The following is a 49930-nucleotide window of genomic DNA, read 5'->3' as shown; positions in this document are numbered from 1 at the left end:
AGCTACCGTTTCCGGTAGTTGTCCCAAGCTTGAGGGCAGGTTGCCTACGTGTTACTCACCCGTCCGCCGCTAACCATCAGAGAAGCAAGCTTCTCTTCAAGTCCGCTCGACTTGCATGTATTAGGCATGCCGCCAGCGTTCGTCCTGAGCCAGGATCAAACTCTCCAATAAAGATGAATTTCGCAGCGTCGTTAAACGCTTCGGAACTCATCGGGGTATTGAAAAGAGCGATAAGCTCATTTTGAATCTGACGAGATTGTTAATCTCATTGTTGTTCCAGTTTTTATACAGCCAGATGGCTTGTAGCAAAAACCTTCACGTTCATTCTGCAAGCAGAATGATTACTCACTCGTTGTTCAGTTTTCAAAGATCAAACTTCGTTTTTTCGTCACCATTTTGTCTCAGCGGCGACTTTTATAATATACCATACTTCGTTTGTTTTGGTCAAGCTTTTTTTTGAAATTATTTTTGAAGTTCTTATCAAACTTTCATTCATTTCAATCAAAGCCTGTAGCCAAGCAAGCAAAGCAACGAGATATAATGTACCATAGATATTCCCTAATAGTCAACTATGCAAACAAAGAAATTTTCAACCCTAATAAAAGCCCTACGCCGGGCAAACCCAAAACCGTAACGGTACCTATCGTAGTAGGGTTTAACGGTATGTACAAGCCTGTTATCCAGCCGGAATAATTCACAACGTATATGCCTGCGGCAGCCATCACCAGGTGCACTCCAATTGACGTAAAGATGGATAAGCCTAATTTCTTCCTGAACAGAATAATAATAAGGGCCAGCAGAGATGCAACCAATATACCTCCCAGAATCACACTCTTCATAATCTCCACCTCCAGTGATCATTATATGATTCCAACTGCACAGCATTACATGCTGAGTTTTCGCTCGTTAACAACCTCATCCACCCCACTTAATCGTTTTGCCTGCTTCAAATGAATCTGATACTTCCTTTCTGCCGCTTCAAGCACATAGATGGCATAATCTATCTCATCTTTCCCAAGAGCGTACTCAAACTGCTTCATCGCCCGCTCCCACTCCTGTCTCGCCTTCTCCACATCTGCATACACTTGATGGTGCTCCGCCTGAAGATCCCTGCTCGCTTTCTTTCCTTCATCCCCGAGTCTTTGCATTTTTCTCCACCTTAACATCAATAACCCCTCCCTCACATCGGCCACATAGCTCATTCTCATACATATCAAGGAGGGGACAAACTTAGAACTTGAACATCGGGATTAATGACAAAAAAAAGAGAGCACTCGGCCCTCCCCTGAAAATAATAATTATGCTTTTGATCGTATATAGAATCATACGAACTTCTCTGATCATCCTAGTGTCACGCAATGATGCATCAGCGCATCTCCCTGCGCCCTTCCAGTGCCTTCGATAGCGTAACCTCATCTGCATACTCCAGGTCCCCACCTACAGGCAATCCGTGGGCAATACGGGTCACTGTAATCTCAAACGGACGAACCAGACGGGAGATGTACATCGCCGTCGCTTCCCCTTCGATATTCGGATTCGTTGCCAAAATCAACTCTTTGACACGCTCATCACTCAATCGGGTTAATAGCTCTTTCAAACGTATATCATCCGGGCCAATACCCTCCATCGGAGAAATTGCCCCTTGCAGCACATGATAATACCCATCAAATTCCTTGGTGCGCTCCATAGCCACCAGATCCTTCGAATCTTGAACTACACAGATTACCGATACATCTCTCGACTTATCCTGGCATATCCGGCAAGGATCAGTATCCGTAATATTACAACACACAGAGCAGTAATGAAGATTACGCTTCACACTGACAAGTGCCTTGGCAAAATCAATAACGTCATCTTCCTTCATGTTAAGCACATGAAAAGCTAAACGCGCCGCTGTTTTTGGCCCCACACCCGGCAGACGGGTAAAAGCCTCAATCAGCTTTGCTATTGGTTCAGGATAGTACAATCGGTTGTGTCTCCTTTAGGCAGGATCAGTTCAATTAAAACAGTCCCGGAATTTTCATGCCGCCTGTAAATTTACCCATATCCTGATTCGCAATCTCATCAGCCTTGGTCAAGGCATCATTCACCGCAGTCATAACAAGGTCTTGAAGCATTTCAACATCTTCAGGATCAACCGCTTCCGGCTTGATTGTGATAGAGAGCAATTTTTTATGTCCGTTCACTTCAGCTGTTACCACTCCGCCGCCGGAAGTTCCTTGAACAGTTTTGTCCGCGAGCTCCTCCTGTGCTTTCAACATTTGCTCCTGCATTTTCTTCACTTGCTTCATCATTTGGTTCATGTTATTCATTATCGCTCATCTCCTTTAATATAGTTATTTCAGATTATACACACTACTCTTTAATGACCACGAGATCCTCGCCAAATAGCTGGATAGCTTCATCAATCCAAGGCTGTTTATCGCCTGAACCGCCGTCTTCATGCTCAGGTTCAAGCTTAAAATCCTCCTTTGGCGTTTCAGAAGCTCCTTCCATCGCCCCCGTCCAATCTCTGAGCATCATCGTCACAAGCCGCGCCGGACGCCCAAGTTGTTCGGAAAGCACACGCTCAATAACTTCACGATTCGCCTGTTTCTCCGTCGTTTCACGGTGAATGTTGTTTTTAAAAGCAACCAGCACATTATCTTCAAGTAGCGATACCGGCTCTCCATCCATAAACCAGGCATGCACCGTGACCTTCTCCTCTTTAACACGCTGCAAAATTTGACTCCACTTTTTGCTGATCTCCGCGAACTCAGGAGACCCCTTACGCGTTACATATTGATCCAGATGCGCTGGCAGCTTTGCCGGAGCATTAGATCTGGACACTGGCGCACGCGACGCCGGTCTGGCAGGTGCACTTGAAGCACCGTCCCCACCCGAAAGACCGCTTTTGAGCGCTCGATCCAGCTTTTTCTCAAGCTCGGCAAGCTGCTGCTTGAGCTTGTTGATCTCTCCACCATCCGCTGGCGCCGAAGAAGAAGCTCCTGCCGTTGCAGCTGCCCCGCCCGAAGCCGGGATACTACACAGTTTAAGCAGTGCGACCTCAAATAATGTCTGCGGCTGAACTGCATATTTCATTTCGCTTTGATACCGATTCAGCGTATCAATCATCTGGAACAACTGTTCCTTGGTGAACGATTCCGCCATATCTCGAAATGATTCAGGATTCAACACCCGGTCCGTCAGCTTGTCCGCATTCGGCACCATCTTGATCATCAGCAAATCCCGGAAATAATATAGCAGATTCTCCATACATTTGTCTGCACTCTTACCTTCATGCATAAAACCCTCGATCATCTGCAGGATATGGCCAACATCCCCTTTAAGCAAAGATGCTGCGAGCTTGGCAAATTGCTCCGAAGCAATGCCACCTGTCATATCCATAACCTGCTGATACGTCACACGCCCGTCTGTAAATGAAGAGATTTGATCCAGCACGCTTAGCGCGTCCCTCATCCCCCCATCGGATAACCGAGCAATGTACTGTAACGCATCGTGATCAGCTTCCATGCCTTCCTGTTCACAGATCAAAGCCAATCTGGCTGTCTGCTCCTCCAGAGATACACGGCGAAAATCAAATCGTTGACACCGCGAAATAATGGTCGCTGGCAGACGATGCGGTTCTGTTGTCGCCAAAATAAACATCACATGTGGCGGCGGCTCTTCCAATGTTTTGAGTAAAGCATTGAACGCCTCTGTCGTCAACATGTGCACTTCATCAATAATATAAACCTTTTGCCGGACCTCGGTCGGGGCATATTTTACCTTTTCCCGGAGATCCCGTATTTCCTCAACACCCCGATTGGATGCAGCGTCAATCTCCTGCACATCCATCACAGCACCGCTCGTAATTCGGCGGCAAGCCTCACATTCGTTACAAGGCTCCGTTGCAGGCCCACGCTCACAGTTTACAGCTTTGGCCAAAATTTTGGCAGCACTCGTCTTCCCCGTCCCTCTCGGCCCGCTAAACAAATAGGCATGGGAAGTTCGCTGTTCACGAATCGCGTTCTGCAAAGTCTGAATAATGTGCTGTTGTCCCACCATATCCTGGAACGACTGAGGACGCCACGCCCGGTATAACGCGATATGCTCCATGATGCGTTACCTTCCTTCCACTTCGCATTCGAGTCCGTTGTCGTCACCCCATTATACTATATTCCAGAGTGATTCCAAACTCTATCTGACTGATTTCATGACCACTTTTACATTAACATATCAAAAAAGACCTCTGCATTCATACGCTGCAAAGGTCTCTACATTTAAAAGGTTAAGCCGTGCACCTGCTATCGATAATTGCGATCCAAGCGGCACCCCTGAACAACAGCTCAGGCTAGGCAACCCTCCGGCACAAGAGTGATCTCACTTATGGCTGCTTCCTTCCGGACCTGACCAGGTTCATGAGTACTCATTGCGGAGGACCCAACCGTCAACACCACGTTCAGGGACCAAACCTCACATCGACAAAACCTCTAGCAGGAATTCAACCTCGCTATAGCGGATTGCGAGTTACAGGGCACCGCTACCTCCCCATCTAGCACGGTAAGAAATAGTATAACGTAAGGTTGTCATAATTGCAACCAGTAGCAAACAGGGCTTATTTTCCCCATAACTATACAACTAAAAAACCCCCGCCATAAGGCAGGGGTCGTTGGATGCAATAATTAGACAATCCATAAGGATTGGTTCTATTAGATACCGTATTTCTTTTTGAAACGATCCACACGGCCGCCAGCATCGATAAACTTCTGTTTACCTGTGAAGAACGGGTGGCACGCGGAGCAAATCTCTACACGAAGTCCGTCTTTAACCGAACCAGTCTCAAACGTATTGCCACATGCGCAGGATACTTGACCGATCGTGTATTTAGGATGAATTGCTTCTTTCATTACCTTTCACCTCTTTCCGCCCTGAGCCTCAAGCGGACCCAGAGTAAATGGCACAACACAGCAGATTATAACACGATCCAAACCCGGTTGCAATCTAATTAGTTCAAGAGGTGATCAGCTTTTTCGGGCGAGCCATCCCCGCAGGCGGAACGTGGGTGTACGAGCCAATCACGACGTCTGGCAGCTCTTCCGCAAAAATCTCCAGCATCTGCTTCATTCCCAGAATATCGCCCTGTGCTGGAGGAATCAACTCCAGATAGCTCTCAGGATCAATATTCAAATTACGCATCTGAATCAGACGCAGGTTGGTGCGGCGCGCAAATTCAATCATCGCCTCAATCTCTTCCTCACGGTCTGTAACACCCGGGAAGATCAAATAGTTGATGGATGTATACACACCCTGCTCCGCTGCATATTTCATGGATTTCTCTACATTAGCCAGCGTGTAACCACGAGGCTTGTAATAAGCGTTGTAATGATCGTCCAGTGCACTGATTGTGCTTACACGCATCAGATCAAGGCCAGCATCTACAATGCCGCGAATATGATCGTTCAAGCCTGCGTTTGTATTGATGTTGATATACCCCATATCGGTAATCGAGCGCACTTCCCGAATTGCTTCAATAATCAGTTTGGCCTGCGTGGAAGGTTCCCCTTCACACCCCTGTCCGAAGCTGATAATCGACTCCGGTGTTTTCAAGTGCTCCAGCATAACCTCTACGATCTCATCAACACGCGGGCGGAAGTTCATGCGTGTCTGGGGCGAAACAAAACCACTGTCATCCGGTTGCTCGGAAATACAACCGAAGCAGCCGGCGTTACAAGAATAAGATACTGGAACGCCACCTTCCCAGCGATTCAAGAACGTGTTGGAAGAGGTCAGGCATTCATAGCCCAGCGCACAGTTCGACAAGTGGGTGTATAGACGATTTTCCGGGTATTGTTCAGTCAAACGTGTAACACCAGAACGCACATCGTCACGATCACAGTTCATCGGATTCCATTTGTCTGGAGTATCCGACTGAGATGCTGTAACGTAGAATCCTCCGTCTTTCCATACCACCGCCGAATATCCAAACAACGGTAGCTTGTATTCTTTATCCGTCTTTACATAACCCGGCAGACACAGTCGCGTAAACCCTTGCGGAAGCAAGGCACCCACTGCCTGGGTACCACTCGGCATCGGCATCATCTCACCCGTATCCGGGTCCATACCAATAGGACGGGTACTCGGAAGACCCACCAACGTTGCACCATCCGGTAGAGGAATCAGTTCATCCTCCATAATCTCCACGATCATATCTCCACTACGAGCAAGCCCGTACAGGGAAGGATGATCAAATACATTACCTTTTTCATCTGCGTATACTAAATACATGATGTTCTCCTCACATCTATTAGGTTAAGCCTGACGACGAGTGTTCTTTATTACAGTTATAATGCATCAAGAATGCGACAACCTTAAAGGTTGACCACAAACGTTGATTACTAAATTCAAGGTTTAACTATATTTAATCAGGCCGTGGCATCACAGGTTAGTTTGATGTTCCTGACGTGGCTGTTTGTCTTGGGGAGCGGCGAGTTGTCGTCGTTCCCGAGTTGCTGGAGGGGCTGTTGCCCGCCGCATCAAAAGCCGCCAGAAACTCGGCATTGGTCTTGCTGTTCCGCAGCTTCTTCAGGAAACCTTCAACAAAGTCATGGGAATCATTCATATTTTTGCGAATCGTCCAGATTGTATCCAGTTCTTCCTTGCTTAGCAGCACTTCTTCACGACGTGTACCGGAGCGACGAATATCAATCGCAGGGAAGATCCGACGTTCAGCCAACTTACGATCCAGATGAAGCTCCATATTTCCCGTACCTTTAAATTCTTCATAAATGATGTCATCCATACGCGAGCCTGTATCAATCAGCGCTGTAGCCAAAATAGTCAAGCTGCCGCCTTCCTCCACATTACGAGCGGAACCAAAGAAACGCTTCGGACGATGGAACGCCGCCGGATCAATACCACCGCTTAGTGTCCGACCGGATGGCGGGATGACCAGGTTATACGCACGGGCCAAACGTGTAATGCTATCAAGCAGAATAACAACATCTTTCTTCGCCTCAACCAAACGCAATGCACGCTCCAGCACCAGCTCCGCAACCTTGATATGATTCTCGGGCAACTCATCAAAGGTGGAGGCCACAACTTCCCCTTTTACCGAACGAGACATATCCGTTACTTCCTCTGGGCGTTCATCAATTAACAGGACAAATAGTTCAATTTCTGGATTGTTAGTTGAGATGCTGTTGGCGATTTCTTTGAGGAGAAGCGTTTTACCCGCTTTGGGAGGTGCTACGATCAATCCACGCTGTCCCAGTCCTACCGGGGCAAGCACATCCATAATACGTGTGGACAAGTGGCTCGGGGATGTTTCAAGAACCAGTTTCTTCTGCGGATACAGTGGGGTTAGTGCCGGGAAGTGAAGTCTCTCCGCAGCCGCTGATGGATTCTCACCATTCACAGCATTGACTTGCAATAAACCGAAATACCTTTCGTTTTCCTTCGGCGTTCTGCATTTGCCTGACACCAGGTCACCCGTTCTAAGATCAAACTTGCGAATCTGTGATGCGGATATATAGATATCTTCTGTACTTGGCAGGTAGTTAATTGGCCTTAGGAAACCGTACCCTTCAGGCAGAATCTCAAGCACGCCTTGCATAAACATCAGACCGCTTTGTTCCGCTTGTGCACGGAGAATAGCAAAGATTAATTCTTTCTTTTTGAGGGTACCATAATAAGGAATCTGGTATTTTTTCGCCAGCTTATAAAGGTCCGTTAATTTCATTTCTTCCAAATCGGAAATTTGTAGATCCATATAATAACCACCTATTCAATTAATGAGTCCGTGAAATGGATAGTTTCGTCAGCTATTTCAAGTATAGAGAGCGATTCTGACCACATTCTCTTCTGTCCATTGTACGGAATGTAACCGTTATAATGCAAATACTTGTCTATAAGTGTAAGTTTCCGGGTGGAATGGCCATAATATGGCATGATCCGCTAATGAGTGAACTCCTAACATGGGGCGATCGATCCGGGAAAAGACCGGCTATGGAGCGCAGGTTCAAACAAATCCGGGGATTGGGGAAAAGGAAATGATGTTCAATAAAGCCATATGAAGTTTATTCCAAAAAAAGACCCCTCGGAACAAGAATCACACAAGTTCTATCCTATCCGAAAGAGACTTCAAAATCTATTAGAATAGTTTACCCCATTCTATTGCAGGTTATGCAGCACCGCTAAATATACATTTCTGGCGTATTATAAACGATGCTGCGCCCCGTTAAAAAAACGTTATTCGGTTTCCCGCCATACGTCTGCACCAAGCAGACGCAGATTGGTCACCAGATGATCATAACCACGATCAATAAATTCAACACCTGTAACCTCTGTAACACCTTCATTCACGGTAAGTCCTGCAATGACCAGTGCCGCACCAGCACGTAGATCAGACGCTTTGACTTTGGCCGCATTCAGGGAACTGCCCTCAATAATTGCCGAACGGCCTTCTACGCGAATTTTGGCACCCATCCGCACAAGTTCTGGCACATGCTTGAATCGGTTGCTGTATACGAAATCACTCAGGACACTTACACCCGTTGCCTGTGTCAGCACACTGGTCATTGGTGATTGCAGGTCCGTTGGAAACCCCGGATATACAAGCGCCTTTACATCAACATGGTTATATTTAGGCTGTCCGATTACACGGATGCTTTCATCCAGCTCCTCAATACCTACTCCCATCTCCAGAAGCTTGGCTGTCAAAGCCTCCAGATGTTTAGGAATCACATTATCAATCAGGACATCTCCACGCGTCGCCGCTGCGGCGATCATATACGTACCTGCCTGAATTCTGTCAGGAATAATCGAATGGCGGCAGCCCTTGAGCTCCGACACCCCTTCAATTCGAATGGTTTCTGTTCCTGCACCCTTAATGCTTGCACCCATAGAGTTCAGGAGTGTTGCTACATCTATAATCTCAGGCTCTTTAGCCGCGTTTTCAATAATTGTAGAGCCTTTGGCACGTGTGGCCGCCAGCATAATGTTAATCGTTGCACCGACACTGCTTACATCCAGATATATTTTAGCCCCCCGCAGCTCTTTGGCATGCAGGTGGATCGAGCCATGTTCATTCGTTACCGTTGCGCCAAGCGCTTCAAACCCTTTGATATGCTGATCAATCGGACGAGGCTCAAAATTACAGCCCCCTGGCAAACCTATTGTTGCTTCCTTAAACCGCCCAAGCAGTGCGCCCATCATATAATACGAGGCACGCAGCTTCTTAACAGGACCGTTTGGCATCGGAATGGATTTAATATCGGAAGGATCAATTTTCATCTGACTGCCTTCCCAGGTTACACGCGCTCCGAGTTCCTCCAAAATTTCCGCATATACTGCCACGTCACTAAGTAACGGCAAGTTATCCAACACGACCTCTGACTCGGCAAGCAATGCTGCAGGAATAAGCGCAATGGCGCTGTTCTTGGCGCCGCTTATGGTTACAGTTCCCTGTAACGGACGTCCGCCGCTAATCATTAGTTTTTCCATAAAGCTTAATGTCCCCCTACGTGTTTTGCAGCCGATGAACGGCAATACGTGCTGATGGCTAACGATGTAGAAATAAGGTGTGAAAATGGAAAGACACCGGCTAGGCGGTGTTCTTCCATTTCACAGTATGGAACTGGTAAAGATAAATTACGCTTTGTTGTTGGAACCAAACTCACGGATTTTACCTTTAACGGTTTCTTTGATCGCTTCACGGCCTGGCACGATGAACGTACGCGGATCGTAAGCGTCTGGTTTTGCTGCAAGCACTTCACGAACTGCTTTGGTGAACGAGATTTGGTTCTCAGTGTTCACGTTGATTTTGGAAGTACCCAGGGAGATTGCTTTATCAATATCGTGCTTAGGAATACCAGTACCACCGTGCAGTACGAGTGGAACTTTAACCGCGTCACGAACTTCTTCCATTTCTTTGAAGCCCAGGTTAGGCTCGCCGTGGTAAGGACCATGAACGGAACCAAGAGCTGGTGCCAATGTGTCGATTCCTGTTTCTTTAACGATGCGGATACACTCGTTCAGGTCAGCATACATGATACCGCCGATAACGTCATCTTCCTGTCCGCCTACAGTTCCTACTTCAGCTTCAACAGAAACACCTTTAGCATGTGCATATTCAACCACTTTTTTAGTCATATCAATGTTCTCATCAATCGGGTGATGGGAACCGTCGATCATAACGGAAGTAAATCCAGCATCAATCGCTTCTTTACATTTGTCGAAGCTTGAACCGTGGTCCAGGTGAATCGCAACTGGTACAGTAATTTTCATGTCATGCAAGAGTCCTTCTACCATTTTAACAACAGTAGTAAAGCCGCCCATGTGACGTGCTGCACCTTCGGATACGCCCAGGATTACTGGGGATTTCTCTTCTTCAGCGGCAGCAAGAATCGCTTGAGTCCACTCAAGGTTGTTGATGTTGTATTGACCAACTGCGTATTTTCCTTCAAGTGCTTTGTTCAACATGTCTGTCATAGATACTAATGGCATGGTTTCAATCCTCCTAGGGGTTTGGGTTGTGTCTATGGTTTTTAGCCGAAATCACATACGGGCTTATTATACCACATCCCATGTCAAATACTAAACAAGCATTTGCAAAAATGCTGTGCTTTGCAGCACAGTTTTCAGAGACACAGCAGGATTATGCTCCCATTTCCAATATTCCCCGCAAAAACCGGTGAAATACCCTCGTTTTCTATGATTCGACACAAAGCAGTACACGCACTGATGAATTACGCAAAAAAATCCTGTATCTACAGGATTTAACTGCACTTATTGGCAGCACCATTGCGAAGCTGCATATTGACAGCTACACGCATCTCATCAATATCAAATGGTTTCGTAAAATGCATGAGCGCCCCCAGATCCGTAGCTTCCTTGATCATATCCAGTTCTCCATACGCCGTCATCATAATGACCTTGATCTCCGGATCAATCTCCTTGATGTGTTTAAGAATTTCAAGCCCGTCCATACCAGGAATTTTCATGTCCAGCAGTACCAGATCCGGCTTGTCCTTATTGACAATCTCCAGCGCAATTTTGCCATTCGCCGCCTGAAATGTGTTATATCCCTCACTGCTGAATACTTCCATAAGTAGAATCCGAATACCATTTTGGTCATCGACAATCAGAACTTTTTTATCTTCCACGCTGTAACCTCCTAGAATTAGGAAAGCATATACACATAACATCTGGATAACTATCCCATAGTCGTCATGATAAGTATTCTACCTCTTCCATTGAAATCCTTCTATTATCTCAAACCTCTTCCATAAAAATCCTTTCATCAACTCATGACACTTTCACAAAAATATTTCATTGCCTCATGATGCTTCCAACAACCCATCTTCTATATAACTCGAATGGACAAAACGGAATGTAATCTGAGGTTTATGTCATAAAACAAAAGGATGTTTCCACCGCCTTGATCGGCGGCCGGAAACATCCCTCTACGCTTGAATTTCCATCAAAACAAATACATTATTTCTCCGCATTCTCCAAAGAAGCTTTCACGAACTCACGGAACAACGGCTGCGGACGGTTTGGACGGGAAGTAAATTCCGGGTGGAATTGCACCGCCAGGAACCATGGGTGTCCTGGAAGCTCCACAATCTCAACCAGACGTCCATCCGGTGATGTACCGGAAATAACGAGACCGGCTTTTTCAATCGCTTCACGATATTCGTTGTTGAACTCGTACCGGTGACGGTGTCTCTCATACACCAGTTCATCATCGTAACAAGCCATCGCGAGTGAACCTTCCTGAAGCTTACAAGGGTACAGACCAAGACGCATGGTGCCGCCCAGATTTTCGATATCCTTCTGCTCAGGCAGCAGATCAATTACCGGGAATTCGGTAGCCGGGTTAATCTCCGAGCTATTGGCACCGTTCAAGCCCACAATGGAGCGTGCATACTCAATGACGGAAACCTGCATCCCCAGACAAATACCGAAGAATGGGATGTTTTTCTCACGTGCATAACGAATTGCAGAAACTTTACCTTCAATACCACGGTCACCGAAGCCGCCCGGTACGAGAATACCGCCAACGCCGTGCAGCATGTCGCCTACATTCTCATCCGTAATATCCTCCGAAGGAACCCAACGGATTTTCACATCTGCATTCGATGCAAACCCTGCGTGTGACAGTGACTCAACCACGCTCAGGTAAGCGTCATGCAGCGCTACATATTTACCAACGATCGCAATTTCAACCGTACGCTCCAGCTTGCTGATCCGGTTTACCAGACCTTCCCACTCGCTCATATCCGGTGCAGGAGTGGTCAGCTTCAGATGGTTAACAACGATCTCATCCAGACCTTCTTCACGAAGGTTAAGAGGCACCTCGTACAATGTGCTTGCATCACGGCATTCCACTACCGCATTCTCGTCGATGTCACAGAAGAGTGCAATTTTGGCCTTCATGTCCTTCGACAATTCATACTCCGTACGGCACACGATCACGTTAGGCTGAATACCGATGCTGCGTAATTCCTTAACGCTGTGCTGTGTTGGTTTTGTTTTCACTTCACCGGCTGCCTTGATATATGGAATCAGCGTAACGTGGATGTACATTACGTTGTCACGGCCCACATCACTCTTGATCTGGCGAATAGCTTCCAGGAATGGCAAGCTCTCGATATCGCCCACCGTACCGCCAATCTCAGTAATAACAACATCTGAACCTGCTTCACGTCCAGCGCGGAACACACGCTCTTTGATCTCGTTCGTGATGTGCGGAATCACTTGAACCGTACCGCCCAGATACTCTCCACGGCGCTCTTTGCTGATTACGGAAGAGTACACTTTACCTGTCGTGACGTTGCTGTTTTTGGAGAGGTTGATGTCGATAAAACGTTCGTAGTGACCCAGATCCAGGTCCGTCTCTGCGCCATCATCGGTTACAAACACCTCACCATGCTGATAAGGACTCATCGTTCCTGGGTCGATGTTGATGTATGGATCGAATTTCTGAATGGTTACTTTGAGTCCTCTGTTCTTCAGCAATCTGCCCAGCGAGGCTGCTGTAATCCCTTTGCCCAGGGAGGACACAACTCCGCCCGTCACGAAAATATACTTTGTCACTGTTATTACCCTCCTAATATAAGTACAGAAATTCAGGCGATATATGGTGTTATCGTAACCCGTTTCTCAGGTAATCATCGTGAAAAAGAGCAATGGCAGAAATTAACTGCATCTGCGGACTGCTCTTTCCAGCGAAGACGGTTTAACTACACATCATTCCTGGCATAAATAACGCAAACTTTCCGGGAGCCTTCATCCACGCTTGTCCCCAAACCGGGTATCTTCGGCAGGTTCCATTTCCTTGTTTGAACATACAAAAAAACAGGCCGAAAAGATTTGGCCGGGAGCAGTCGGAAAAGTAATCGTTTGGCATTATTCTGCCTCTAAAAATACAAAAAGAAAGTACTCCCGCAGGACGGGGCACTTTCTCTAAAAAACATAAATATATTCTCGCTCATTCATAAGCCCATGCAATAGTTTACCCGTTACCCCGCCCGCTGTCAAGGCTGACTGTTCGGGAAAAAACGGGTAACCATTGGTCACCAAAAAGGACTAGCGAGTATCGGAATCGTCGTCAAATTCATCCTCGTCTTCAGACTCTTCATCGTCCTCGTCCAGGTCTTCATCTTCCAGCTCATCATCTTCGACCAAAACTTCTTCTTCGCTCTCGTCTTCGTCAAAGATATCATCGTCATCATCATCATCGTCGTCTTCGTCCTGATCATCATCTGTTGTGTCGAAGTCTTCGTCGCTGTTATAGCTGTCGTCTTCCTCACCGAAGTCTTCGTCTTCCAGATCATCATCTTCATCGTTGATAATACGTGGACGCTTCGCACCTGTCATGGAATCTTCTGTTCCAGCAACCGGATACCAGCGCTTTAATCCCCACAGACTTGTACCGACGCAAGCAAAACGGCCATCGATATTAATTTCGGTATACAGCTGGGCGATATACTCGTTAATCTCTTCATCCGTCATTCCGCGCTGCTTCGCTACCTCATTCATCAAATCACGGTAGTAATACGGCGTATTAGCCGCTTTCAGCACCATAAAGGCAAGGTCCACCAAAGGGATCTCTCTTACCTTTTCTTTATCAATTTTCAAATTGAGCGAGGTACTCACTGAAGACACTTCCTCTCACACAAAATTCACTTTATATCCCCTGCAAACTGGAATGTTACGTATAACATATCCATTAACAAACCTAAGTAAAACCTATTTAGCGTTAAAAAGCAAGTTTTTCTGTAAGCATGTCCCATATTGGCAGGACTGTGCTTATATCCTCATTCACACGCTGCTCATTCCAGACGTCAGAAACAATGAATCGCTCGATATTGTTCTCAACAATGATTGGAGCACGCACCCCTCATATCGACATTATTCATATGTAAAAGACGGAGTCCCCTCCGCCTTCTGACTGTATACCCTGTAGGATTGCTCCTCACCAGGTTCCCCGCAAGAGCCCTCTAGCCCTCCATCCATCATATGTCCCTGCGCCCGTTTTGACACGAAGAGAATGTCTTTTTATAAAAAAAGGGCAAGTTCCCCATGCGGCGGGATGAACACAGTCATAGAATACCTCAGCATGTTCATCCCGAAGGGGGCTGCCCATAATGGACTATACCGGTTTATTGCATCAATTGATTGACGGAATGAGGTGCCCCGAGTCCGAGCAAGGGGGACGTTATCTGATTCGGTTCGCCAAACCGCAGCAGTACGAGGCCTGTCTCGTTGAATTATCCCGACTGCGAAATGAATTTACCGATCTGGGAGGCGTTCGGGCCTCCAGGCTTGCCAGAACCCTCATTGCCCCCGTACAAAGCCCGGATATGTTACATCGTTACGGGGACAACATCACGATCGAGGAAGACACCCCCATTACGCTGCATTCTGCGGCACTTCACAACAAACCGAGCACCGCTCAAGGTGTGCCTTGGGGAGTAAAACACATCCGAGCCCCCAAAGTATGGTCTGTTTCAACAGGGCATCGCGTTAAAATTGGCGTTATTGATACAGGCGCCGATTACCATCACCCCGATCTGCGATATTCCCTGGCCCGCGGAATTAATCTATTGAACCGAAGCATGCTTCCCCATGATGACAACGGACACGGCACGCATATTGCCGGAACGATTGCAGCAGCCAACAGCACCGCAGGTATGATCGGTGTAGCTCCTCGCTCCGTGATCTATCCGGTTAAAGCTTTTGACCATAATGGATCGGCGTATGTCTCTGACATCGTGCTTGGCATTGACTGGTGTGTACGCAACAAGGTCGATATCATTAACATGAGCTTTGGCATGAAAACACGCAGTAAATCTTTGCTGGATGTCGTCAACCGCGCATATCATGCCGGAATTGTTATCGTGGCCTCGTCAGGAAACGACGGCAAGCGCCGTAGCATTGATTATCCGGCTCGCTATCCGCAAACGATATCTGTCGGGGCTATCGACAAAAACCGGCGTATTGCGTCATTCAGCAATCGCGGAGCTTATGTGGATGTCTACGCCCCCGGCGACAAAATTGTGTCCTCCTGGGTCCAAGGAAAGCACCATGAGATGAGTGGCACATCTATGGCAACCTCCCATGTAAGCGGGGCAATCGCCCTGTTGTTAGCTAAACATCCCGGCCTGTCTCCAGCCGAGATCAAGGCACTTGTGAAGCGCGCAACCGTTCCGCTGCGCGCTCGCAAAGGCACCACCGCGAAAAGCAAAATTCGCGGTGGAGAGATTGACGCCCTCAAGCTGATGCAGGAGGGCGGGGAATAAGCCGGCGAGCGATGCAAGCCGCCGGCGCCTGTGCTGCGCAGCAATGAATGCCGGCTAATGCCGGGCATGCCTTGCGCAGCAGGCACAAAAAAGTCTCCATGCCCGCTCGCAAGCAGAGCTGCTCGCGCGGGCATGGAGACTTTGTGCCTTCGGCCAGGGGGCGGCATACTGCCCGCCGCGTGGCCGAAGGGGTTACATTTTGTCTGGTGCGGATACGCCCACCAGACGGAGCGCTGTTGCGATGACGGTGCGAACCGCACCGATCAGCGCCAGGCGCGCCTGGGTCTGCTGCGCGTCTTCGGTAATGACGCGCTCAGCCCGGTAGTAACTATGGAACAGGGATGCCAGTTCGTAGACATAACGAATGATGCGGTGCGGCGCATAACCTGTCGCCGCTGCTGCAATCTCTTCTGGCAACTCACCCAATTTGCGAAGAAGGTCATATTCATGCTCGGTTGTGAGCTTGGACAGATCAATCTGAGCCAGCGGAAGCAATTCGATGCCTTGCTCTTCGGCTTGACGATATACACTGCATACACGCGCATGAGCATATTGTACGTAGAACACCGGGTTTTCATTAGATGTTGAAATCGCCAGGTCCATGTCAAAGTCGAGATGGGAATCCATGCTGCGCATCGTGAAGAAATAACGAATGGCGTCAATGCCCACTTCATCCATTAAGTCCTCCATCGTTACAGCCTTACCTGTACGTTTGGACATTTTCACTTTCTCGCCATTCTGGAACAGACTGACCATCTGGGCAATCAATACGACCAGCTTGTCCGGGTCGTTACCCAACGCCTTCATCGCTGCTTTCATCCGTGGGATATATCCATGGTGATCGGCTCCCCAGATGTTGATCATCGTATCGTAACCACGGGAATATTTATCACGGTGATACGCAATATCCGGTGTCAGGTAGGTATACGTACCATCATTTTTGATCAGTACCCGTTCCTTGTCGTCACCATATTGCATGGTTTTCAACCAGGTAGCGCCATCTTTTTCATAAATTTCGTTACGATCACGCAGCTCGTCCAGCACGCGCAGCACTTCGCCATTATCATACAGTGACGTTTCGCTGAACCAGATGTCAAACTTCACGCGGAAGCGATTGAGGTCCCGTTTGATTTTGTCCAGCTCTTTCTCCAGACCGTAATCACGGAAATACGCTGCACGATCCCCCGGATGCATGGACAGCAGGCCGTCTCCCTTTTCAGCAACGAGCTCCTTCGCAAAACCTTTAATGTCCTCGCCATGGTAGCCATCTTCTGGCATCTCGGCATCCTGACCAAGCTCTTGCAAATAACGAGCTTCAATAGAACGTGCCAGGTTGAACACCTGGTTTCCCGCGTCATTAATGTAGTATTCACGAGTTACCTCGTATCCTGCATAGTCGAGAATGTTGCACAGGGCATCCCCTACAGCTGCTCCGCGGGCATGGCCCAGATGCAGGCTGCCTGTCGGGTTAGCGCTGACAAATTCCATCTCAACCTTTTTCCCCTCACCAGCATTAATTCTTCCGTAGTTCTCGCCTTGCTCATGCACCAGTTGAAGCACTGGATATAGGTAGCTCTTGTTCAATTTGAAGTTAATGAACCCCGGCCCCGCAATCTCGGCCTTCTCGATGCCTGCATCAGCAAGATTCAGGTTGTTGATAATCTCCTCGGCAATCTGGCGCGGGTTGCGCTTGGCGATTTTGGTTAACTGCATCGCCGCATTGGTGGCAAGGTCGCCATGTGATTTGTCGCGCGGCACCTCCAGCGTAATGGCAGGAAGCTGCTCCTGTGTAACGATACCAGCCGCCACAATAGCGTTGCCAATTGCTGTACTTACCCGTTCGTTAATCGTATCTAGTGGATTACGTGTCATGAATTTGGTTCCTCCTGTATATGCAAACTAATCGCAAAATGTCCGGCTTCTTCATCAAAGCGGTAAAAGTCGTAGCTCCACGCGGCGCGTGCGCTCAATCCCTGAATGGAAAGTTCCAGCTTTTGTGTATGCGTGGACAGGGCAAACGACATATATGGTGAACGATAGAACCCCGGCAGCTTTCGGTTCAATTCGAACGTCTGCTCCGATTCCACCTCACCATGACGTATAATCTTGATGGATTGTCCGCCCAGCTTCAATGTTGTACGGGTTATGCCTCCCTCGGGTCCAGCCTGCGGCTCTTCGTAACGGACATACAAATATGCCCCCTTGACCACAGCCTCTCCCTGCATTTCCTGCAGTACATCTTCACCTTCATAACGGCTGTGCAGCCGGATCTGAACCGGTCGCATCTTCGACATGAATGTTAACCTCCATTATATTCGAGGCGGCGCAAAACAGGACGGCCAGTGAAAACAGCCCTTCCTGTATCGTTGTGCCGCTATACACGCTTATATTCCGAATAACTTGCTCTCCTACACTCTACTGTATAACTATATCCAGTTCACCCGCTCAATTCAAATCCAAATTCAGAGTTTTTTTGTTATCGCATCAAAAAGAAGGGTCGCACCTGTATGGTGCTCCCCTCCTTTACTTCGCATTTATCTCACTATCTTGCTTCGATAATCTTTCCCGTTTACTTCACGTACCCTGCACCGTTCCTTCAATCATCATGCCCGCTTGCTTCATTATAATAAACAGGCTTACTCTGTTTCACACTCATGCTGCACCTTATCATTGTGCCCATTGTGATGCATATGGATAAGGACACGTAGACTCGACCAGCTTGGCGCGCACCTTTACAAGACAACCGCAATGACGGCATGTCGTTCCGTATTGCAGATCAGGACAGGCCGAGCAGATCGCAAGCCGCCGTTCATACTCCGCATCCCCTACTGTGGCGCGTGAGCGTGAAGCAATCTCCACCAGCCGAGCCATTTTGGCATCACTGATATGAATATCATACTGACTGTCACACCCTTTACAAGGGAGATTCCTCCCCTCGCCTGACCGCCGTCGTTCAACGCTGAAGGACTTCATCCTTAACCCTTAACAGCAACCACTCCAACGGAAGCCGGAGGCAACACAAAGCGCAATGTATTATTCTCCAGAACAAGCCCTTCCCACGTAGCAGGCTTCACCCGTTCAGGCTGCTCAAACGTATTAAATGCTCCAAAATCAGCGTGATGGAGAAGCTGCCCCGACACGCTCGCCGCCTGCCCTGCTTCAAGCTGACATACCACTTCAAGCTCATCCGTATGACTCAGATTACATGCTGTCACATGAATGACTCCATCTTTGTTGCGTGAAGCAGACAAGCTAAGCTGAGGGATCGTCTCGTCTCCAAACGTATATCCAGGGCTCTCATAGCTGAGATCCAGACGCTGTGCATCCATATGAACCTGATACATGTCGAATACATGATATGTAGGCGTCAGGAGCATTTTATCTCCCTCGGTGAGTACCAGTGATTGCAGCACATTCACGATCTGAGCCAGATTCGCCATATGCACCCGTTTATTATGCTGATTGAAAATATTCAGGTTTACCGCAGCCAGCACGGCATCCCGCATCGTATTTTGCTGGTAAAGGAAGCCCGGATTGGTTCCTGGCTCAACGTTGTACCATGTACCCCATTCATCTACAATAATGCCGACCCGGCCCTCAGGGTCATATTTATCCATGATCTCGGAGTGCTTCACAAGTAATTCATCCATAAACAAGGTCTTCTTCAGCGTAGTGAACCATTCCGCTTCACCAAACCCGGTAGCGTTCCCTTTGTCTTCCCATACGCCTGTTGGAACCGTGTAATAATGCAGACTGATGCCATCCATGAAACGAGCCGCTTCCCGCATCAGCACTTCCATCCACTCATAGTTGCTGTCGTTTGGTCCACATGCAATCTTGTAAATCTGATTCCCTGAATAATTACGTACATATGTAGCATAACGGCGGTATTCATCCGCATAATACTCTGGACGCATGTTGCCGCCGCATCCCCAATTCTCATTGCCCACACCAAAATATTTCAGCTTCCACGGCTCTTCGCGTCCGTTTTGCTTCCGCCAGTTCGCCATAGGAGACTCGCCGTCAAACGTAATGTACTCCACCCATTCCTGCATCTCCTGAACGGTTCCACTGCCAAGGTTGCCGCTGATGTAGGGCTCAGCGCCAAGCAGTTCGCACAGTCTCATAAATTCATGTGTTCCAAAATGATTGTTCTCCTCTACACCGCCCCAGTGCGTATTAATCATGCGTGCGCGCTGACTCTTCGGCCCTACCCCGTCCTTCCAGTGATACTCATCGGCAAAGCATCCTCCCGGCCAGCGAAGCACAGGAATGTTCAGCTTCTGGAGCACCGTGAGCACATCGTTACGAATACCTTCCGTGTTCGGAATAGGTGATCCTTCACCGACCCACAGCCCTTCATAAATACAACGTCCAAGATGCTCGGAAAAGTGACCATAAATATTGCGATTTATTAATCCTTTATCTGAATCAGCCTTTAAAATAACATTAACCATTATTTCAACCTCCCTGAATAATGTTGTTATCGCTTACAATAAACTGTTTCAAGAAAGGTTTCAACCCTTTTATTTCCGAAAAAAAAGACCCTTTTCCATATAAAAATTCAGGAAAAGGGCCTGTTCACCACTATAATCACGCTAATAGACATCTTAACGCGTATGGAAGGCTTTTGTTTGAAATCATATTTTTATTACTTCAATACAACTTGCATTAATCCTGTTTATATTAAAATGAAATTTTGGGCGACCATGTAGTTCCCCCATCTGTCGTCTCATATACAGCTGGTGCGTTGTCACTCGTTACGACAAGCCATCCCGTTTTGCCTGCGGGGAACGAGATACGAGAACTGTAACCCTCAGCCTTTACCACGATATTATTCCACGTGGAACCTGCATCATAGGAACGTCCAATGCCGATTTGGTCCGCTGCCGGTGATCCCGCAGATAGATAGGCAGTCTGATTACCGATCAGTGCCATATTGCCGGGATGTCCGCCGGGATTAGCCGGGCCGGTTCCCTTTCCGTCCATAGTTGCGCCTGGTGCCGGCCCTGCCCCTGCTGTCGATTGGGCGAAAACCTGTCTCCAGCGCTTCCCTTGATCACCGCTTGCGTAGAGGGAATAGGACTGCTGGGACATGCCTGCATCTCCATACAAGACAGCCCACACCTGTTGTCCATGGGCATACAAGTCAGCGCCATTCCATGTGTCCGACTTGACCCGAAGGACTGTCGTCCATGTCTTGCCTTCATCAAGCGTCTTTTCAAGCTTGTACCCGACTTCAGGCACAACGACAACAGCATACCCTAACTTAGCTGTCACAAATGCAGCCGCTCTGGTGTTTGCAGGTGTATGCAATTGGGTCCACGTCATACCACCATTGGTTGTCCGATATGCACCGTTATAGGTGTATCCGTAGCCGTTATTTGTATCACTGAAATCAATGTACTTGAATGTCGGAACGCCAGGAGTGTCAAGTCGCTTCCAGTGCGAGCCGCCGTCGTCAGTTTGGATGAGGTACGTTTTTGAAGAGCCCTTCACACCTGCCAGCGCATACCCAGTAACGTTATTTGGAAAGCTCAATTGTTCAAACTGCCACTGCCCCGTGTATATGGATTGCCAAGTACAGCCTGCATTCGAGGTTCCAATCAGGAACCCTTTACCTGCCGCCCGTCCTGTAGTTTGACTTAGAAAATCAATATCCGTGAATTGCAGCTTCCGTCCCTCAACACCGCTGCCTTTGTTCAGCTCAGACGCTAATCCATGATCTCCCTTGCCACATGCTGATGATGCTGCGCCGGCATGGGGTAATGTATGCATCGGCCCTATGCTCCATGCCAGCGTGAGTGATAAAGCCATCACACCGATGCGTTTCCATGTGTTATTCATTTTAGTTGTCTTCCTTGTCATCGGTAACACCTCCTTCTATCGTTTTACCCTAATTCGAGCATCATAACGTAACAATTCGATGAAACCCGATGACAATTTCGCAAGAAAAAAACCACCTTTATCCATGATTAAGTTCATCAGGTCAAAGGTGGTAAGACAATAAGGTATGTAACCGACCAGAGCGTGTCTGAAAACGCTGAAGGAAGCGGATTATACCGAATCCCCCTTCCAAGCCAGAAAATTTTCCGCAGGCGTGCCGAGGCACGTCAGGGGAAAGCAACGCAGCAGGGGGCGAAAAAGCGGCGAAAGATGCCCTGCATTCGGTATCAGGACACGCCCTGATTTAAGAAATGTCTTGCAGTCGTTTGTTACAGCTGCCCATTGCTCCAGGTTGCTCTAACCGTTATATTTTCGCACAAAGGTCATACTCATGTGCCTCTATCCTGTTCATCATGACAGTGTATAGGCTTGAACGGCAATCATAACAAAACTGATACTCAGGAGCAGGCACAGCGTAAAATATATTTTATTATATTTGTATTCCCGAATGGCAAAAGCACTAAATAACAACGCCAGATTCACAAGCATAACACTGAAGTTAAAATACCCTGTCATTGCCACAATGAGTTGGAAACCAAATATAGCTATGATTCCAACAAACCATTTGGGGAACATACTTAAATGAGCTCGCATTGCGTGCAAATCCTCACCCCTTTCTTCTTCCACATTATACATAATGCTGCTTACCGATAGGGAACAAGCGAAAACCCACCTCATTAGGTTGATCGCCTGACGGTGGGTTTCGCTTGAATAGCAATATTTAATTCTTGCACGCCGTGGCAATCCACAGCCTTTCGAGTCCTAAGAATCTTTACCGTTGACGCGGTAAGGACTCTTAGGATACGGCCGAACCCGCACACCCTATACTTCACAACGGTAAAACATTCCTGAATATATTACACAATACTTATGTGTCCAGTACATAGCTCGATATCGGAGTTAACGTGATCTTACTTCACGAATCCAAGCAGCATTTCACGAATCAGCTTGGCCGCAACGATCTGTGTCTGCTGGGTTGGGTCATAGTTTGGCGCTACTTCAACCAGGTCGCAGCCCACCACGTTCACATCTGATCCTGCGATCATATGAACGGCCTCGAGCAGTTCTTTGGATGTAATGCCACCCGCTTCTGCTGTTCCTGTACCCGGTGCAGCAGATGGATCAAGCACGTCAATATCAATGGTTACATAGACTGGACGATTACCCATCTTAGGCAGAGCTTCCTTCATCGGAGCTGCCACTTCAAACGGATAGAAGTTGATGTTCTCGCGTCCATACTGGAATTCCTCACGAGAGCCGGAACGGATACCGAATTGATAAATATTTTGACCGCCCATCAGCTCAGCCGCTTTGCGCACAGGTGTAGAGTGAGACAACGGCTCGCCTTCATAGCTTTCGCGAAGGTCTGCATGTGCATCAATGTGGATCAAAATAAGATCAGGATATTTCTTGTACATCTGTTGAATGACTGGCCATGTCACCAAATGCTCACCGCCAAGACCGATCGGGAATTTGTCATCAGCCAGCAGACTTCCGATATACTCATGGATGACTTCAAGGCTGCGTCCTGCGTTACCAAAAGGCAGAAGCAGATCTCCTGCATCAAAATAGGTCATATCCACGATGCTTTTATCCAGGTATGGGCTGTACTCTTCAAGGCCAACCGATGCCTGACGGATATGAGACGGGCCGAAACGGGAGCCTGGACGGAAGCTGACCGTGTAGTCCATGGGCATACCGTAGATAACGGCTTTCGAATTTTCATAATCTTCAGAGCTGCAAATAAATACGTTTCCTGAATAAGCTTGATCCAATTTCATCATGATATCCCCTTTTATTTCGTTAAATCTTCCACGAATTTTGGAAGTACAAATGCCGCTTTGTGCAGACGCGGAGAATAATACTTGGTATCCATCTCCGGAATTTGAGTCTCGTCCACCGCAAGTGGGTCATACGTTTTGCTTCCCATGGTGAATGTCCACAGGCCACTCGGGTAGGTTGGAATATTACAGCCGTAAACATGTACGATCGGGAAGATTTCCTTGACGTCTTTATTGACCTTCTGGATCAGATCCGCCTTGAACCAAGGGTTATCCGTCTGGGCAACGAAGATTCCGTCTGATTTTAGCGCTTCATAGATGCCCTGATAGAACCCGCGCTCGAAGAGTGGTGCAGCCGGGCCTACAGGCTCTGTAGAGTCTACGATAATGACGTCGTATTCATCTTTATGTTCAATAATATGCATATAGCCATCGTTAACGAGCACCTCAACGTTAGGCTCGTCCAGCTTGCCTGCAATTTCAGGCAAATACTGTTTGGAGTATTCAATTACTTTACCGTCGATTTCGACGAGAACTGCTTTTTCCACGGCATCATGTTTGATGACTTCACGGATGACACCACCGTCTCCGCCGCCAACCACCAGCACTTTTTTCGGATTGGGGTGCGTATTCAAGGCAGGATGAGCCGCCATTTCATGATATACAAACTCGTCCTTCACTGTTGTCATCACCATGCCGTCCAATACCAGCATGTTGCCAAACTCCTCGGTTTCAATCATTGCAAGGTCTTGAAAATCCGTTTGCTCTGTGACGTAAGTCTGCTTGATCTTTGCGGTAATGCCGAATACAGGGGTCTGTTTCTCCGTAAACCACAATTCCATGATCGCTACCTTCTCTCCGTAAAAGTAATTAGTGATCACATGACAATGCATAATCACCGGTATGTTCGTCCATATACGCTTTAGTATGATGTGCCGAACCCTACCGTTTCATTACCCTTTTGCATTATACGCGATAGATGAATCAACTGCAAAACGGTTTTCACGCTGAAACGGGCTACAATTTGTTTACTTCGCAGCCAGATTGAATATCCCTGTTGTTCACGTCCCATACTGGAAAGAAAAGAGAGGAGCCCGTTCCATGAACAAGCCTAGTGCCAAGACCCGCAAACGCGGGTTCCGTGTACGCTCATTCATTAAAAATATATCCATTCTTACAGCACTCGGCCTGATTGCCGGCGTTGCAATATTGGTATATCTATACGCAACCAGTCTGCCTCTGGCCGAATCGGATCGCAACTCCAGATTGCTGGACAGCAAGGGTGAAGTGATTGCGACCTTCTCCGCTGGCGGCAAGGATTCCATCCCGGTACAGCTTCAGGATATCTCGCCTGATCTGGTGAACGCCACGCTCGCTGTAGAGGATCGCAAATTCCGGGATCATCTCGGCTTCGACATTCAGGGCATGGGCAGAGCAATCCTTGTAAATATACAGCATATGCGCATGTCTCAAGGAGCAAGCACGTTAACACAGCAGCTCGCGCGAAATCTCTATTTATCTCACGAAAAAACATGGACGCGAAAAGCAAAAGAAGCCATGTACACCGCACAACTGGAGATGAAGTACAGCAAGGACGAGATTTTACAGATGTACCTGAACGAAATTTACTATGGACATGGTGCTTATGGCATTGAAGCCGCGGCTCAGATGTATTTTGGCAAATCAGCCAAACAGCTCGATCTGGCTGAAAGCGCCATGCTGGCAGGCATCCCGAAGGGGCCAACCTACTATTCGCCATATAATCACATGAAAAATGCCAAGGATCGGCAGCGAATTGTATTGAAGTCCATGATGGAGACTGGAAATATTACAGAACAGCAGGCAGATTCCGCCTATGAGGAAATGCTTTATTTCAAACCGGAGAGCGAACGCAATACAGTGGAAAGTGCCCCTTATTTTCGTGACTATATTCGAAACCTCGCAGTGAAAGAGCTGGGCATCAGTGAGGCAATGCTCGATCACGGCGGGCTGAACATCTATACCACACTGGATCTTCGTGTACAAAAGGCGGCGGAAGAGGCTGTTGCCAAAGGTTTGGACGCAAAAAGCGAGCTGGAAACAGCCCTTGTGTCCATCGACCCCCGCACAGGCTACATTAAAGCGATGGTTGGCGGCAAAAATTATCGCACCAATCAGATTAATCATGTGCTGGCTACAACACGCCAGCCGGGATCTGCCTTTAAACCGATTATGTATCTGGCTGCGCTGGAATCGAAGCAGCTTACCAGTGCATCCATTTTTAACAGCCAGCCTACCTCGTTTCATTATGACAATGACCGCAAAACCTATAAACCCGGAAATTTCGGGGATAAATATCTGGGTGAGATCGACTTACGGCAAGCCATCGCAGCATCTGATAATATCTATGCAGTAAACACCATTATGAAGGTAGGCGCCGAGAAGGTTGTGAGCATGGCCCAGAATCTCGGCATCACAAGCAAGCTGAGCCCGGTGCCTTCTCTCGCACTCGGTACTTCACCTGTAAGTCCGCTGGAGATGGCTTCGGCCTTCTCGGTCATTGCAGCCGGGGGACAACGGACACCGCCGATTGCCATATTGCAAGTAACCGATGCGGCAGGACGTGTAATATACGAGTCCCCTCAGACCAAGGCAGAAGCAGTCGTGGAGCCGGCGGCAGCTTATGTACTAACTCGTTTAATGGAAAGTGTGTTTGAAAACGGAGGCACTGGCAATCGGGTATCTGCCACAATCAAACGTCCCGTTGCAGGCAAGACCGGGACAACGAACACCGATGCCTGGATGGTCGGCTTCACACCTGAGCTATCTACAGCCGTATGGGTTGGATATGATCAGGGCAAGTCCATTTCCACATCAGATGGTCGCCGCGCAGCCCCGATATTTGCCCAGTTTACCGAACAAGCACTTGCAAGTGTGCCGCCGAAAATCTTCTCCGTACCGGATCAGGTCGTAAATGTATACATTAACCCGGAGACCGGCAAGCTGGCTGGCAACGGCTGTGAAGAGAAACGGCTGGAGGTGTTTATTAAAGGCACGGAGCCTACAGAGGTCTGCCGGGGCGAGACGGAGCCAACGGATTCTCCGCAGGATGAAAAGGCGCGTGAGATACAGAATCAAAAGGGAATACAGGAGCAGAAACATTCCTGGTGGAGTGATTTCAAACGCTGGTGGGTAGAGTGACGCAAATGCGTAATGACTTGATTGCGTCATGGGATTCTCACAGGCTTTAGAGTTGTATTTATCATTTGAGAAGATTTATAAATATACGAATGGTTGTATATAAAGAAGCCCCGAGGCCAGATTATCTGGTTCGGGGCTTCCTTACGTTGTTTTTTCCCAGGGTGACTATGCCAGTGCTTCTTTCAACTCATCCGGGGATGCGTTCCACCATTCTTCATTATGAGAGATGAGGAGTGTCTTTAGCGCTGCTCTCTCTTCCGGGCCCAGCTCATCCAGCATAAAGCGGCGTTTCATGGCATAATCCATCCGATTGACGTGATCTGCGAGCAGCTTCCAGCCCCGCTTCGCCTCTGTATCAATCCACATCTCACAAGCCGTTGCCCCGCCATACAGTTGTCCTTGCTCGGTACGGTCTACCGCCACCCAAACCAGCCACACCTGACGTCCATTCGGAACATCTTCACGATTCGTCGAAAATTTGATGCCACGCTCCACTTTACTCTTCGCATGCATCGCACCAATGTCAATCTTTGCTTCGCCCTGATCAATGATGACCGGGGAAAGATTGTTCAGATCAATGGAGCCTGCACCAAAGCCCTTATGTTTGCTTTTTGCACTAACGATATTCAAGGCAATCTGTTTCTTGCCGTTTTGCTCATTTTGGTCCATATTTCCAGCCTCCAAGAGTTGATACAAATATTTTAACTAATAATTGGCCCATTGCAAACATATACATGCTGTAGATGCTTGTCAACGGGAGGTATTTAACGATGATTCCACGACGCGCCAAGAGCTGGCTCACCGCATCCCTGGCCTTGTGTTTGCTTGCCGGAGGATTATGGATCACGCTCGGTTATGATCGCTCCACTTCATCTGAATTGCCTGTGCTCGCTCCAGAATCGGGCAAGCCCCAGGCCAAAGCCGCAGCGCCCGCTCCCCCAGAAAGCGTGCAGTCTCCTACGGCTGAGGTGTACAGCAACCGTGTGGTCGAATACCACATGGATGTGAAGCTTACCGATGGAAACTTACTTCAAGGCACTCAGACGATCACCTGGACCCATCCAGGCAAAAAAACGGTGAACGAGCTTTATTTTCATATGTACCCTAACGCATTCTCCTCAGCAGATTCTACATTTATGAAGGAATCCGGCGGAAAGCTCCGCGGCGATGTGATGCCAGCAAACGGTTATGGCTCCATGAAAATCATGGATATGCAAACAGAGGAGGGGCTCTCCCTGCTGCACCGGATGCAGTATGTACAGCCTGACGACGGAAACATCAAAGACAAAACACTGATCAAAGTCAGGCTGCCAAAACCCGTCAAAGGCGGGGAAAGCATCACCATCCGCACAAAGTTCGAGGTTACTTTGCCGAAAATTTTTGCACGCATGGGCAAAACGGATGATTTTGTGATGGCAGGACAGTGGTTTCCCAAACTCAGTGCGTATGAGCCGGCAGGCAGGCGGGGGCGCACAACCGAAGGCTGGAACCTGCATCAGTATCATGGCAATTCCGAGTTTTATGCTGACTTCGGCATTTATAGTGTGCGTATTCGGGTACCCGAAACATACAAGGTAGCGGCAACCGGATTCCCTACCCAACAGGCAGCATTGAAGAACGGCGAGAAAATCTATCAATTCTATGCCGATGATGTGCATGACTTCGCTTGGGCAGCTTCACCCGACTTCGTCTATGCGGAAGAGCCCTTCTCTGCCCCTAACGTTCCTGGCGTACGCATCAAGCTATATCTCGACCCGGCACATCAGGACCTGAAGGAACGTTATCTCTTTGCCGCCAAAGCCGCATTGTCCAATTACAGCAAATGGTTCGGTCCCTATCCGTATGCTACCCTGTCTATCGTTGTCCCGCCCAAAACAGCAAACGGCGCAGGGGGTATGGAGTATCCGACCTTGATTACCGCCTTTGGCGCAGATGACTCAACACCAGGTTATGATCTGGAACGAACGGTTGTACATGAAATCGGGCACCAATACTTCTACGGCATGGTTGCGAGCAATGAATTTGAAGAGGCCTGGCTGGACGAAGGGTTCACTTCGTACGCAGAAGACAAGCTGATGGAGCAGGAATACGGGCTGATTCCGAACCTGCCTGTACAATCGGGGCTGATCACCTCGCCCGCCCCCTTAACCCAGCCTTCCTGGAAATTTGATTCTCAGAACCAATATGCGTCCAACGTCTATACCCGGGGCAAGCTTGTGCTTCTTGGCATCGAACAGCAAGTAGGAGCCAAAAAAATGGAACGCATTCTCTCCACCTATGTCAAAAAATATCGCTTTAAACATCCTTCAACAGCTGATTTTCAAAAGGTAGTCGAGCAGGTCACTGCCACCTCTTGGGCAGATTACTTTGACCAATACATCTATAACAACGGCATGGCCGACTTCGCCGTGGAGAGAATTCAGGTGGCCCCTCTTCAGAAAGACGGCAAGACGCTGTATGAGTCGGCAGTCACTATCGCCAAAAAAGGCAGTGATTATCCGGACATCCCGATTCGTATTGCCTTTGAGGACGGTCACACCCTAACCAAGCAATGGGACGGCAAGGATGACCGCATCACGTTTAAGCTTACGTATACCTCTCCTGTCAGCTGGGCGATGACCGACCCTTTGTACGACATCGTGCTGGAGAATCGACACATGAACAATTTTTTGCGAGCCGGACTGGACGAGCAAACCAAATCCCGCTGGAGCATGAGCGCTGCGAAATTCATTGAAGCTATATTCGGAGGTCTGTCATGGTGAGGTGGAGACATGAAAGGTAAGATTCGTGAAGGCTGGTTTCTCGTCCGTCAGCATATGTTCATTGCCGCACTTCTATTTATCTATCAGCTCATATGGGGTTACTTTATTTACCGGCTGATTCAATCAGCGGTCGTTCCTCTCCTGCTGCGTTATCCTACAGAGGATGCGGGGGAACTGAGCACACTTTTGTTCAAAATGGAAAGTCAGCTGAGCCTATCCGGCCCCGAGGTTCAGCGCTATCTGTGGATTCTCGGCGGCATGCTGCTGCTTCGCATGCTGATCAGCCCGCTATTCCAGGCTGGCCTGCTCTATTCCCTGCAGCATTTTAATGCATCGGAAGAACGAATTCCTTTTGTTCGCGGTATCAAACAGCTATGGAAACCGATGCTGCTACTCCACACCGTACGCACGTTGCTGCTGGTCCTACCAGGCTACTGGCTCATACCGAAGCTGTATTCCATACTAATGGATAGCTTTCATTCTCTTCATTTACTTCTGCCAGCCCTTCCTTATGCAGCCGGGTGGATCATTTATGGCTGGATTGTACATCATACGATGCTCTACATGCAGTTTGGCGCTTCAGCTTCGGAAGGGGAGGGCGGCATTCACGGAACGTTCAAAGGGTTATGGATTGCTGTTCGCCGTATCTTCATGATCATCGGTATTGCGTTGATGCTGGGATTGATTCATCTACTAATCTTCGGTGCCTTCACATCCGCTTCATGGTTCCTGACTGGGCTGGCCGGGCTGATCCTGCAACAATCCTATCCTCTTGCGCGAAGTCTGCTCAGTTTATGGAAAGTGTGCACCCATTTCCGCGTATGGCAATCCACATTTTCCAAGGATGAACGATAAATCGTTTACAAAATTGAAAAATTGTTACCATCCCATGTTAAACATTTCATCCGTTATTGCGTATAAATACGCAAACCTCGACCTTTCCCCGTCAAAGGTCGAGGTTTTTTTTGCTAATTTTGCTGCTAAACGTTGCCAAAGCACTAAGCCTCTGGTACAATAAGCGCAGTGAGTTTTTAGTAACAACTTTGTAATCTTTAAATCCTTATTTGTAACAACTTAAAATTAAATCCTTAAATTTAAATTATCGTTCGTTTTATCAGGTGCACAACTAGCATAGCCAAATTCCTGGCACCTGGGAAGCGGGGGAACCAGTTATGGGTGAATTGATCTTGATACAGAGGGATCATAGGGGACCTTCAACCGAATCCTTAAGCTAACCTCGCAGGCGTTGGAAGGGGTATATCACTTGTTTAAGAAGAAATTGACCGCAGCAGTACTTAGCCTCACATTTGCATTATCACTTGGTGCAGGCAGCGCATTTGCAGATTCTAAGATGGATAAAGTCATTGATTCAGCAATGGGAACTACATACAAAAGCGGAGGCACTACGCTTGACGGTTTTGACTGCTCCGGATTTACACGGTATGTATTCGACAAACTAGGTATTGATTTGGCTCGCCAATCCAGCTCCCAATATGACATGGGTGATTCCGTATCCCGCATGGATATGAGACCTGGTGATTTGGTATTCTTCAACACAACAGGTAAAGGCGTATCTCACGTAGGTATTTTCGTAGGAAGTGGCAAGTTCGCACATTCTTCTTCTTCCAAGGGTGTAACGATCAGTTCGTTAAGTGAAAACTACTGGGCTAATCGCTACATTGGCGCTAAACGGATTATGAGCACGGACGCGTATGAGTCACTGGCCCTCGAATAGGGACAAGCTGTAAGCAACATGATGCTGGAACCATGAACTATACTGGAACGAAGTACGAACCATACGATTGAACCGCAAGACACATTCTCCGCAGGAATGTATCTTGCGGTTTTTTGTGCTTCTTCATCCTGCGTGGTTGCCGATGCAGCAGTTGCTGTATGCGCTCCTGAACCAACAGCTTCATTTCCTTCGTCTGTCCGTGCCCTTATGATGTTTTTACCCATCCCGTTATAATATAAACGGAATGAGCCCGATTTTGGTTTCACTTTTTTGATCTTAACGGAAGTCTTGTCAAATGAACCGCTCTTTTGTAGAGTGAACTGAGAAGAAGTAACAGTGAAAGGAGTGTGCATTTTTATATGAAGGGTACCCCTGTGCCGTTTCATGTCGTACCTATGGAGGAAGCACACGCAGAACTCATATGCGGATGGCAGTATGATCCGCCTTATAATATCTATAGCTGGCTTCCCTGGGAGCAGATGAAAGCATTGGAAGTCGAATTTGGCGATGCACAGCTGCGTCAGGAGCAGTATGCCATCGTTCTGGATCCACAGGAGCAGATCTGTGGGTTCGCACAATATTTCCCCCTTCAGGGCGTAACACGGATCGGTCTTGGCATGCATCCAGAGATGTGCGGTCAAGGTCAGGGAGCCGCTTTTGTTGCTGCAATCGTGCAGGAAGCTATACGCCGCAATTCGTCCAATGAGATTGACCTTGAAGTGCTAACCTGGAACCATCGCGCCATTCGGGTATACGAGAAAAGCGGATTTATCATCCATGATACATATGAACGTCAAACACCAACCGGTCTAAAGCCCTTTCATTGCATGGTTTATGAGGGTCCGCGGACGTGTATGAATAACTAAAAACGTTTCAATTTCTCTCTCTTTTGTGATTCGTTCAAAAAATTACCACAAAATGCTATGATGTATCGACAGCTTCCGTTATAATGATAGGGATAGTTTGAGTTAGATGATCTCACATTCTGGAGGGGACATAAGGGATGCACAAATGGATCATGAGCGGGGTATTTTTTGCAGCATGTGCTTTAGCTATTGTTTTAATGTTTACGCTTCCAGGTAAAGAGGAAGTAGCTCAAGAAGCTAAGCCGACCATGCCTGAAGTAGCTATGGACGCTGGACAGGCCGAGACACTGGTGAAAGCCAACTGTATTTCCTGTCACGGTGACCAGCTTCAAGGCGGCGTAGGCCCGGCTCTTGCAAACATTGGCAGTAAAGATGATGTAGAGAAAATCTATTCTACTATTGTCAAAGGGAAAGGCGGTATGCCTTCCTTCAAAGGCCGACTGCAGGATGAGGAAATTGCCCATATCGCAATGTGGCTCGCAGAGAAGAAATAAGCCCGTCCTACATACGGGTAGCCCAAAGGCCCTCGTTCTCCCGGCTGGGAGAACAGGGTCTTTGGGCTGTTTGCTCCGAATATCTTTCCGCAGTCCGATGCTGCGGCAGATTATTCTGCTCTCATTTTTTCAAAAGCTTCATTGTACTGCTCTGCTTCTTTAATGTCGACCGAAGTAATGCCGCCTTCATCCCATGATGTCAGACGCAACGTAACGGTTGTATAATCAATGGTGATGAAAGGATGATGATTGAATGCTTCCGAGATCGCTGCGACCTCATCTACAAATGCAATCCCTTTCATATAGTTGGAAAACACAAATTTACGGACAATCCACCGTCCCTCTTCCAGTTCCCAGCCTTCCAGCCTTCCCAGATGAGCTTCGACTTCCTCTTGCGAAAAAACCATGCGTTATCTTCCTCCCCATATGATGAGACATCGCGGACTTTCATCCACATGACCATCGACACCTTTTCATGCTGCTGTTGCAGCCTTAAAGGCAGGCTCCCGCCCTGCGAAAGCCTTTTTTCATGAGTACCATCTTATCACGTCAAAGCGTCAAAATCCATAGAACAGACGGCTCAGGCCTCGAAGCACAAGCATGTTGTAATTCCGTTACAATGTTCAGATCAAAGGTACAAACGTCAGCTCTTCTTCCCCAATTAAAATATGAATCCGGTGCTGCTCCTTATCATGAATCACAACACCGCTCCCCACCGGGATCACGGACTCTTCACCGAGCGCATAGAACAGATCTTCAGCCAATGCCTCATCGACCTCAAGCTGCTCGGGCTCACCCAGTCTTCCCCACTCTTCCGCATCCATCTCGAAGAAAACATAGCGATCCGGTATACGTCCGATAGCCGCTGTTAAATCTGTCAATATTCCTTCATAATCACGTCCATGCTTTACGCCCATTGACTTTTCACTCCTACTGGCTCCCGAAGGTGCGGATTTGATCTTATTATACCTGAAAATAACCCTTAAAAAAAAAGACCCTTTGGTCGATAAATACTATACATGACCGTTTCAATCGTTTTGGCTGCCCTGAAGGGCGTCAGACATGCAGCGGATTGCGGCGTTACGTTCGTCCGGAAGCCCGAATTCAGCCGCTTGAAAGGATTCAATTTTATCTCATGGATGAGGTGTATGATGGAAATTTCAACGATTATCGGACTAGTTTTGGGTTTGGTCTCCCTTGTACTTGGTATGTTCCTGAAAGGAGCACCCCTGATCAACCTGGTTAATAACCCTGCTGCTTACGTCATTATCTTTGTGGGTACTGCAGGAACAATCTTTATGGCTTTCCCTATGTCTGAGGTTAAGAAGATTCCGAAGCTGTTCGGTATCCTTTTTAAAAAGCAACAACTGATTGACCGCGTCTCTCTGATCGGCACATTTATGGATTGGGCTTCCACCACCCGTCGTGAAGGCTTGCTTGCACTCGAATCAAAAGTAGAAGAGATTGATGATCAGTTCCTTCGCAGCGGTATGCGTATGATTATTGATGGTAACGATCAGGAATTCGTCAGTGATGTACTGATGGAAGATATTCATGCAACTGAGGAAAGGCACCGCGGCGGAGCACTGATCTTCGCTCAGGCAGGGATGTACGCACCTACACTCGGGGTTCTCGGGGCCGTTGTTGGTCTCATTGCCGCACTGGCCGACCTGAGTGACATGGAGAAGCTCTCTCACGCTATCGCAGCTGCCTTTATCGCAACCCTTCTCGGTATCTTTAGTGGTTATGTATTGTGGCACCCGATGTCCAACAAGCTGAAGCGGATGTCCAAGAAAGAGATGGAGATCAAGCTAATGATGGTTGAGGGACTTTTGTCTATTCAATCCGGTGTATCTACCATCGCCATTAATCAGAAGTTATCCGTATTCCTGACACCTTCCGAACGTAAACAACTGGAAGAGAAGGAGGGATCATCAGGTGAAAAAGGCTAAAAAGCACGAACCGCATGAGGAGCACATTGACGAAAGCTGGCTGCTTCCTTATTCCGACTTGATGACTCTGCTGCTGGCTTTGTTTATTACCCTGTTCTCCATGAGCTCGCTTGATGCGGCCAAATTTGAGCAGATGGCGTCAGCATTAAGCAGCGCGCTGAACGGAGGATCTGGCGTTCTGGATCATACTTCCATGAATCCAACGGACTCCAGTACCGATCTTGGCAAGAACAAGGAAATTCCTAAGGAAATCACGAAGAAAACACCTGCGCAGATTACGGATGCCCAGATGGCTCAGAAGGAACAGGAAGACCTGGAGAAGCTGAAGAAGCAGCTCGACAAGTATATTGCCTCGAATGGACTTTCAGACCAGCTGAATACCAAGCTCAATCAGTCTGAGCTGAAAATCACCATTAGTGATAAAGCCTTGTTCTCCTCAGGACGAGCTGATGTGAAGCCCGAATCGCGTTCTCTAGCCAAAGCGATCTCCAGCATGCTGCAGGAGTTCCCTGAATACGAAGTGGTGGTTTCCGGTCATACGGATAATATACCCATCTCAAATAACCAATATAAGGATAACTGGGACTTGAGTGCAGATCGAGCGCTGAATTTCCTGAAAATCCTGTTGTTGAACACCAATCTGGACCCTGCAAAGTTCACACCTAGCGGATATGGGGAATACCATCCCATTGCCAGTAACGAGACCGGTACCGGAAGAGCACAAAATCGCCGCGTAGAAGTGTCTATCATTCGGAAGTATCAAAGTAACAATACCAATGTAAAATCCGTTGGAGGCGGCAATTAGACGCTCTCAGCGCATATGACATGCAAACCGTTCTCCTTGGGTACAAGGGAGAGCGGTTTTTTCTCATTTTCACAAGGCGGTATTCCCTCCACTGCTACAAGACCAAAAGCACTGCCCCTTCAAGGGAGCAGTGCTTCTTCCATCACATTCATATCATTATTCCAGCGTATAATTTAACAAGCCACCCAGCTCTGACTTTTCCGCAGCGGTAAGCTCTCTCCATGATCCTGTTGCCTGTTCTCCAAGATGAATATTCATAATACGCACCCGCTTCAGCTTGCGAACCTCATAGCCAAATGCACTGCACATGCGCCGGATCTGTCGATTCTTTCCTTCTGTCAAAATAATGCGAAATACACGGTCTGTCATTCGGGTCACTGTACAAGGCAGGGTCATTTCGCCTAGAATCTTAACTCCTGTGCTCATACCTCGAAGGAAGCTTGGGGTAATGGTTCGATCCACCGTAACAATGTATTCCTTCTCATGACGGCCCTCTGCTCTCAGAATCCGATTAACGATGTCCCCGTCATTGGTCATTAGAATTAAACCTTCCGAATCCTTGTCCAAACGGCCAATAGGAAAAATTCGTTCATGGTGGTTTACAAAATCTACAATATTGCCTTGAATGTGCTGCTCCGTCGTACTTGTGATACCCACCGGTTTGTTCAGCGCAATATACACATGCTTTTTCTTCTCGCTGATCGGTTTGCCATTAATGCGTACATCATCGCCCTCTTCTGCCTGACTGCCCAGCTCTGCCTGTATGCCATTAATGGTCACCTGACCGCTTTCGATCAACTTGTCGGCTGCTCTCCGGGAGCAGTAGCCTGTCTCACTAATAAATTTATTAATACGCAAAAGGTCATCTCACCTCGTCTAGTTCTCTTCATCTGGTTGTTGTTCTTCCGCAGGCTGATCTGCCTCCGGTAATGATGTCTGCTGCTCCGAAGCCGGCAGTTCAATAATAACGGTTGTGCCCCTGTTGAGAGCACTCTTAATATCCATCATGCCCTTATGAGATTCAATAATGCGCTGACTCACCATAAGACCAAGCCCTGTGCCTGATTCCTTGTTGGTGAAAAATGGTTCCCCCAGCTTCGGCATCATTTCTTCCGGGATACCGATTCCTTCATCCCTGATCTCGATTCGCACCCGTTTCGCCTGCTCATCAAGCTTCAGTTTGATATAGATGCTTCCTCCGTTAGGCATAGCCTCCATACCATTTTTCAGCACATTGATAAAGACTTGCTTGAGCTGATTCTCTTCACAGTGTACCATAGCCGAATCCGATGAGGCACGCAGTACAAACTCCACCCCATGCAGATGGGCCTGACTATCCAGTAGTGAGATCACATCGCCAAGGATGAAACGCACGTCTCGATCCTGAAAATGAACCGCCTGAGGCTTCGCCAGAATCAGAAACTCGCCCACAATCAGGTTGATCCGGTCAAGCTCAGATAACATCAGATCCAGATGACGATGATTCAGCTTGTTGCTTTGCTGTTGCAGCTGAAGGAAACCTCGCAGCGTTGTAAGCGGGTTGCGAATCTCATGGGCTACTCCAGCAGCAAGCTGACCCACCGTGGTCAGCTTCTCCGACCGTCTGAGCAGCTCCTCCATACGATTACGGTTGGTTATATCCCTTGAGACGCTAATGAGGGCTGTAATCTCCCCTGCCTCGTCACGAACAGGAGCTGTGCTTACACTGACCTCTACTCGTGTCCCGTCTTTTTTCATCCAGACAGTTTCATTCGAAGTAATTGAAAGACCCTCAATTAATTGAGCATGCTGACGAGCCATCTCTTCCGCAGCCTCGGGTGGAATAATCTTCAACATTCGCCCTTCAACTTCGCGGCTCCGAAAGCCGTATAGTTGTTCAAATGCCCGGTTGACCCGGAGCACTTTTCCTTCAAGATCCGTAATATGAATCGCATCTGCCGTTTGATTAATGATGGACTCCAGATGCTCCTTGACCGCCCGATTCTCTTCATACATCTGTTTCAGACGGCTTGTATAGTGGCCCAGGTTTCGAATCATCGCGTTAATCCGATTGGCGAGCTGACCCAGCTCGTCCTTGCGCTTGACTTTCAAACGGAAATCAAAATGTCCATCCGCCACATCATTAACCTTGCCCAGAATAGACTGGATCGGACGTGTAATGTATCCTGCGAGCAGGTAGCTCCCAAAGATTACAATCTCCAGCAAAACCAGTGATATAGAAGCATGGCTGACCAATTGCTCGGACACCATGGAGGATATTTGCTTGTAGTCCATGACAATACTGATGACATACGAAGGCTTGTTCGGTGTGAAAATCGGAATGAAATTCTTCAGCACCTTCTGATCATGGGTTTCGCTTACAAATGACACATTCTGCCCAGTTCGAACAGCACGTACCACAGCCCGATGGTCTTCATCCACCGACCCATACTGATACGTACCAAACCGAATTGGTCTGTCATTCAACTTTCTATAATTTTCATCTCTTCCGTCCTCGCCCATATCCGGGCTGGCAAAAGTGAGCGGATTAATGCCTGTAATCTCCAGTATGGATGGATTGACTTCACGAATTTTGGTCAAAATCTCATCTGGACTGGAGATTTTCACATAGTCATCAACTTCATTATTATTATAGAAGGGATTGATTATGTAGTTTCTCTTCCCATCATGATAATATCCCCAAATATCAATATCTGTCGGACTGGATGTCGAATACTCGAAACCATCTGACCAGAAATGATCCTGCTTCTGCCCTTGGGGAATCGTCACCTGTTGCTTCTCGAATAACTGCTTAAACGCCTGATACCAGTAAGACATTGATTTTGTAGACAATCCGATCTCTCTTGGGTCAGAAGAACGGCTAACAATGATGTCATCGTCCGTCTGTTCCAGAAGGGATATATGGGAGACTCCTAGCTTGTGGCTCAGCTGGACCAGCTCTTCATTCGTAATCTTTCGGATGTCGGGATCTAGTTCATTTGCCGCCATAACGGAAGCAAGCCACAGATTGTTGCCAATCTGTCTTTTAACATAATCCGAGCTGTACTGATTCTGTTCGACAGAAATGGCGATCTGCTTTGCGGTAAGCACCATCTTGTTCTCGCTATCCTGCCTCAAATTCTCTTCTGTAGTATAATAACTCAGTGCAATATTTAATATCAAAATAACAAGCACCGAGCACGACATAATCATGGATAATTTCGTTTTAATAGACAAATTCGCTGTTCACCTCTCGGCTTATACCCTCTGGCGATATATGGCAAAACCTATATCCATCATAACGCTTGTATGACTATTTGAAAAGGACAATCGCCCTTTGTCCAGAAGTTACCGCTCAAGCGGGAAAAATCGAATTTCGTAGTATTTTGCGATAACTATGATCTACAATGAAAAAAATCACGTCTTTATACACAAATCCACAGGGTTGTGGATAGTATGTTCATAACTATGTGTGCAACTGTGTAGTTATCCACAGCTTTATACACAGTATGTTAACAACCCGAATATTTGTTCGCTGTATAATTGCGATTTGGAAGGAGTTTTATAGCCATGAATGACCTTTTTCACCAGTCTGAGCTCACAGAGCTATCCGAGCAAGAACAACATGAACATTGGATGAGGCATGCTATTGCAGAAGCACAGAAGGCGGAAGCGCTTGGTGAAGTGCCCATTGGTGCTGTCATCGTGCGAAACAATGAAATTATCGGCCGAGGATACAATCTGCGGGAAACAACACTGGATTCAACCGCCCATGCCGAGATGGTTGCCATCCGTCAAGCCAGCGAAGCCATTGGTGCCTGGCGGTTATTGGACTGTTCTCTCTATGTTACACTTGAACCCTGCCCTATGTGCGCCGGGGCGATTGTTCAGTCCAGAGTCCCCCGTGTCATCTTCGGTACAGCCGATCCCAAGGCGGGATGCGCAGGAACGTTAATGAACCTGCTCCAGGAACCGCGGTTTAACCACCGTACCGAGGTCATCCCGGACGTGCTTCAGCCAGAATGCTCAACAATGCTCACCCAATTTTTTAGAAAGTTGCGAAAAAAGGTGTAACCTTGTAACATAAGAAAACATTATGCACAAGAAAGGATGTTTTCTGAAATGACAATCACACTGTATGATACCGCCCACGGCATAAGTCTTCGGCTACTTGCTACTCAGGATGCGCAAGCCTATCTGGAATTGGTACAGCAAACACGTATCCCTTATCAGCCGGTTGAACCCGTTCGGGATGATGAGTTTTATACGCTGGATGCACAGATTCGGCGGATTGAGGATCGGATAAAAGCTGCTGACGAAGGTACTGGTTATCAGTTCGGCATTTTCACAATTAAGGATGATCTGCTTATAGGGCAAGTCAGTCTGAACAATGTGGTACTTGGCGTTGCGCACTACGCAGACATGGGATATTTCATCCACCCGGATTATCAGGGCGGCGGCCGCATGACAGCAGCGGTTAAGCTGGCGGTGGCATATGGCTTTCGTGCCTTGAAGCTGAACCGGATTCAGGCCGCAGTATTGCCTACCAATAAAGGCTCTCAGCGTGTTCTGGAGAAGAACGGATTTCAGCCTGAGGGTATCGCTCGTAAATATTTGAAGATTAATGGCATGTATCAGGATCACCAGGTCTATGCTGTGCTTGCAGAGGATTTGGAAGAAGAGCTACAGCAGCCCTAGCCGCTGATGGAATTATCGCAGTTAGGGTTACATATTAATAAACCGCACCCTTCTCTGATAAAGGGATAGTGCGGTTTTTTTATACACAAAAACCGCCTGATGTTCAGGCGGTTTCGCGAGCAGTTTGTAGATTAATATCCGTAGGAGGAATTCATCAGCTTCTCGAACTCTTCCATTGTAATCACATCTGCACCAGTTGGGATGTTGATTTTGAATTCCGGCTTTTGGTTGATCTTAGTGTATGTGTTAGAGCCTGTGAAAGCCAGCTTCAATTCGTCTTTGGTACCTTCAGGTTTGATCAGCATGTCAGCGACCATTTTTTGATATACCGGGAAGTCGTTTTTATCCAAAGCGAAGTCGATGTTAAAGGTGTTGATTGTCAGAACATCTTTCAATTTATCCAGATCTTTCGTCATTTCAGCCTGATCTGTTGCATTCATTTTCAGATCGTCTTTCGCCTTGTCGATATCCGCTTGGCTCAATTGCAGCATATCCCGATATTCTTCTTTGGATACAATATCCATTACCTTAGGCAGCGCCTTAGTTACCAATACAGTAACGGCTTCTTTCACATTGTCATTGTTTACTGAGAATTGTACAACCTGCTTTGCATTTACACCCTCAGGCAATTTTGCATCTTTGGTATCCAGGTTTTTGAAAAATTTAGCTTGATCATACTCACCCAATACCGCATCCATCAGCTCATTGCTCAGCTTCTGAGTTTTGGCTGCATCCAGTGCATCCGGGTTCCATTCCGTACCCTCTTGCTCAGCAAGTTTTTTCAGGTCAAATTCAATGAATTTGTTAACGATATTTTCTGGAATAGGGAAGAACGGAATATTCGGTACTTTGACATACATTTTCTCTTTGGTCAGAACCATAGGAATGTTGAACGTCATGCCCATATCGCCTTTAAGCTCGATACCAACGGTCATCTCTGTCTGCATTGGCTCGCTTTGATATACACCCGTTACGTTCAGCTGTGCATCCTTCAACATGCTCATAAACTGAGTCATGCTTGGATCTGTCTGAGACGCATCCCCCGGTTTATAGCTTAATTCATTGATTGTAAAGTTGGAACTCATCTCATACGACGTTAGTTTAGAAGCATTCGCCGCGGCGGTCTTCAATGCTTCCTTCGGTTCCTGCTTGCTGCTACATGCTGTTAAAGCCAAAGATACGGTTAACAACAACGTAAGAAGAAGCGCCCCCATGCGTTTAGTCATTTGTTTCTCTCCTCTCGTGATAACCCCAAAAAAGTAACTCAATATCAATGATATACCATCTGCACAGATACTGAAACCTAATTTGGGAAATTTGTGATTCTTCCTCTTTAAAATGGCTACAAAGACCTATGTCAGGTACGGGATGTTCTGACTGCTAGTCTTTCCATTATGTATGAATACGCAAAAGCCCCTTGTATGGTAACAAGGGACTTTCAGATTGGTTCAATTCTTTCATGCGACGCACCCCATGCGCCAACAATTATTGGAGTTAGCCTTGAGGATTCAGGTGATCCACATGGTTCTGATTTTTCACCTTTTTGGAGCCAGACATAGGTTCCTGCATCGCGGAGCGCTTGGATGAATGGCGATGCTGCTGGTTATCCTGAGCTTCCGGTACAGGGACCGCTTTCGGTTTACTCATATAGAAGCCTCCTCATCATAATATTTAGGAATGGGACGGGTCCCGGTCTTCTGTTTTATCATGATTCAACGCATCCTGATGACGACGATCATTGGTATCCTGCTGAATTTGCTGGGCATGGTGACTGTTCACACCAGTCTGTTCAAGATCTCCAACGACATTTTGCAAATTTTTATCTATGCCTGCCTTCGCTTTGGTCAAAGTGTCACAACTCCTTCAAGGTTCATTAGGAATTTGTTATAGATTGCAGGGACTGAGCACATTCATGAATATGTCTGGTGTAATCATGAGCGAGCTCCTGAATAGGCTCTGTTCGTTCATCTGTTGTCCGCCCATCCCGTTCCACATCAACCAGCTCAACACTGACCTCACGAGAATCAACATATTGACATTTAAAATCAAAAGAATACATCTCGTGACCTGCTGCTGCAATGTGTATCCGAATCGCTTGTTCGTTGGCCTCATCGGCCATTACCTGCGCCTGATCGCCTGCATTCAGGACTTGTGGCAAACGATCCTGCCACGCACCTACAAGTTCGTTCTGATCTATGTTTAGCTCGCGGTTCATCTTAACCACCTCCACCTCTATAACGTGCGGCAAAAATGTCGTTTTTATGCATACTGTGAGCTGTATTATAGCAACGGTAGATCCCTCTCCCGGCTCATATCTCTGGGGTATGAAAAATCAAAAAAGGACCCGAGCATGATCGCTCGAATCCTTGTTATAAGTGTAGTATGGCGGAGAGGGTGGGATTCGAACCCACGTGGGCTTGCACCCTAACGGTTTTCAAGACCGCCCCGTTATGACCGCTTCGGTACCTCTCCAAATATTCATTTTATAAACTTGCCACGAAAAGTATCATACCATAGATCGGTAATGAAGTGCAAGTTATTTGTTTGAAATTTATGCTGGAGCCTTAGGTCAACCATCGACAGCACTACAACACACGCATCATCCGTTCCACCCGCCATCCTCAAATGGCGAATGGAGTGAAGATGATTAGTTGTGAATATGCGATCTCAAGCTTCGTACTATTTACGACGAGCGATGACTTCAATTCCGCCCATATAAGGACGTAGTGCTTCTGGAATAATCACCGTACCATCCTCTTGCTGATAGTTCTCCAGAATAGCCGCTACTGTACGTCCTACAGCAAGTCCTGAACCATTCAGTGTGTGCACAAACTCAGGTTTCGCCTTAGGCTCTCTGCGGAAACGAATATTGGCACGACGTGCCTGGAAGTCTTCACAGTTGGAGCAGGATGAAATTTCGCGGTACGTATTGCTCTCTGGCAGCCATACCTCGATATCATATGTTTTAGCCGAAGTGAAGCCCATATCTGCTGTACAGAGCGTCAATACACGGTATGGCAATCCCAGCAGCTGCAATACACGTTCTGCATTCTGTGTCATTTTCTCCAGCTCATCATACGATGTCTCCGGTGTGGACAGTTTAAGCAGTTCTACCTTGTTGAACTGATGCTGACGAATCAAGCCGCGAGTATCCCGTCCAGCTGAACCAGCCTCCGAGCGGAAGCAAGAGCTGTACGCTACAAAATGCTTCGGCAGATCATCTACATTCAAAATCTCTTCGCGGTGGTAGTTTGTTACCGGTACTTCTGCTGTAGGAATCAAATAATACTCCGTATCTCTCAGCTTGAACAGATCCTCTTCAAACTTCGGCAGCTGCCCTGTGCCAAACAAGCTGTCCCGATTGACGATATATGGAGGCAGGATCTCTTCGTACCCATGCTGATCACTGTGCAAATCCATCATAAAGTTGATCAGTGCACGCTCCAGACGCGCCCCAAGCCCTTTGTAAAAGGTAAATCGGGAACCCGTTACTTTAGCGGCTGCTTCAAAATCAAGGATATCCAGCTCCTGTGCAATCTCCCAGTGCGCCTTAGGGGTAAAGGCAAACGACTTTGGCTCTTCCCAGCGACGAATTTCCACATTATCCGCTTCAGACGCTCCCACAGGTACACTCTCATTCGGAATGTTAGGGATCGCCATTGTCAGATCGCTGATTTTCACTTCAAGCTCACGAACTTCTTCGTCCATCGCTTTGATGCGATCGGATACTTCACGCATTTCAACAATAAGATCATCCGCATTCTCACGGTTTTTTTTCAATCTGGCTACTTCTGCGGACACCGTATTGCGACGACTCTTCAGGTTCTCACTCTCCTGCAGCAGTTCCCGGCGCTTAGCGTCCATTTCGGTAAATCCTGCGATCAGATCGATTGATTTACCGCGGTTGTTCAATGCTTCCTCTACTCGTGCATATTCATTCCGCAATATTTTTACATCAAGCACTACGTACCCCTCCTAGATAAGCCCGCATATCGGACCCCATATCAAACCTACGATTCGAACTCTTATGCAAATAAACAATATATCTATTATAACCTAATCCATGCCAATAACCGAAAAAACAACCTATGTCCCCCGTGCCGCCCTCTGCTGCGATTCCCGCTATGCAGCAGTTACAAGCAACATGAGGCATCCGTCCGGATTAAGCTGCCGCAGCGGCCTTGAGCAGACGGCTGAGGAGTGATCCGAGGACCGGGAGATCATAGGTTGTGCATCATACATTATTTTGCTTCTACAGATTGTTTATAAGCTTTGGCCATGTCAACAAAATAAGCATGCAAGCGATAGTCGTCTGTTAACTCGGGATGATACGAGCACGCAAGCAAATGCCCCTGACGTGCTGTCACAATCTCATCGTTATACGTTGACAGAACCTCTACTCCGTCGCCAACACTCTCAATTAACGGAGCACGTATAAATACAGCGCGTACCGTCTCATCAATGCCTTTGACTGGCAGATCGGTCTCAAAGCTCTCTCTCTGTCTTCCAAATGCATTGCGGGACACGGTCATATCCATGAGCTCCAGATGAGCCTCATCCTGCCCGTGAATATGCTTAGCCATAACGATCAGACCCGCACAGGTTCCGAATACAGGCTTGCCTTCTGCGGCGAAGGCACGAATCGCTTCCATAAATCCGTATTTGCGCATCAGCTTGCCGATTGTTGTACTCTCACCACCCGGCAGAATCAGACCGTCCAGTTCTTCTAACTGCTGAACCTGCTTGATAGCTATACCTTCGGCCCCAGCACGTTCAATACTACGTATATGCTCTGTAACAGCACCTTGAAGTGCCAAAACACCGATCTTCATCAGTCATTTCCCCTTCTCTTACCAGCCGCGATCTTGCATACGCTCGGAAGGTGCAAGTTTGGAAATTTCGATACCCTTCATTGGTGCTCCGAGATTTTTGGAAACCTCTGCGATCAATTTGTAGTCCGTGTAATGCGTCGTTGCTTCTACAATCGCACGTGCAAACTTCTCAGGACTGTCGGATTTGAAAATACCTGAACCTACGAACACCCCATCCGCTCCAAGGTGCATCATGAGTGCAGCATCTGCCGGAGTAGCTACGCCACCCGCTGCAAAGTTAACCACTGGCAATTTACCGTTCTCATGCACATCCAGTAGTAGCTCGTAAGCTACGCCCAGGTTTTTCGCTTCGGCATACAGCTCGTCCTTAGACATATTTGTCACTTTACGAATTTGGCTGTTGATGAAACGCATATGACGCACCGCTTCAACAATGTTACCTGTTCCCGGCTCACCTTTCGTACGAATCATGGATGCTCCTTCACCGATCCGGCGAAGTGCTTCACCCAAGTCTTTCGCTCCACATACAAACGGTACAGTGAACTCATGTTTATCAATATGGAATACTTCATCCGCAGGAGTCAGTACTTCACTCTCATCAAGGTAATCCACGCCCAGCGACTCAAGAACTTTCGCTTCTACATAGTGACCGATACGAGCTTTGGCCATAACAGGGATCGTTACAACTTTCATTACTTCTTCCACAATCGTTGGATCGGCCATACGAGCCACTCCACCTGCTGCACGAATATCGGAAGGAACACGCTCAAGTGCCATTACTGCCGTTGCACCTGCTGCTTCCGCAATTTTAGCTTGCTCAGCGTTCATAACGTCCATGATAACGCCGCCTTTTTGCATTTCAGCCATACCTCTTTTAACGCGTGATGTTCCCGTTTCCATATTCCAAGCCCCCCGTAGTGTATGTGTGGTCTCCCATTTTTAATAAGCATAAAACTGCTTGTTTCCTCATGAAAGAACCTTAGACTTTTTTACTTTAATACGTCGAATTCTAACTTGATATTTTACCGTAAAAAACGTAAATATACAATCCACTCATTCGGTATTAGTTTGTATTTTTCGGTTAGAACAAGTTTTTGATCCCGTCGAACAGATCAACGAAGAAATCTTTGATTGCACGGAAGAACAGACGGAACCATCCACCCTTTTCTGCTTCTTCAGCGGTAATCAGGTTTACCGTTTTCTCCTGTGGCTCCATTCCCTCTGCCTTGTAAGTATAGGTTACTGTGCCTACCTTGGTTCCTGCCTTCAGCGGTGCAACCAGTTTGTCCGCTTCTGTTACACTTGCTTTAAACGTCACATTCAGGTTTTGAGTTCCTTTAGGCACGACAAAGCTTACCGCATTATCTGTAACGACCGGAACGGTCGTCTCTTTCCCTTTTTTCAAAGGTACCGATTCCCAGCCTGTCACTTTGGTTTTTCCTGCAACAGCTTGTTTAACCTCGAAATTGTCGAATCCGTAGTCCAGCACCTTTTTTGTCTCTCTAAAACGTGCAGATTCGGAATCAGTGCCCATAACTACGCTGATCAGACGCATGCCGTTACGTTCAGCCGTACCCGTAAAGTTGTTGCCGGCATTGCTTGTGTGGCCTGTTTTCATGCCATCCAGACCTTCGTAGGCGTAGCTTTTGAAGTTGGTTATATTTTTATTCGCTTCCAGCATCCAGTTATAGTTGATAATAGGCGCTTTATCGTTAGCACGGAATTTGTAGGATTGAATGGTTGTGAAGTCCTTGTAGTCCGGGTGATCTCTAACAATATATCTGCACAGAATCGCTGCATCCATCGCTGACATTACCGTTTCCTTATCTTCTGCCGGACGGAATTCAGCTGGCATATCTTTTCGGTCCAGACCGGTAGAGTTAATGAAGTGAGTATCCTTCATCCCCATACGTTTGGCTTCTTCATTCATCATTTTGACGAACTCTTGCTCCGATCCTGCCACATACTCAGCGAGCGCAACGGTAGCATCGTTCGCTGAACCAACAGCCATCGCAATATACAGATCCTTCACCGTGTGCTTGTCACCTTCGGCAAGGAAAATACGTGACCCGATACTTTTCGCTGCATTCTTACCAACTTCAACGACCGTATCCCAGCCAAACTTACCTTGCTTAACCTGTTCAGCAACGATATATTCCGTCATCATTTTGGTCATACTTGCTGGCGGCATTGCTTTATCAGCATTCACCGACAAAAGGATCTCGCCTGTGGAAGCTTCCATCAGAACTGCCGATCTCACATCAAGTCCAAGTGAATCGACTGACGGAATGCTCACAGCCTTTGCTGGTGTTTTCGCAGTAGCTGCTGCTGCCGTCAGAACCTGACCAGAGTTGTTCCCCGCCGCCATCACTGGCATTACCGCAGACATACACAGCATGTTAAGCAACATAACGGAGGCTACGCTCTTTTTAAGGATTTGACGTTTCTTCTTATTCATGTGTTTGGCTTTCAATTGATGAATACTCCCTTCGATCCGAAGCTTCTGAATGAGATGCCTCAGTGCAGCTGAAGCTGCCCATTTTCTTAGTCCCTGTCCATGTGTTAATGGATGTGTATCTCTGTTATATGCGCTGTATCGAAATGAGCAAATTCGTTGCTCTAACGTCCAGATCAATGGTCACTTCGTTCGCATCTTGCCGATTGCTTATGTATCTTCATCAGACATCGGCTCTCCTTATCGTGCATACGCTAAACGGACTGCACAAACAGACTGCACTTACGCAATAAAATAGTACGACAATGATTCACATCAAAAAATCGCCGCAACGCCCATATCCATCCTCGGACGGTCACCGCTTGTTCTATTCTATCACAGGGGTATCCGCAAAAAAAGACAAGCCCGGCGAAAATCGCCGAGCTTGTCCTGGAAATCATTAACTCTCTTCGGATTACAACGAATAGTTAGGTGCTTCTTTGGTAATCTGTACGTCATGCGGATGACTTTCACGAAGACCAGCGCCTGTAATACGGATGAAGCTTGTATCGTTGCGCAATTGATCCAGGTTGCTCGTTCCGCAATATCCCATACCCGAACGCAGACCGCCAATCAGCTGATGGATTGTATCGGACAACGGCCCTTTGTAGGCTACACGCCCTTCAATACCTTCAGGAACCAGTTTTTTGTCATCATCCTGGAAGTAACGGTCTTTACTGCCTTGTTTCATGGCACTCATGGAACCCATACCACGATATACTTTGAAACGACGTCCTTGATAAATCTCGGATTCCCCCGGGCTTTCTTCCGTACCTGCAAACAAACTTCCGAGCATTACGGCATGAGCGCCTGCAGCAATAGCCTTGGTGATCTCTCCAGAGTATTTGATACCGCCATCAGCGATAATCGGTACGCCGTACTCACGTGCTACAGTAGCACAGTCATATACTGCTGTAACTTGCGGAACGCCGATGCCTGCAATAACACGAGTGGTACAGATCGAACCCGGTCCAATGCCGACTTTCACGACAGAAGCACCTGCTTCAATCAGTTCACGTGTTGCTTCGCCTGTTGCTACGTTACCTGCAACGATGGTCAGATCAGGGAAACGTTCACGTAGCTGACGAACCGCGTCGATAATGTTGATGTGATGTCCATGTGCCGAGTCAACCGTAATCAGATCCACACCCGCATTAACAAGCGCCTCTGCCCGTTCAAACGTGTCTTTGGAAATACCGATTGCAGCTCCGACCAACAGACGGCCATGAGCATCCTTTGCCGCTTGCGGGAATTGAATTGCTTTTTCAATATCTTTAATGGTGATAAGACCTTTCAATGTGTTGGACTCATCCACCAATGGAAGTTTCTCAATTTTGTGCTTCTGCAAAATAACCTCTGCCTCTTGCAGAGTTGTACCAACTGGTGCTGTAACCAAGTTCTCACGCGTCATAACTTCACTAATTTTAATACCGTAGTCATGAATAAAACGCAAGTCACGGTTCGTCAGAATCCCTACAAGCTTCTGATCTCCTTCTACAATGGGCACACCAGAAATCCGGTATTTTGCCATAACTGCTTCAGCATCAGATACCAGATGGTCAGCAGTCAATGAGAATGGATTAGTGATAACGCCGCTTTCTGAGCGTTTAACCCGATCCACCTCTTCTGCTTGTTGTTCAACAGACATATTTTTATGAATAATACCAATACCGCCCTCACGTGCAATAGCAATCGCCAAAGTCGCCTCTGTGACAGTATCCATCCCTGCACTAATCAATGGAATGTTTAATTTGACGTTATCGCTCAAACGAACGGATACGTCCACTTCTTTTGGCAGTGTCTCGGATTTCCGCGGCACTAGCAATACATCATCAAAGGTGAAGCCTTCTTTACCAAATTTATCTTCCCACACGCAAGTGTTCCTCCTTATGTTTGCTCAGCTTTACGGACCAAAACCCGAAGATTCCAGGCTGTATTTTATGCCGAAAATACGTTTTCTGAAAATATATTATTGTCCATCTTAGCAAAGCGATATTTAGAATGTCAAGGGAAACTCCTTGGATATCTCAGTTGTATTCTCCCTTGTACACAACTGTGCTTGTTGTGTGGACATGTTGTGATAACATAACAAAAAAAGCGCCCATTCATTCAGACTGGCACGCGCACTTTCATTGTTATTTACGTTAAGATTTCCTCAAATGTACAGTTTTATGTCTCATATAATGAGGATATGGATACCTCAGTATAGTAAAAAAATAAAAACCACCACCGAATATCATCGGCAGTGGTTCTTTGCTTGGCGGCGTCCTACTCTCCCAGGACCCTGCGGTCCAAGTACCATCGGCGCTAGAGGGCTTAACGGTCGTGTTCGGGATGGGTACGTGTGGAACCCCTCCGCCATCGCCACCAAACGCGATTGGATCGAAGTTATCTTCTTTCCATTCAGTGAATCTGAAAATCATACCCACATGAAGTGATGTACCGATTTCCATTTCACCATTCAGAGTGTTGTTCTCTGAAAACTAGATTCGAAACGAAACTTACGCTCATTAGCTTGCTTATTTGGATAAGCCCTCGACCGATTAGTACTGGTCAGCTCCATGCATTGCTGCACTTCCACCCCCAGCCTATCTACCTCGTCGTCTTCAAGGGGTCTT

The 49930-nt window shown here is 47.4% G+C and carries 47 protein-coding genes, 1 tRNA gene, 3 rRNA genes, 1 other RNA gene and 1 riboswitch; of the genes, 11 read left to right on the top strand and 41 right to left on the bottom strand.

Features of this window, described 5'->3' with window-relative positions; translation table 11 throughout:
* From DFQ00_RS27080 to DFQ00_RS30235, 16 genes are all read right to left on the bottom strand, one after another.
* Positions 1-171 (bottom strand): 16S ribosomal RNA (locus DFQ00_RS27080); the annotation flags it as partial.
* A 398-nt stretch (positions 172-569) separates the two neighbouring features.
* Positions 570-839 carry a pro-sigmaK processing inhibitor BofA family protein gene (locus DFQ00_RS27075; protein ID WP_110899536.1) on the bottom strand — a complete coding sequence of 90 codons (270 nt, stop codon included), beginning with the start codon at positions 837-839 and terminating at the stop codon, positions 570-572.
* Between the two features lie 45 nt (positions 840-884).
* Positions 885-1166, bottom strand: coding sequence for a DUF2508 family protein (locus DFQ00_RS27070; protein ID WP_244214008.1), 282 nt, complete (start codon positions 1164-1166; stop codon positions 885-887).
* A gap of 200 nt (positions 1167-1366) precedes the next feature.
* Positions 1367-1966, bottom strand: coding sequence for a recombination mediator RecR (gene recR, locus DFQ00_RS27065; protein ID WP_110899535.1), 600 nt, complete (start codon positions 1964-1966; stop codon positions 1367-1369).
* Between the two features lie 34 nt (positions 1967-2000).
* Positions 2001-2312 carry a YbaB/EbfC family nucleoid-associated protein gene (locus DFQ00_RS27060; protein ID WP_110899534.1) on the bottom strand — a complete coding sequence of 104 codons (312 nt, stop codon included), beginning with the start codon at positions 2310-2312 and terminating at the stop codon, positions 2001-2003.
* Between the two features lie 43 nt (positions 2313-2355).
* Complete coding sequence (gene dnaX, locus DFQ00_RS27055; RefSeq protein ID WP_110899533.1) at positions 2356-4098, bottom strand: DNA polymerase III subunit gamma/tau; 1743 nt, start codon at positions 4096-4098, stop codon at positions 2356-2358.
* Positions 4099-4275: 177 nt separating this feature from the next.
* Positions 4276-4543: signal recognition particle sRNA large type (gene ffs / locus DFQ00_RS27050), an RNA gene on the bottom strand.
* A 148-nt stretch (positions 4544-4691) separates the two neighbouring features.
* The gene (gene rpmE / locus DFQ00_RS27045; protein ID WP_056698168.1) at positions 4692-4889 is read right to left on the bottom strand and encodes a 50S ribosomal protein L31; all 198 of its coding nucleotides are present in this window, start codon (positions 4887-4889) and stop codon (positions 4692-4694) included.
* A gap of 103 nt (positions 4890-4992) precedes the next feature.
* The gene (locus tag DFQ00_RS27040) at positions 4993-6267 is read right to left on the bottom strand and encodes a radical SAM family protein (RefSeq protein WP_110899532.1); all 1275 of its coding nucleotides are present in this window, start codon (positions 6265-6267) and stop codon (positions 4993-4995) included.
* 157 nt (positions 6268-6424) lie between these two features.
* A complete protein-coding gene (rho, locus tag DFQ00_RS27035; RefSeq protein ID WP_110899531.1) occupies positions 6425-7750 on the bottom strand; it encodes a transcription termination factor Rho in 1326 nt (441 codons plus the stop codon).
* A 479-nt stretch (positions 7751-8229) separates the two neighbouring features.
* Complete coding sequence (locus tag DFQ00_RS27030; protein WP_110899530.1) at positions 8230-9483, bottom strand: UDP-N-acetylglucosamine 1-carboxyvinyltransferase; 1254 nt, start codon at positions 9481-9483, stop codon at positions 8230-8232.
* Positions 9484-9630: 147 nt separating this feature from the next.
* Entirely contained in the window at positions 9631-10485 is an 855-nt protein-coding gene (fba, locus tag DFQ00_RS27025; protein ID WP_110899529.1) for a class II fructose-1,6-bisphosphate aldolase, read from the bottom strand.
* A 272-nt stretch (positions 10486-10757) separates the two neighbouring features.
* On the bottom strand, positions 10758-11144 hold the full coding sequence (locus DFQ00_RS27020) for a response regulator (protein WP_110899528.1): 387 nt from the start codon (positions 11142-11144) through the stop codon (positions 10758-10760).
* 331 nt (positions 11145-11475) lie between these two features.
* On the bottom strand, positions 11476-13080 hold the full coding sequence (locus DFQ00_RS27015; protein WP_110899527.1) for a CTP synthase: 1605 nt from the start codon (positions 13078-13080) through the stop codon (positions 11476-11478).
* Between the two features lie 492 nt (positions 13081-13572).
* Complete coding sequence (gene rpoE, locus DFQ00_RS27010; RefSeq protein ID WP_110899526.1) at positions 13573-14142, bottom strand: DNA-directed RNA polymerase subunit delta; 570 nt, start codon at positions 14140-14142, stop codon at positions 13573-13575.
* A 255-nt stretch (positions 14143-14397) separates the two neighbouring features.
* On the bottom strand, positions 14398-14529 hold the full coding sequence (locus DFQ00_RS30235) for a hypothetical protein (protein ID WP_279630439.1): 132 nt from the start codon (positions 14527-14529) through the stop codon (positions 14398-14400).
* 104 nt (positions 14530-14633) lie between these two features.
* On the opposite strand from DFQ00_RS30235, the gene DFQ00_RS27005 reads away from it, so the two are divergent.
* A complete protein-coding gene (locus tag DFQ00_RS27005; protein ID WP_110899525.1) occupies positions 14634-15788 on the top strand; it encodes a S8 family peptidase in 1155 nt (384 codons plus the stop codon).
* A gap of 192 nt (positions 15789-15980) precedes the next feature.
* Here the strand turns inward: DFQ00_RS27005 and argS are convergent, their stop codons facing one another.
* The 8 genes from argS to speE form a co-directional block, all read right to left on the bottom strand.
* The gene (gene argS, locus DFQ00_RS27000; protein ID WP_110899524.1) at positions 15981-17660 is read right to left on the bottom strand and encodes an arginine--tRNA ligase; all 1680 of its coding nucleotides are present in this window, start codon (positions 17658-17660) and stop codon (positions 15981-15983) included.
* Positions 17657-18082, bottom strand: a complete 426-nt coding sequence (locus DFQ00_RS26995; RefSeq protein WP_090924869.1) for a YwiB family protein — start codon at positions 18080-18082, stop codon at positions 17657-17659. The genes argS and DFQ00_RS26995 overlap by 4 nt, the downstream gene beginning before the upstream one ends.
* 373 nt (positions 18083-18455) lie before the next feature.
* Positions 18456-18761 carry a DUF6171 family protein gene (locus tag DFQ00_RS26990; RefSeq protein ID WP_244214007.1) on the bottom strand — a complete coding sequence of 102 codons (306 nt, stop codon included), beginning with the start codon at positions 18759-18761 and terminating at the stop codon, positions 18456-18458.
* A 2-nt stretch (positions 18762-18763) separates the two neighbouring features.
* Positions 18764-20245, bottom strand: coding sequence for an alpha-N-arabinofuranosidase (locus tag DFQ00_RS26985; protein WP_110899523.1), 1482 nt, complete (start codon positions 20243-20245; stop codon positions 18764-18766).
* 229 nt (positions 20246-20474) lie between these two features.
* The gene (locus DFQ00_RS26980; RefSeq protein WP_110899522.1) at positions 20475-21656 is read right to left on the bottom strand and encodes a WD40/YVTN/BNR-like repeat-containing protein; all 1182 of its coding nucleotides are present in this window, start codon (positions 21654-21656) and stop codon (positions 20475-20477) included.
* Positions 21657-22085: 429 nt separating this feature from the next.
* Entirely contained in the window at positions 22086-22361 is a 276-nt protein-coding gene (locus tag DFQ00_RS26975) for a hypothetical protein (protein WP_167433854.1), read from the bottom strand.
* Between the two features lie 284 nt (positions 22362-22645).
* The gene (gene speB, locus DFQ00_RS26970) at positions 22646-23515 is read right to left on the bottom strand and encodes an agmatinase (RefSeq protein WP_110899520.1); all 870 of its coding nucleotides are present in this window, start codon (positions 23513-23515) and stop codon (positions 22646-22648) included.
* Positions 23516-23529: 14 nt separating this feature from the next.
* Complete coding sequence (speE, locus tag DFQ00_RS26965) at positions 23530-24357, bottom strand: polyamine aminopropyltransferase (RefSeq protein ID WP_110899519.1); 828 nt, start codon at positions 24355-24357, stop codon at positions 23530-23532.
* Positions 24358-24616: 259 nt separating this feature from the next.
* Here speE and DFQ00_RS26960 point away from each other — a divergent pair, with 259 nt between their 5' ends.
* Positions 24617-26695 (top strand): transglycosylase domain-containing protein, encoded by a 2079-nt coding sequence (locus DFQ00_RS26960; RefSeq protein ID WP_110899518.1) that lies wholly within the window; start codon positions 24617-24619, stop codon positions 26693-26695.
* A gap of 165 nt (positions 26696-26860) precedes the next feature.
* Here the strand turns inward: DFQ00_RS26960 and DFQ00_RS26955 are convergent, their stop codons facing one another.
* Positions 26861-27364: a YwhD family protein gene (locus DFQ00_RS26955; RefSeq protein ID WP_110899517.1), complete on the bottom strand. Its 504-nt coding sequence runs from the start codon at positions 27362-27364 to the stop codon at positions 26861-26863.
* Positions 27365-27465: 101 nt separating this feature from the next.
* On the opposite strand from DFQ00_RS26955, the gene DFQ00_RS26950 reads away from it, so the two are divergent.
* The 5 genes from DFQ00_RS26950 (at position 27466) to DFQ00_RS26930 (ending at position 32552) form a co-directional block, all read left to right on the top strand.
* Entirely contained in the window at positions 27466-29457 is a 1992-nt protein-coding gene (locus tag DFQ00_RS26950; protein WP_110899516.1) for a M1 family metallopeptidase, read from the top strand.
* Positions 29458-29466: 9 nt separating this feature from the next.
* Positions 29467-30312, top strand: coding sequence for a hypothetical protein (locus DFQ00_RS26945; protein ID WP_110899515.1), 846 nt, complete (start codon positions 29467-29469; stop codon positions 30310-30312).
* Positions 30313-30580: 268 nt separating this feature from the next.
* A riboswitch (cyclic di-AMP (ydaO/yuaA leader) is annotated at positions 30581-30718 on the top strand.
* A gap of 3 nt (positions 30719-30721) precedes the next feature.
* Positions 30722-31192 carry a C40 family peptidase gene (locus tag DFQ00_RS26940; protein WP_110899514.1) on the top strand — a complete coding sequence of 157 codons (471 nt, stop codon included), beginning with the start codon at positions 30722-30724 and terminating at the stop codon, positions 31190-31192.
* Between the two features lie 359 nt (positions 31193-31551).
* On the top strand, positions 31552-32058 hold the full coding sequence (locus DFQ00_RS26935; protein ID WP_110899513.1) for a GNAT family N-acetyltransferase: 507 nt from the start codon (positions 31552-31554) through the stop codon (positions 32056-32058).
* A 137-nt stretch (positions 32059-32195) separates the two neighbouring features.
* Entirely contained in the window at positions 32196-32552 is a 357-nt protein-coding gene (locus DFQ00_RS26930) for a c-type cytochrome (RefSeq protein WP_110899512.1), read from the top strand.
* Between the two features lie 110 nt (positions 32553-32662).
* Here the strand turns inward: DFQ00_RS26930 and DFQ00_RS26925 are convergent, their stop codons facing one another.
* Together DFQ00_RS26925 and DFQ00_RS26920 are read right to left on the bottom strand one after the other, a co-directional pair.
* Positions 32663-32959 carry a 4a-hydroxytetrahydrobiopterin dehydratase gene (locus DFQ00_RS26925; protein ID WP_110899511.1) on the bottom strand — a complete coding sequence of 99 codons (297 nt, stop codon included), beginning with the start codon at positions 32957-32959 and terminating at the stop codon, positions 32663-32665.
* A gap of 216 nt (positions 32960-33175) precedes the next feature.
* Positions 33176-33469: a hypothetical protein gene (locus DFQ00_RS26920; protein WP_110899510.1), complete on the bottom strand. Its 294-nt coding sequence runs from the start codon at positions 33467-33469 to the stop codon at positions 33176-33178.
* A 234-nt stretch (positions 33470-33703) separates the two neighbouring features.
* On the opposite strand from DFQ00_RS26920, the gene motA reads away from it, so the two are divergent.
* Positions 33704-34504: a flagellar motor stator protein MotA gene (gene motA, locus DFQ00_RS26915; protein WP_110899509.1), complete on the top strand. Its 801-nt coding sequence runs from the start codon at positions 33704-33706 to the stop codon at positions 34502-34504.
* The gene (gene motB, locus DFQ00_RS26910; protein ID WP_110899508.1) at positions 34491-35309 is read left to right on the top strand and encodes a flagellar motor protein MotB; all 819 of its coding nucleotides are present in this window, start codon (positions 34491-34493) and stop codon (positions 35307-35309) included. The genes motA and motB overlap by 14 nt, the downstream gene beginning before the upstream one ends.
* Positions 35310-35465: 156 nt before the next feature.
* On the opposite strand, the gene rluF is transcribed toward motB, so the two are convergent.
* Positions 35466-36167 carry a 23S rRNA pseudouridine(2604) synthase RluF gene (gene rluF / locus DFQ00_RS26905; RefSeq protein WP_110899507.1) on the bottom strand — a complete coding sequence of 234 codons (702 nt, stop codon included), beginning with the start codon at positions 36165-36167 and terminating at the stop codon, positions 35466-35468.
* Between the two features lie 18 nt (positions 36168-36185).
* On the bottom strand, positions 36186-38525 hold the full coding sequence (locus tag DFQ00_RS26900; RefSeq protein ID WP_110899506.1) for an ATP-binding protein: 2340 nt from the start codon (positions 38523-38525) through the stop codon (positions 36186-36188).
* 333 nt (positions 38526-38858) lie between these two features.
* Between DFQ00_RS26900 and tadA the strand changes: the two genes are divergently transcribed.
* Positions 38859-39362 (top strand): tRNA adenosine(34) deaminase TadA, encoded by a 504-nt coding sequence (gene tadA / locus DFQ00_RS26895; RefSeq protein WP_110899505.1) that lies wholly within the window; start codon positions 38859-38861, stop codon positions 39360-39362.
* Between the two features lie 48 nt (positions 39363-39410).
* Positions 39411-39986, top strand: coding sequence for a GNAT family N-acetyltransferase (locus tag DFQ00_RS26890; RefSeq protein WP_110899504.1), 576 nt, complete (start codon positions 39411-39413; stop codon positions 39984-39986).
* Positions 39987-40117: 131 nt separating this feature from the next.
* On the opposite strand, the gene DFQ00_RS26885 is transcribed toward DFQ00_RS26890, so the two are convergent.
* From DFQ00_RS26885 to DFQ00_RS26835, 12 genes are all read right to left on the bottom strand, one after another.
* Positions 40118-41212 (bottom strand): hypothetical protein, encoded by a 1095-nt coding sequence (locus DFQ00_RS26885; protein ID WP_110899503.1) that lies wholly within the window; start codon positions 41210-41212, stop codon positions 40118-40120.
* Positions 41213-41480: 268 nt separating this feature from the next.
* Entirely contained in the window at positions 41481-41633 is a 153-nt protein-coding gene (locus tag DFQ00_RS26880; RefSeq protein WP_110899502.1) for a small acid-soluble spore protein P, read from the bottom strand.
* 24 nt (positions 41634-41657) lie between these two features.
* Positions 41658-41834, bottom strand: coding sequence for a hypothetical protein (locus DFQ00_RS29350; RefSeq protein ID WP_167433853.1), 177 nt, complete (start codon positions 41832-41834; stop codon positions 41658-41660).
* A 25-nt stretch (positions 41835-41859) separates the two neighbouring features.
* Positions 41860-42201: a hypothetical protein gene (locus tag DFQ00_RS26875; protein ID WP_110899501.1), complete on the bottom strand. Its 342-nt coding sequence runs from the start codon at positions 42199-42201 to the stop codon at positions 41860-41862.
* A gap of 168 nt (positions 42202-42369) precedes the next feature.
* Positions 42370-42458, bottom strand: a tRNA-Ser gene (locus DFQ00_RS26870).
* Positions 42459-42665: 207 nt separating this feature from the next.
* Complete coding sequence (serS, locus tag DFQ00_RS26865; protein WP_110899500.1) at positions 42666-43949, bottom strand: serine--tRNA ligase; 1284 nt, start codon at positions 43947-43949, stop codon at positions 42666-42668.
* Positions 43950-44227: 278 nt separating this feature from the next.
* Complete coding sequence (gene pdxT, locus DFQ00_RS26860) at positions 44228-44818, bottom strand: pyridoxal 5'-phosphate synthase glutaminase subunit PdxT (protein WP_110899499.1); 591 nt, start codon at positions 44816-44818, stop codon at positions 44228-44230.
* 18 nt (positions 44819-44836) lie between these two features.
* Positions 44837-45718: a pyridoxal 5'-phosphate synthase lyase subunit PdxS gene (gene pdxS / locus DFQ00_RS26855; protein WP_062329598.1), complete on the bottom strand. Its 882-nt coding sequence runs from the start codon at positions 45716-45718 to the stop codon at positions 44837-44839.
* 181 nt (positions 45719-45899) lie between these two features.
* Complete coding sequence (locus DFQ00_RS26850) at positions 45900-47291, bottom strand: D-alanyl-D-alanine carboxypeptidase family protein (protein ID WP_110899498.1); 1392 nt, start codon at positions 47289-47291, stop codon at positions 45900-45902.
* A 436-nt stretch (positions 47292-47727) separates the two neighbouring features.
* A complete protein-coding gene (gene guaB, locus DFQ00_RS26845) occupies positions 47728-49185 on the bottom strand; it encodes an IMP dehydrogenase (RefSeq protein WP_110899497.1) in 1458 nt (485 codons plus the stop codon).
* A 382-nt stretch (positions 49186-49567) separates the two neighbouring features.
* Positions 49568-49684, bottom strand: a 5S ribosomal RNA gene (gene rrf, locus DFQ00_RS26840).
* Between the two features lie 151 nt (positions 49685-49835).
* A 23S ribosomal RNA gene (locus DFQ00_RS26835) occupies positions 49836-49930 on the bottom strand; the annotation flags it as partial.

Origin of the sequence: Paenibacillus barcinonensis (assembly GCF_003217495.1) — a bacterium.
In the GTDB taxonomy this organism is placed as follows: domain Bacteria; phylum Bacillota; class Bacilli; order Paenibacillales; family Paenibacillaceae; genus Paenibacillus; species Paenibacillus barcinonensis.
Note: the sequence above shows the minus strand (reverse complement) of the source record. Positions and strands in the feature narration are given on the sequence as shown.

Bases quoted from the DNA above. Each gene is read 5' to 3' on its own strand.
- DFQ00_RS27075 (WP_110899536.1), bottom strand. From the start codon at position 839: ATGAAGAGTGTGATTCTGGGAGGTATATTGGTTGCATCTCTGCTGGCC.
- DFQ00_RS27070 (WP_244214008.1), bottom strand. From the start codon at position 1,166: ATGTTAAGGTGGAGAAAAATGCAAAGACTCGGGGATGAAGGAAAGAAA.
- DFQ00_RS27060 (WP_110899534.1), bottom strand. From the start codon at position 2,312: ATGAATAACATGAACCAAATGATGAAGCAAGTGAAGAAAATGCAGGAG.
- dnaX (WP_110899533.1), bottom strand. From the start codon at position 4,098: ATGGAGCATATCGCGTTATACCGGGCGTGGCGTCCTCAGTCGTTCCAG.
- rpmE (WP_056698168.1), bottom strand. From the start codon at position 4,889: ATGAAAGAAGCAATTCATCCTAAATACACGATCGGTCAAGTATCCTGC.
- DFQ00_RS27040 (WP_110899532.1), bottom strand. From the start codon at position 6,267: ATGTATTTAGTATACGCAGATGAAAAAGGTAATGTATTTGATCATCCT.
- rho (WP_110899531.1), bottom strand. From the start codon at position 7,750: ATGGATCTACAAATTTCCGATTTGGAAGAAATGAAATTAACGGACCTT.
- DFQ00_RS27030 (WP_110899530.1), bottom strand. From the start codon at position 9,483: ATGGAAAAACTAATGATTAGCGGCGGACGTCCGTTACAGGGAACTGTA.
- fba (WP_110899529.1), bottom strand. From the start codon at position 10,485: ATGCCATTAGTATCTATGACAGACATGTTGAACAAAGCACTTGAAGGA.
- DFQ00_RS27005 (WP_110899525.1), top strand. From the start codon at position 14,634: ATGGACTATACCGGTTTATTGCATCAATTGATTGACGGAATGAGGTGC.
- argS (WP_110899524.1), bottom strand. From the start codon at position 17,660: ATGACACGTAATCCACTAGATACGATTAACGAACGGGTAAGTACAGCA.
- DFQ00_RS26995 (WP_090924869.1), bottom strand. From the start codon at position 18,082: ATGTCGAAGATGCGACCGGTTCAGATCCGGCTGCACAGCCGTTATGAA.
- DFQ00_RS26990 (WP_244214007.1), bottom strand. From the start codon at position 18,761: ATGAAGTCCTTCAGCGTTGAACGACGGCGGTCAGGCGAGGGGAGGAAT.
- DFQ00_RS26985 (WP_110899523.1), bottom strand. From the start codon at position 20,245: ATGGTTAATGTTATTTTAAAGGCTGATTCAGATAAAGGATTAATAAAT.
- DFQ00_RS26980 (WP_110899522.1), bottom strand. From the start codon at position 21,656: ATGACAAGGAAGACAACTAAAATGAATAACACATGGAAACGCATCGGT.
- speB (WP_110899520.1), bottom strand. From the start codon at position 23,515: ATGAAATTGGATCAAGCTTATTCAGGAAACGTATTTATTTGCAGCTCT.
- speE (WP_110899519.1), bottom strand. From the start codon at position 24,357: ATGGAATTGTGGTTTACGGAGAAACAGACCCCTGTATTCGGCATTACC.
- DFQ00_RS26960 (WP_110899518.1), top strand. From the start codon at position 24,617: ATGAACAAGCCTAGTGCCAAGACCCGCAAACGCGGGTTCCGTGTACGC.
- DFQ00_RS26955 (WP_110899517.1), bottom strand. From the start codon at position 27,364: ATGGACCAAAATGAGCAAAACGGCAAGAAACAGATTGCCTTGAATATC.
- DFQ00_RS26950 (WP_110899516.1), top strand. From the start codon at position 27,466: ATGATTCCACGACGCGCCAAGAGCTGGCTCACCGCATCCCTGGCCTTG.
- DFQ00_RS26945 (WP_110899515.1), top strand. From the start codon at position 29,467: ATGAAAGGTAAGATTCGTGAAGGCTGGTTTCTCGTCCGTCAGCATATG.
- DFQ00_RS26935 (WP_110899513.1), top strand. From the start codon at position 31,552: ATGAAGGGTACCCCTGTGCCGTTTCATGTCGTACCTATGGAGGAAGCA.
- DFQ00_RS26930 (WP_110899512.1), top strand. From the start codon at position 32,196: ATGCACAAATGGATCATGAGCGGGGTATTTTTTGCAGCATGTGCTTTA.
- DFQ00_RS26925 (WP_110899511.1), bottom strand. From the start codon at position 32,959: ATGGTTTTTTCGCAAGAGGAAGTCGAAGCTCATCTGGGAAGGCTGGAA.
- DFQ00_RS26920 (WP_110899510.1), bottom strand. From the start codon at position 33,469: ATGGGCGTAAAGCATGGACGTGATTATGAAGGAATATTGACAGATTTA.
- motA (WP_110899509.1), top strand. From the start codon at position 33,704: ATGGAAATTTCAACGATTATCGGACTAGTTTTGGGTTTGGTCTCCCTT.
- tadA (WP_110899505.1), top strand. From the start codon at position 38,859: ATGAATGACCTTTTTCACCAGTCTGAGCTCACAGAGCTATCCGAGCAA.
- DFQ00_RS26890 (WP_110899504.1), top strand. From the start codon at position 39,411: ATGACAATCACACTGTATGATACCGCCCACGGCATAAGTCTTCGGCTA.
- DFQ00_RS26885 (WP_110899503.1), bottom strand. From the start codon at position 41,212: ATGACTAAACGCATGGGGGCGCTTCTTCTTACGTTGTTGTTAACCGTA.
- DFQ00_RS26880 (WP_110899502.1), bottom strand. From the start codon at position 41,633: ATGAGTAAACCGAAAGCGGTCCCTGTACCGGAAGCTCAGGATAACCAG.
- DFQ00_RS26875 (WP_110899501.1), bottom strand. From the start codon at position 42,201: ATGAACCGCGAGCTAAACATAGATCAGAACGAACTTGTAGGTGCGTGG.
- pdxT (WP_110899499.1), bottom strand. From the start codon at position 44,818: ATGAAGATCGGTGTTTTGGCACTTCAAGGTGCTGTTACAGAGCATATA.
- pdxS (WP_062329598.1), bottom strand. From the start codon at position 45,718: ATGGAAACGGGAACATCACGCGTTAAAAGAGGTATGGCTGAAATGCAA.